Annotated in this window: 37 protein-coding genes (1 of these 37 only partly in view); 11 read left to right on the top strand and 26 right to left on the bottom strand. The window is 65.5% G+C overall.

Features of this window, described 5'->3' with window-relative positions; all coding sequences use genetic code 11:
* From fliO to AC1RMD_RS21615, 5 genes are all read left to right on the top strand, one after another.
* A partial coding sequence (fliO, locus tag AC1RMD_RS21635) for a flagellar biosynthetic protein FliO (RefSeq protein WP_492929251.1) occupies window positions 1-427 on the top strand: 427 nt, incomplete at its 5' end.
* The gene (gene fliP, locus AC1RMD_RS21630; protein ID WP_492929250.1) at window positions 417-1,193 is read left to right on the top strand and encodes a flagellar type III secretion system pore protein FliP; all 777 of its coding nucleotides are present in this window, start codon (window positions 417-419) and stop codon (window positions 1,191-1,193) included. The genes fliO and fliP, both read left to right, overlap by 11 nt.
* 9 nt (window positions 1,194-1,202) lie before the next feature.
* Complete coding sequence (gene fliQ, locus AC1RMD_RS21625) at window positions 1,203-1,472, top strand: flagellar biosynthesis protein FliQ (RefSeq protein ID WP_008451355.1); 270 nt, start codon at window positions 1,203-1,205, stop codon at window positions 1,470-1,472.
* Between the two features lie 96 nt (window positions 1,473-1,568).
* A complete protein-coding gene (fliR, locus tag AC1RMD_RS21620; protein WP_492929247.1) occupies window positions 1,569-2,411 on the top strand; it encodes a flagellar biosynthetic protein FliR in 843 nt (280 codons plus the stop codon).
* Window positions 2,412-2,496: 85 nt separating this feature from the next.
* A complete protein-coding gene (locus AC1RMD_RS21615) occupies window positions 2,497-11,295 on the top strand; it encodes a beta strand repeat-containing protein (protein WP_492929245.1) in 8,799 nt (2,932 codons plus the stop codon).
* A 196-nt stretch (window positions 11,296-11,491) separates the two neighbouring features.
* Here the strand turns inward: AC1RMD_RS21615 and flgL are convergent, their stop codons facing one another.
* From flgL to flgB, 11 genes are all read right to left on the bottom strand, one after another.
* Window positions 11,492-12,754 (bottom strand): flagellar hook-associated protein FlgL, encoded by a 1,263-nt coding sequence (gene flgL, locus AC1RMD_RS21610; protein WP_492929243.1) that lies wholly within the window; start codon window positions 12,752-12,754, stop codon window positions 11,492-11,494.
* A 5-nt stretch (window positions 12,755-12,759) separates the two neighbouring features.
* Window positions 12,760-14,718 carry a flagellar hook-associated protein FlgK gene (flgK, locus tag AC1RMD_RS21605; protein WP_492929241.1) on the bottom strand — a complete coding sequence of 653 codons (1,959 nt, stop codon included), beginning with the start codon at window positions 14,716-14,718 and terminating at the stop codon, window positions 12,760-12,762.
* Window positions 14,719-14,786: 68 nt separating this feature from the next.
* Window positions 14,787-15,773 carry a flagellar assembly peptidoglycan hydrolase FlgJ gene (flgJ, locus tag AC1RMD_RS21600; RefSeq protein WP_492929239.1) on the bottom strand — a complete coding sequence of 329 codons (987 nt, stop codon included), beginning with the start codon at window positions 15,771-15,773 and terminating at the stop codon, window positions 14,787-14,789.
* Between the two features lie 12 nt (window positions 15,774-15,785).
* On the bottom strand, window positions 15,786-16,958 hold the full coding sequence (locus AC1RMD_RS21595) for a flagellar basal body P-ring protein FlgI (protein WP_492929237.1): 1,173 nt from the start codon (window positions 16,956-16,958) through the stop codon (window positions 15,786-15,788).
* Entirely contained in the window at window positions 16,958-17,614 is a 657-nt protein-coding gene (locus AC1RMD_RS21590) for a flagellar basal body L-ring protein FlgH (protein WP_492929235.1), read from the bottom strand. Before AC1RMD_RS21590 ends, AC1RMD_RS21595 begins: the two co-directional genes overlap by 1 nt.
* 22 nt (window positions 17,615-17,636) lie before the next feature.
* Window positions 17,637-18,419: a flagellar basal-body rod protein FlgG gene (flgG, locus tag AC1RMD_RS21585; RefSeq protein ID WP_492929233.1), complete on the bottom strand. Its 783-nt coding sequence runs from the start codon at window positions 18,417-18,419 to the stop codon at window positions 17,637-17,639.
* 81 nt (window positions 18,420-18,500) lie between these two features.
* Window positions 18,501-19,241, bottom strand: a complete 741-nt coding sequence (flgF, locus tag AC1RMD_RS21580; RefSeq protein WP_492929231.1) for a flagellar basal-body rod protein FlgF — start codon at window positions 19,239-19,241, stop codon at window positions 18,501-18,503.
* A 25-nt stretch (window positions 19,242-19,266) separates the two neighbouring features.
* Window positions 19,267-20,826 (bottom strand): flagellar hook protein FlgE, encoded by a 1,560-nt coding sequence (locus AC1RMD_RS21575; RefSeq protein ID WP_492929230.1) that lies wholly within the window; start codon window positions 20,824-20,826, stop codon window positions 19,267-19,269.
* A 37-nt stretch (window positions 20,827-20,863) separates the two neighbouring features.
* Window positions 20,864-21,571, bottom strand: a complete 708-nt coding sequence (locus AC1RMD_RS21570; protein WP_492929227.1) for a flagellar hook assembly protein FlgD — start codon at window positions 21,569-21,571, stop codon at window positions 20,864-20,866.
* Between the two features lie 16 nt (window positions 21,572-21,587).
* Window positions 21,588-21,995, bottom strand: coding sequence for a flagellar basal body rod protein FlgC (flgC, locus tag AC1RMD_RS21565; RefSeq protein WP_492929226.1), 408 nt, complete (start codon window positions 21,993-21,995; stop codon window positions 21,588-21,590).
* 2 nt (window positions 21,996-21,997) lie between these two features.
* Window positions 21,998-22,423, bottom strand: a complete 426-nt coding sequence (flgB, locus tag AC1RMD_RS21560) for a flagellar basal body rod protein FlgB (protein ID WP_492929224.1) — start codon at window positions 22,421-22,423, stop codon at window positions 21,998-22,000.
* A gap of 158 nt (window positions 22,424-22,581) precedes the next feature.
* Here flgB and flgA point away from each other — a divergent pair, with 158 nt between their 5' ends.
* The 3 genes from flgA (at window position 22,582) to AC1RMD_RS21545 (ending at window position 24,187) form a co-directional block, all read left to right on the top strand.
* The gene (flgA, locus tag AC1RMD_RS21555; protein ID WP_492929223.1) at window positions 22,582-23,280 is read left to right on the top strand and encodes a flagellar basal body P-ring formation chaperone FlgA; all 699 of its coding nucleotides are present in this window, start codon (window positions 22,582-22,584) and stop codon (window positions 23,278-23,280) included.
* Between the two features lie 108 nt (window positions 23,281-23,388).
* The gene (gene flgM, locus AC1RMD_RS21550; protein ID WP_492929221.1) at window positions 23,389-23,703 is read left to right on the top strand and encodes a flagellar biosynthesis anti-sigma factor FlgM; all 315 of its coding nucleotides are present in this window, start codon (window positions 23,389-23,391) and stop codon (window positions 23,701-23,703) included.
* A 7-nt stretch (window positions 23,704-23,710) separates the two neighbouring features.
* Window positions 23,711-24,187 carry a flagella synthesis protein FlgN gene (locus tag AC1RMD_RS21545; RefSeq protein WP_492929219.1) on the top strand — a complete coding sequence of 159 codons (477 nt, stop codon included), beginning with the start codon at window positions 23,711-23,713 and terminating at the stop codon, window positions 24,185-24,187.
* Between the two features lie 21 nt (window positions 24,188-24,208).
* Here AC1RMD_RS21545 and motD read toward each other — a convergent pair whose 3' ends face one another.
* From motD to AC1RMD_RS21495, 10 genes are all read right to left on the bottom strand, one after another.
* A complete protein-coding gene (motD, locus tag AC1RMD_RS21540) occupies window positions 24,209-24,982 on the bottom strand; it encodes a flagellar motor protein MotD (protein ID WP_492929216.1) in 774 nt (257 codons plus the stop codon).
* Window position 24,983: 1 nt separating this feature from the next.
* Window positions 24,984-25,730 carry a flagellar motor protein gene (locus tag AC1RMD_RS21535; protein WP_492929214.1) on the bottom strand — a complete coding sequence of 249 codons (747 nt, stop codon included), beginning with the start codon at window positions 25,728-25,730 and terminating at the stop codon, window positions 24,984-24,986.
* A complete protein-coding gene (locus AC1RMD_RS21530; protein WP_217942038.1) occupies window positions 25,712-26,443 on the bottom strand; it encodes an RNA polymerase sigma factor FliA in 732 nt (243 codons plus the stop codon). The genes AC1RMD_RS21535 and AC1RMD_RS21530 overlap by 19 nt, the downstream gene beginning before the upstream one ends.
* Window positions 26,444-26,485: 42 nt before the next feature.
* Window positions 26,486-27,283, bottom strand: coding sequence for a MinD/ParA family ATP-binding protein (locus AC1RMD_RS21525; RefSeq protein WP_492929211.1), 798 nt, complete (start codon window positions 27,281-27,283; stop codon window positions 26,486-26,488).
* Window positions 27,276-28,700, bottom strand: a complete 1,425-nt coding sequence (gene flhF, locus AC1RMD_RS21520; protein WP_492929210.1) for a flagellar biosynthesis GTPase FlhF — start codon at window positions 28,698-28,700, stop codon at window positions 27,276-27,278. Before flhF ends, AC1RMD_RS21525 begins: the two co-directional genes overlap by 8 nt.
* 150 nt (window positions 28,701-28,850) lie before the next feature.
* A complete protein-coding gene (locus AC1RMD_RS21515) occupies window positions 28,851-29,834 on the bottom strand; it encodes a DUF4351 domain-containing protein (protein WP_492929208.1) in 984 nt (327 codons plus the stop codon).
* 49 nt (window positions 29,835-29,883) lie between these two features.
* A complete protein-coding gene (gene flhA / locus AC1RMD_RS21510) occupies window positions 29,884-32,004 on the bottom strand; it encodes a flagellar biosynthesis protein FlhA (protein ID WP_492929206.1) in 2,121 nt (706 codons plus the stop codon).
* A complete protein-coding gene (gene flhB, locus AC1RMD_RS21505; protein ID WP_492929205.1) occupies window positions 32,001-33,182 on the bottom strand; it encodes a flagellar biosynthesis protein FlhB in 1,182 nt (393 codons plus the stop codon). The genes flhA and flhB overlap by 4 nt, the downstream gene beginning before the upstream one ends.
* Window positions 33,183-33,289: 107 nt before the next feature.
* The gene (locus tag AC1RMD_RS21500) at window positions 33,290-34,300 is read right to left on the bottom strand and encodes a fumarylacetoacetate hydrolase family protein (RefSeq protein ID WP_492929203.1); all 1,011 of its coding nucleotides are present in this window, start codon (window positions 34,298-34,300) and stop codon (window positions 33,290-33,292) included.
* Entirely contained in the window at window positions 34,297-35,016 is a 720-nt protein-coding gene (locus tag AC1RMD_RS21495; RefSeq protein ID WP_492929200.1) for a pseudouridine synthase, read from the bottom strand. The genes AC1RMD_RS21500 and AC1RMD_RS21495 overlap by 4 nt, the downstream gene beginning before the upstream one ends.
* A 177-nt stretch (window positions 35,017-35,193) precedes the next feature.
* Between AC1RMD_RS21495 and AC1RMD_RS21490 the strand changes: the two genes are divergently transcribed.
* Window positions 35,194-35,484, top strand: a complete 291-nt coding sequence (locus tag AC1RMD_RS21490; protein WP_492929198.1) for a hypothetical protein — start codon at window positions 35,194-35,196, stop codon at window positions 35,482-35,484.
* Between the two features lie 208 nt (window positions 35,485-35,692).
* On the opposite strand, the gene AC1RMD_RS21485 is transcribed toward AC1RMD_RS21490, so the two are convergent.
* The 5 genes from AC1RMD_RS21485 to AC1RMD_RS21465 all read right to left on the bottom strand — a co-directional run bounded on the left by AC1RMD_RS21485 (window position 35,693) and on the right by AC1RMD_RS21465 (window position 39,329).
* Window positions 35,693-36,718, bottom strand: coding sequence for a S49 family peptidase (locus tag AC1RMD_RS21485; protein WP_492929197.1), 1,026 nt, complete (start codon window positions 36,716-36,718; stop codon window positions 35,693-35,695).
* A 19-nt stretch (window positions 36,719-36,737) separates the two neighbouring features.
* Complete coding sequence (locus AC1RMD_RS21480) at window positions 36,738-37,109, bottom strand: Rieske (2Fe-2S) protein (RefSeq protein ID WP_492929195.1); 372 nt, start codon at window positions 37,107-37,109, stop codon at window positions 36,738-36,740.
* Entirely contained in the window at window positions 37,109-37,768 is a 660-nt protein-coding gene (locus AC1RMD_RS21475) for an HAD-IIIA family hydrolase (protein ID WP_492929193.1), read from the bottom strand. The genes AC1RMD_RS21480 and AC1RMD_RS21475 overlap by 1 nt, the downstream gene beginning before the upstream one ends.
* 47 nt (window positions 37,769-37,815) lie before the next feature.
* Entirely contained in the window at window positions 37,816-38,805 is a 990-nt protein-coding gene (locus AC1RMD_RS21470) for an RluA family pseudouridine synthase (protein WP_492929191.1), read from the bottom strand.
* 143 nt (window positions 38,806-38,948) lie between these two features.
* A complete protein-coding gene (locus AC1RMD_RS21465) occupies window positions 38,949-39,329 on the bottom strand; it encodes a hypothetical protein (RefSeq protein WP_492929189.1) in 381 nt (126 codons plus the stop codon).
* 173 nt (window positions 39,330-39,502) lie between these two features.
* Between AC1RMD_RS21465 and AC1RMD_RS21460 the strand changes: the two genes are divergently transcribed.
* Both AC1RMD_RS21460 and moaA read left to right on the top strand, forming a co-directional pair.
* The gene (locus AC1RMD_RS21460; protein ID WP_492929187.1) at window positions 39,503-42,535 is read left to right on the top strand and encodes an Rne/Rng family ribonuclease; all 3,033 of its coding nucleotides are present in this window, start codon (window positions 39,503-39,505) and stop codon (window positions 42,533-42,535) included.
* Window positions 42,536-42,789: 254 nt separating this feature from the next.
* A protein-coding gene (gene moaA / locus AC1RMD_RS21455; protein WP_492929185.1) for a GTP 3',8-cyclase MoaA crosses the window boundary here: on the top strand, window positions 42,790-43,435 show its 5' portion. It continues 476 nt past the right edge of the window; only the first 646 of its 1,122 coding nucleotides appear in the window; its start codon is at window positions 42,790-42,792; the stop codon falls past the right edge of the window.

Here is a 43,435-nt window from a genome sequence, read left to right as displayed (position 1 = left end):
GGCCGCGGCCGCCCCCGCGCCGGCCCCCGCTCCGGCCGGCCCGCTGGCGATGACCATCCCCACCCCGCAACCGGCGGCCGCCTCGTCCGGCGGCGGCTTGCTGCAAACCACCTTCGCGCTGATGTTCGTGCTGGCCCTGCTGATCGGCCTGGCCTGGTTCCTGAAGCGCTATGGCCCCAGGAACTTCGGCGGCGGCAACAGCAACGTCAAGCTGGTCGGCGCGCTCAGCGTGGGCACGCGCGAGCGCATCCTGGTGGTGGAAGTGGGCCAGCAATGGATCGTGGTCGGCGCCTCGCCGGGCCGCATGAACGCGCTGGCCACCATGCCGCGCCAGGAAAGCAGCGACCCGGCCACCAGCGCCGCGCTGCCGACCGCCAACTTCGCCGAATGGTTCAAACAAACGATCGACAAGCGCAATGGCAAATAAGCAGGCCGGCATCCCCCCGGCTGCGGCCGTCAAATCCCTGTTGATGCTGGCCGCGCTGGCGCTGCCGCTAGCGGCCGGCGCCGATTCCAGCATCGGCATCCCGGCCTTCAACGCCGCGCCGGCGCCGGGCGGCGGCACCAGCTACACGCTGCCGATCCAGACCATGCTGCTGATGACGGCGCTGACCTTCATCCCGGCGGCGCTGTTGTTGATGACCAGCTTCACCCGCATCATCATCGTGCTGTCGCTGCTGCGCCAGGCGCTGGGCACGCAGTCGGCGCCGCCCAACCAGGTGATCGTCGGGCTGGCGCTGTTCCTGACCTTGTTCGTCATGGGCCCGACCTTCGACAAGATCTACACCGAGGCCTACCTGCCGTTGCAGGAAAACAAGATCAATATGAGCGCCGCCATGGACAAGGGCGTCATCCCATTAAAAAATTTCATGATGAAGCAAACCCGGCAGGCCGACCTGGCCTTGTTCGTGAAATTGTCGCGCAGCCCCGCGCTGCAGGGGCCGGAAGACGTGCCGCTGCGCATCCTGGTGCCCGCTTTCGTCACCAGCGAACTGAAAACCGCGTTCCAGATCGGCTTCGCCATCTTTATTCCATTTCTGATTATCGACATGGTGGTCGCCTCTGTACTGATGTCGATGGGAATGATGATGATGTCGCCGGCCGTGATCTCGCTGCCGTTCAAGCTGATGCTGTTCGTGCTGGTGGACGGCTGGCAACTGCTGCTCGGTTCGCTGGCCCAGAGTTTTTACTAGGAGACCGCCATGACACCGGAAAGTGTGATGACGATGGGCCGCCACGCGATGGAGGTGACCTTGATGATCGCCGCCCCCATGCTGCTGGTGGCGCTGATCATCGGCCTGGTGGTCAGCATCTTCCAGGCCGCCACCCAGATCAACGAGGCGACGCTGTCCTTCATCCCCAAGCTGGTCGGCATCTTCGTGGCGCTGGTGGTGGCCGGGCCGTGGATGCTGTCGGTCATGCTCGACTATATGCGCGAGGTGTTCGGCGGCATTCCCGGCCTGGTCGGGTAGACATTTTGCCAAGATGTAACAATTTACGATTCAATAAGAACTTGACTTAGAATAAGAAGGCTGATGCTCGGTGGAAATAAATAGGGAAAACGCCTCATGATTTCGTTCTCCACTGCCGATATCAATCTGTGGATCGCCGGTTTGCTGTGGCCGCTCACGCGCATCCTGGGGCTGCTGGCGGCGTCTCCGCTGTTCGGCAATTCCAGCGTGCCGGCCACGGTCAAGGTCAGCCTGGGCGTGCTGCTGGCGATGGTGGTGGCGCCGGCCGTGCCGCTGCTGCCGGGCGCCGATCCGATGTCGCTGGCCGGGCTGCTGATCCTGACGCAGGAAATGCTGATCGGGCTGGCGATGGGCTTTAGTATCCGCATCATATTTGCCGCGGTGGAGATGGCGGGAGAAATCTCCAGTTTGACCATGGGCCTGGGTTTCGCGACGTTCTTCGACCCCAACACCCAGGGCCGCTCATCGGCGATCAGCCAGTTCCTGGCGCTGGTGGCGACCATGGCGTTCTTGGCGGTGAACGCCCACCTGGTGCTGCTGTCGGTGCTGGTGGAAAGTTTTTACACGCTGCCGGTGTCGACCTCGCCGGTCTACGGCGGCGGCTTCAAGCAACTGGCCGACTGGGGCGGCAAGATTTTCAGCACCGGTGTGCAGCTGTCGCTGCCCATCGTCGCGGCTTTATTGATTACCAACGTTGCGCTGGGCATCCTGACACGCGCGGCGCCGCAACTGAATTTGTTTGGCATCGGGTTTCCGATTACTTTAGGTGTAGGTTTGCTGGTCATCGCCATGACACTCCCGTATCTGGCGACGCCCGTGCAAAACCTGTTTTTGGAAGGCATGGAACGCGCGCGGCTGATGCCGCGCACCTGGTCGCAGCGCCCCGACGCAGTCAAACCGGCAAGTTTGCCGCTTAGGCCTCCGGGGCCGCGCCGATAGCGAAATTCAATAGCCAACCAGTGATTTTTGGTTTCCATGAGGCAATTATGCGCGTATCATGGAAGCTCCCCGGGAGAACAATGCAATGACTTCGATCGTTACGAATTTCACAACCGACCAGATCGTCAGCCTCTCGGTTGCACAGATCGGCCTGTTCACGACCGAAGACATGCAGGCGCTCAACTCCGACCAGCTCGGCGTGATGAGTTCGGCCCAGGTGCGCGCCATCACCACCGAGCAATTGAACTACCTGAGCACCGACGCCCTGCCCGGCCTGACCACCGACAACGTGCCGCTGCTGACCCAGCTGCAGGTGGCCGCGCTCAACACCGACCTGATCGGCGCCCTCAGCACCGACCAGCTGGTCGCCCTCAGCAGCCGCGAGATGCAGGCGCTGACCAGCGTCCAGCTCAACCGGTTGAACTCGGACCAGGTCGCCGCGCTGGAAACCAACGACCTGCACGCGCTGTCGACCGCCCAGCTGAGCCTGCTTGGCTCCGACCAGGTCGCCAGCCTGACCACCGACCAGCTCGGTTCGCTGACCACCCAGCAGCTGCGCGCCGTCAGCACCAGCGCGCTGCAAGCCATCGCCACCGACCACATCCAGACGCTGGCCACCGCCATGCTGGCGCAATTGACCACCAACCAGCTCAACGCCCTGACCGTGGACCAGCTGGCCGCCGTCACCACCGACCAGGTCGCCGCGCTGAGCTCTGTGCAGCTGAGCAACTTGTCGACCGCCTCGCTGGCCCTGCTCAGCAGCGACCAGATCGCCGCGCTGGAAACCCGCGACCTGGTCTGGCTGAGCAGCAGCCAGGTCGGCGCCCTGAGCGCGCTGCAGCTGGCCGGCCTGAGCACCGACCAGATGCACGCGCTGCGCAGCAATGAGATCGCGGCGCTGACCACCGACCAGCTGCCGGTGCTGAGCACCGACCAGCTCAACGCGCTGAGCTCGCTGGCCGCCCTCGGTTCGGCCCAGATCGGGGCGCTGACCACCGACCAGCTGACCTCGCTGACCACCCGCACCATCTCCGTCCTCAGCAGCGCGCAGCTGGCGGCGCTGAACGCCGTCCAGGTGCAGGCCCTGAACAGCGACCAGATCGTCGCCCTGGCGACCGCCCAGGTGGCCGCGCTGACCAGCGATGCGCTCAGCGCGCTGACCACCGACCAGATGCTGGCGATCGAGACGCGCGACATCCGCGCCCTGACCTCGGCCCAGATCCGCGTCCTCAGCAGCGACCAGCTGGTGGCGCTCAACAGCGACCAGATCGGCGCCCTCAGCACCGACGACGAAGCCGCCCTGCTGCCCGAGCAGCTGGCCGCGCTGAGCACCGACCAGATCAACGCGCTGCGCACCATCGTGCCGCTGGGCACGCTGCAAATCCAGGCGCTGACCACCGACCAGATCGCCGGGCTGCAGAGCCGCGCCATCGTCAGCCTCAGCAGCGTGCAACTGGCGGCGCTGACGTACGACCAGGTGCAGGCGCTGGGCAGCGACCAGATCATCGAGCTGACCGCGGCCCAGTACGGCGCCATGGGCAGCGCCATGCTCAACGCGCTCACCAGCACCCAGATCGGCCAGATCGAAACGCGCGACATCGCCGCGCTGCGCTCGACGCAGATCGCCCGCCTGGCGACCGAGCAGCTGGTGGTGCTGAGCAGCGACCAGTTCGCCGCGCTGACCAGCAGCGCCATCGCCGCCCTCAGCACCGACCAGATCAGCGTGCTGACCACCGACCAGCTGAACGCGCTGTCGACGCTGGCCGGCCTGTCGAGCCGCCAGATCAGCTCCTTCACCACCGAGCAACTGAGCTCCCTGTCCACGCGCAACCTGGCTACCCTGGCCAGCAACCAGCTGCGCGCGCTGAACTCGGACCAGATCCAGTCGCTGACCACCGACCAGATCATCGCGCTCAGCGCCGCCCAGTTCCGCGGCCTGAGCTCGGCCGCCATCGCCGCCCTCAGCACCGACCAGGTCGGCGCCATCGAGACCCGCGACATCGCCGGCCTCGACAGCCAGCAAGTCAACAAGCTGGGCACGGCCCAGATCGTGGCGCTCAACACCGACCAGATCGGCGCGCTGAACTCGGCCGACACCGCGGCGCTGACCACCGACCAGCTGCAGGCCCTGGGCAGCGCCCAGATCGACGCGCTGCGCTTCCTGACGGCGCTGACCACGCGCCAGATCCGCGCGCTCACCACCGCCCAGATCGGCGCCATCACGCTGCCCGACCTGACCAGCCTGACCACCCGCCAGTTCACCGCCTTCACCAGCGACCAGTTGCAGGCGCTGACCACCGACCAGATCATCGCACTCAACTCGGCCCAGCTGATGGCGCTGAGCACCGGCGCCATGAGCGCGCTGTCGACCGACGCCATCGCCGCCATCGAGACGCGCGACATCCGCGCGCTGCGCACCGCCCAGATCGCCCAGCTGAGCACCAACCAGGTGGTGGCGCTGACCACCGACCAGCTGGCCGCCTTCACCACCGGCGCAATCCGCGCGCTGACCGCGGACCAGCTGTCGGTGCTGAGCAGCGCCCAGCTGGACGCCTTGTCGACGCTGGGCCCGCTGGTCACCCGGCAGATCGCCGGCCTGACCACCGACCAGATCGCGCAGATGTCGACCACCGACTTCGCGACCTTGCTGACCAACCAGCTGGCCGCCTTCAACAGCGTCCAGGCCGCCGCCATCAGCAGCGACCAGGTGCTGGCGATGTCGACCGCGCAAGTGCGCGCGCTGAGCACCGACGCCATCGCCGCGCTCGCCACGGACCGCATCGCCGCGCTGCGCAACGCCGACCTGGTCTCGATGAGCACGCGCCAGATCGCGGCCCTCAGCACCGATCAGCTGGCGGCGCTGAGCACGCAACAACTGCGGGCCCTGCACACCGGCGAAATCGCCGCCCTGACGCTGACCCAGATCGCCAGCCTGAGCGCCGGGCAGCTCGACGCCCTGGCCACGCTCGGCGCGTTCACCACCCGCCAGCTGACCGCCTTCAGCACCGACCAGCTGTCCACGCTGAACCTGGCCGACCTGCGCGCGCTCAGTTCCAAACAGATCCATGCGCTCAACACCGACCAGCTGCTCTCGCTCACCAGCGACCAGATCGCCGGCATGCTGCCGGCCCAGCTGCGCGGCATCGCCGCCGCCGACATGGCGGCGCTGTCGACCGCGCAGATCGCCGCGCTAACCAACGCCGAGCTGGCCTCCTTGACCACCGCGCAACTGGTCAACCTGACCACCGACCAGATCATCGCGCTGAGCACCCACCAGATCACCGGCCTGACTTCGCAGGAAATCGCCGCCCTCAGTTCCGACCAGAAAGCGGCGCTGACCAGCGACCAGCTCGGCGCGCTCAGTTCGCTGGCCAGCTTCTCGACCGCCGCCATCGCCGGCCTCACGACCGCCCAGATCGCCTCGCTGCCGCTGTCCATCCTGGCCGGCCTGACCACGCGCCAGATCGCCTCGATGACCACCGACCAGATCATGGCGCTGACCACCGACGAGATCGTCGCGCTGAGCACCGCCCAGTTCCGCGCCTTCACCAGCGACCAGCTCGCAGCGTTGAGCTCCGACCAGGTGCCGGCCATCGAGCTGGTCGACCTGCAGGCGCTGTCGACCGCCCAGGTGGTGGCGCTGACCACCGCCCAGCTGAGCGTGCTGACGCCGGCCCAGTTCGGCGCGCTGAGCACGCGCGACATCGCCAGCCTGACCACCCTGCAGATCGCCGCGCTGTCGACCGGCCAGATGGCCAGCTTCGCCACGCTGGCGCCGCTGACCAGCAAGCAGATCGCCGCCCTCACCACCCTGCAGATCGCCAGCCTGGCGCCGGCCAAGATCGCCACGCTGAAGACCAGCCAGATCGCCGGCCTGACCAGCCTGCAAGTGGGCGCGCTCACCACCGACGAGATCGTCGCGCTGAGCACGGCCCAGGTGCGCAGCCTGAACACCGCCACCCTGGCCGCGCTGTCGACCGACCAGATCGCCGCGCTCGAGGTGGTCGATGTGGCCGCGCTGGGCACCGGCCAGATCACCGCGCTGTCGAGCGACCAGCTGGCGGCGCTGACGGCCGGCCAGTTCGCCGCGCTCAGCACCCGCACCCTGGCCAGCCTGACCTCGGCCCAGATCGCCGGCCTGCTGCTGACCCAGGTCGACAGCCTGGCCTCGCTGGCGCCGCTGACCACCAGCCAGCTGCAGGCGCTCACCAGCGCCCAGCTGGCCAGCCTGGGCCTGGGCCAGATCGCCACCCTGACCACCCGCCAGCTCAACGCGCTGGCCAGCATCCAGCTGCAGGCGCTCACCACCGACCAGATCGTTGCGCTGGACACCAAGCAGATCCGCGGCCTGGGCTCGGCCAGCCTGAACGCGCTGACCACCGACCAGCTGGTCGCCATCGAGCTGGCCGACATCGCCGCGCTGCGCACGGACCAGGTCGCCACGCTGGCCACCCGGCAGATCGCCGCGCTGACCCTGGCCCAGCTGGGCGCCTTCACCTCGCAGGAAATCGCCGCGCTGACCAGCCGCCAGCTGGGCGTGCTCACCACCGACCAGTTCGCCGCGCTGGGCAGCCTGGCCGGCCTCGGCACACGCCAGATCAGCGGCCTGTCGAGCGACCAGATCATCGCGCTGACGCCGGTCCAGGTGGCCGCCCTCAAGACGGCCCAGATCGCCGCGTTCAGCACCGCCCAGATCCGCTACCTGACCAGCGACCAGATCCCGGCGCTCACCAGCGGCCAGGTGCGCTCGCTGTCGAGCGCCGTCATCGCCGCGCTGACCACCGACCAGATCCAGGTGCTCAGCGGGGCCGACCTGGCCGCGCTCAGCACGCTGCAGGTGACGGCGCTCACCAGCGACCAGCTGGGCGCGCTGACCCTGCCGCAGTACGGCAGCCTGGTCAACAATGAAATCGCCGCCCTGACCACCCGCCAGCTGAGCTTCCTGAACAGCGACCAGATCGCCGCGCTCGCCAGCCTGGGCGCGCTGACCACCTTGCAGGTCGCCGCCCTCGGCACCGACCAGTTGCTCAGCCTGACCGCGCAGCGCTTCACCTCGCTGAACACCCGCCAGCTGGCGGCGCTGAGCAGCCGCCAGGCGGCCGGCCTGAACAGCGACCAGATCATCGCCCTCACGACCGGCCAGATCCGCGCGCTCGCCACCGGCCTGCTGGCCGCGCTGAACACCGACCAGATCGACGCCATCGAGGCGCTGGACTTCGCGGCGCTGAGCACCGCCCAGCTGCGCGCGCTGACCACCGACCAGATGCAGGCGCTGCTGACCGACCAGCTGCACGCGCTCAGCCAGGACGACATCGCCGCCTTCACGCAGGCCCAGCTGGCGGCGCTGAGCAACGCCCAGGCCGGCGCGCTGGGCAACCTGGCCGACTATTCGACCCTGCAAATCGCCGCCATCTCGACCACCCGCATGGCCAACCTGTCGCTGCTGGACATCGACCTGCTCAACACGCGCCAGATCGGCGCGCTGTCCTCGCTGCAGGTGTCGGTGCTGAATAGCGACCAGATCATCGAACTGAGCGCCGCCCAGGTGGGCGCCATCAGCGTCGCCGCGCTGGCCGGCCTGAGCACCGACCAGATCGCCGCGATCGAGGCGGCCGACCTCACGCTGCTGAAGTCGGCCCAGCTGCAAGCGCTCAGCAGCGACCAGTTGCTGGCGTTCACCAGCGACCAGATCGCCGCGCTGACCACGCGCGAGCTGGCCTTGCTCAAGCCCAGCCAGGTGGCGCTGCTGAGCACCGGCCAGCTGGTCAGCATCAACAATATCGGCGCCATGACCACGGCGCAGATCCGCGCGCTGAGCTCCGACCAGCTGAGCGCGCTGCTGCCGTCGCAGATCGGCGCGCTGCGCACCAGCCAGATCGCCGCGTTGAGCAACATCCAGGTGCTCAGCCTGACCACCGAACAGATCGTCGCGCTGACCACCGGCGACATGCTGGCGCTGAACACGCGCAGCCTGGCGGCGCTGACCAGCGACCAGGTGGCCGCGATCGAACTGGCCGACATCGCCGCGCTGCGCTCGACGCAACTGCTGGCGCTGACCACCGACCAGATCGTCGCCGTCAGCACCAGCCAGATCGCCGCCCTGGCCAGCGGCGCCATCGCCGCCCTGAGCGTCAACCAGGTGCGCGCGCTCAGCACCGACCAGATCGTCAACCTGACGGAGGCGCAGTTCCGCGCGCTGTCGACCAGGACCATCGCCACCCTCAGCACCGACCAGTTCGTCGCGATCGAGCTGGCCGACCTGGCCGTGTTGCGCAGCGGGCAGATCCGCGCGCTGACCTCCGACCAGCTGGTCAGCATGACCAGCAGCCAGCTGACCAGCCTGAGCACCGCGCAGATCGCCGCCCTGAGCACCACCCAGCTGAGCTTCCTGACGCCGGACCAGTTCTTGCTGCTGGGCGGCCTCGGTTCGCTCAACACCACCCAGGTCGCGACCCTCTCCACCGACCGCATCCAGGCGCTCAGCGACGTCCAGCTCGACGCGCTGAGCACCAAGCAGATGGCGGCGCTGAGCAGCGCCCAGGTGGGCGCCTTCACCACCCACCAGATCGCGCAGCTGTCGCTGGCCCAGTGGCGCGCGCTGGGCACCTCGGCGCTGCGCGGCCTGTACAGCGACCAGATCGCCGCCATCGAGGCGGAAGACCTGTCCGGCCTGAAGACCAGCCAGATCGCCTCGCTGAGCACGCTGCAAATCTCGCTGCTCAGCGTCGACCAGTTCGGCGTGCTGACCACGGCCGAAGTGGCCGCGCTGACCAGCCTGCAGGCCAAGGCCCTGACCACCGAGCAGCTCAACGGCCTGGCCACGCTGGCCGGCCTGACCACCTTGCAGGTCGGCGCGCTGACCACCGACCAGCTGGTCTCGCTCAACGGCGACCACATGCTGACCTTGCGCACCGCGCAGATCGCCGCGCTGAGCAAGAACCAGCTGGGATCGGTCACCACCGACCAGCTGGTCGGCCTGAGCACGGCGCAAGTGCGGGCGCTGAGCGTGGCCGCGCTGGCCGGCCTGAGCACCGACCAGATCCAGGCGATCGAAGGGGAAGACATCGCCGCCCTCAGCAGCGTGCAACTGAACTCGCTGACCAAGGCCCAGTTCTCGTCGCTGACGCTGGCCCAGGTCGGCAGCCTGGCGACCCAGCAGATCGCCACGCTGAGCGCGGTCGACATCGCCATCCTGAGCACCCAGCAGCTCAACATGCTCAGCACCCTGGGCGTGCTCAACGCCAGCCAGGTGGCGGCGCTCACGACCGACCAGCTGGGCAGCATCGACGTCGACCACTTCGCCACGCTGCGTTCGGCGCAGATCGCCGCGCTGTCGGCCAAGCAGATGGCGCTGCTGACCACCGACCAGCTGGGCGCGCTGAACACCCAGCAGGCGCGCGGCCTGAACCTGACCACCCTAGGCACCGACCAGATCGCCGCGCTGAACATCGACGCGGTCGCCGCGCTGAGCTCGACGCAGCTGGTCACGCTCAAGACCAACCAGCTCGGCGCGCTCACCGGCGCCCAGTTCGTCGCGCTGTCGACCCGCTCGCTGGCCTCGCTGGCGGTGGCGCAGATCCGCGGCCTGAGCACCGGGCAACTGGCCGCGCTCGGTTCGCTGAGTCCGTTCACGTCGACCCAGATCACCGGCTTCACCTCCGACCAGATCGTCGGCCTGTCGATCGACATGGTCAACAGCCTGCGCACCGCCCAGATCGCCGCATTCGGCGTGACCCAGTCGGCCGGTCTGACCACGGCGCAGATCTCGTCGCTCGATCCGTCGCTGGTGGCGGCGATGTCGGTGGTGGCGCTGAACGCGCTGAACGCCGACCAGGTCCATTCCCTGGACGGCAACGACATCGTCGCGCTGAAGACCGCGCAGCTGTCCAACCTGTCGGCCACCACCATCGCCAACTTCAGCGCCGTCCAGGTGGCCGCCTTCACCACCGCGCAGATGCGATCGCTCAAGGCGACCCAGATCAAGGCGCTGACGCTGGAGCAGATCGCCGCCCTGACCGTGACCGAAATCTCGGTGCTGGCCGCGGCCCAGGTGTGCGCGCTGACCGCCGACCAGCTGGCGGCGCTGACGGCCGAGCAACTGGCGGTGCTGCCGCTGGGCAGTCCGCTGATCCTCGACCTGAACGGCAACGGCATCGGCACGCTGGGCATGGATGCCGGCGTCAAGTTCGACCTGTACGCCGACGGCGAACGGCTCAACACCGGCTGGGTCGGCCAGGGCGACGGCTTGCTCGCGCTGGACCGCGACCACGACGGCCAGATCAACGACGGCAGCGAGCTGTTCGGCACCGCCACCCGCAGCGGCGGCGCCAAGGCCAAGGACGGCTTCGCCGCGCTGGCCGACCTCGACAGCAACCACGACGGCGTGGTCGACCGCCAGGATTGCCAGTTCGGCGACCTGCGCGTGTGGGTGGACGCCAACGCGGACGGCGTCAGCCAGGGCGACGAGCTGAAGACGCTGGCGGCGCTGAACATCGCCAGCCTGGCGGTGAGCGCCAGCAAGGTGAGCGAGCTGGACAACAACAACTGGATCGGTTTGCGTTCCAGCTACACCAGCACCGACGGCGCGGTCGGCCAGATGGCCGACGTCTGGTTCCTGGCCAGCCGGGCGGCGCAAACCAGCGCGCTGACGCAAGCGATCAACCACTACGGCCAGCAGGCCGGCGCCGCGGACGGCGGCGGCAGCGCCGGCGGCCAGTTGACGCCGGCGCCCACGCCCGGTCTGGCCGGCCACGTCGCCGCGCTGGCCGAGCAGCTCAAGCACTACGACGCCGCCACCACCGTCCTGAGCGGCAGCGCCACGGCGGGCGAGCAAGACTGGTTCCGCAAGCCAAGCACCGCGACCGGCATCCTGGCCGCCAAATAACCCGGGGATCAAGTCTGACATTCGGACACGAGCTCTGCCGTAATACGGTTTACGGCAGAGCTCGTGTCCGAATGTCAGACTTGACCTCCGGATGAAATGCCCCCCGGATGAAAAAAGCCCCATCGGCACTGAACGCGCTCAAGATCGCGCTCAGTGCCGATGGGGCTTTTTTTCGTCGGCGCCGGCGGCGCCGGATTCAGGTGATGTAGTTGAACAGCGACAGCCCCGACAGGCTCTTGAACGATTTCTGCGCCGCGTCCAGCGTGGTCTGCTGCTGGGTGAACAGCGAGATCGCCTTCACCGTGTCGACATCCTGCAAGTCCGACAGCGTGGTGGCGTACTGCAAGTTCAAATCGTCGCCGGAGCTGTCCAGGTAATCCAGCTCCTTCAGCCGCGAACCGACCTCCGACTGGATCGACAGCAGGTTGTCGGTGGCGCTGTCGATATTCTTGTGGGCCTGGTTGAGCTTGTTGTTCAGGCTGGCCTGCCCCGCCGCGCCGTCGCCCGGCGCGCGCAGGGCGGCGATCAGCTCGGTCACGGTGGTGAAGATCGATTGCTTGGTGCTGGGCTGCAGCGTGAAATTATCCAGGTCGGCGGGGTCGCCCTTGACGTCGAACTGCACCCCGTCGAAGGTGATGTTCTGGCCGCTGACATAGGGCTGCGGCACGGCCGGCACCGGCGCCGGCGGCACCGGCAGGTTCAGGGTCAGGTCGGTGACGGTGTAGGTGGTGACCTTGGGCACGCCCGGCGTCGCCGGCACCACCTGGAAATCGATCTGGTACTTGTGGCCGGTCAGCTGGGTCGCGTCCTTGACCGAGCCGGCGCTGATGATGCCGGAACCGCCGCGCGTGTAGTTGGCCGGGTCGGCGCCGGTGACAAAGGTGCCGTTGCCGGTCACATTGTTTTCAAACACCGACGCGCCGGAATCGCTGATCGGCAGCGTGCGGGTCGAGCCCACCTGCAATGCGCGCTGGCCCTGGTCGCCCTGGTAGGCGGCGCCGGTGGCGGTCTGGGTGAACGGCAAGGTGGTCGACTTGTAACCCGAGAACACATAGCCGCCGGCGCCGTCGGCGGTGTTGGCCTGGCCCAGCAGATCGGCCAGCCGGCCTTCCAGCTCGGTCGCCAGCGAGGCGCGGTCCTTCTGCGTCATGCTGCCGTCGCCGGCATTGACGGCCAGCGTCTTGATGTCCTGCAAAATCGCGGTCGAACTGGCCAGCGCCACCGTCTCCATCGACAGCGAGCCCTTGGCGTTGGAGCGGTTGGTCACCAGCTGGGTGTTGATCGCCTGCGACTGCGTCACTTCCAGCGCGCGCGCGGTGGCGATCGGATCGTCGGCGGCCGACAGGTTCTTGCGGCCGGTCGAGAGCTGCTGCTGGGTGCGCGCGAGCGCGGTCTGCAGGCTGCTGATCTGCCCTACGCCGACGTCGTAGATCGTCTTGGAACTGATGCGCATGGACATGATAATTACCTAAGGTTGAGCAATACATCAAACAGGGTGCTGGCCACTTGCATGACCTTGCCGCTGGCCTGGTAGGCCTGCTGGTAGCGTAACAGATTTGCCGCTTCCTCATCCAGGTTCACACCGGAGACGCTCTGTTGCTGGGTGGTGGCCTGGGCCACGGCGGCGTCGGCGGCGGCGCCGCTGATCTGCGCCTCGCGCGCCTTGTTGCCGACGAAGTTGACCATCTGCGCGTAGGTGGTCTGATAGGTGGCGTTGCCGTTGTCCAGGATGTTCTTGGTTTGCAGGCCGGCCAGCAGGGCGCCGTTGCGGCTGTCGCCGACGCCGCTGACATTGGGGCCGATGGTGAAGGTGTCGAGGTCGGCCGGCGTGCCGCTGATGGTGAAGTTGACGCCGCCGAAGCTGATCGCCGCGCCGTCGGTGTACGGCACCGTCGGCGTCCCGGCCGGATACACGGTGGCCACGCCGTTGACCGTGACCGTCACGTCCTGCGCCGGCGGGAAGCCCGACAACGAACCGGTCGCCTTGTCGAAGCTCAGCGTGACCGGCGCCGCCAGCGCGTTGCCCGGCGTCAGGTAGTTGACGTCCACGCTGCCGGCGCTGATCTTGGCGTTGCCGGCGTTGGCGTTCGGCGCGGCGGTGGCGATCGGCGCCGCCAGCGCGATCTTGCTGCGGTCGCCGATGGCGACGCTGAACTGGTCGGCCGCGTTGTAGGTCGGCCGCACCAGGAAGTTGTCCTTGGTCACCGGCGCGCCGGTGATCGTGTAGTCGACGCCGTCGATGGTTTGCGGCACCGTCTGCGGGAAAGGGTTGATCTGCGTGACCTGGCCGTCGCTCAGGCGGGTGACGTTGAAATTGGTGCCGTCGTAGTCGACGCTGTAGTCGCTGGCGGTCAGCTTGCTGGCGTCGGTGACGACGGCGCTGACGTCGGCCGTGCTGACCGGCGAGTTGCGGCTGTTCGCGCCGACATAGGCGGTGATCGGGTTGAAGAACGCCGTGCCGAGCGCGCCGTTCTGGTCCTGCCCCAGCACGTGCTGGGCGTTGAAGCTGACCGCCAGCCCGGCCGCCACCTGGCCCAGCGAGTTTTGCGCGCGGTCCATGGCGCCGTTGCGGAACGAGATCAGGCCGCCCAGCTGGCCGCCGGTCAGCACGCTCTCCGGCAGGGCGCTGAAGACGCCGGTGTCGCTCTGGTAGCCGACCGTCACGCGGCTGGCGTCGGTCGGCGAGTTAGACGTCGCCAGCTGGAAGGCGGTGCCGCCCACCACCAGCGGCTGGCCCGTGCCGAACTCGACCGTCAAGGTGTTGTTGTCGCCCGGGATGACGGTGGTCTTGATCAGCTTGTTCAGCTCGGTCAGCATCTGGTCGCGGTGGTCCAGCATGTCGTTGGGCGCCTTGCCGTCCGTGCTCAGGCCGGCGATGGTCTTGTTGAGCGCGGCGATCTGGGTGGCGTAGGAATTGATTTCGCCGACGTTGGAGGTGATCTGGCCGTTGACGCCGGAAGCGATCTCCGACAGCCGCGCGCTCAAGCCCTGGAAGCGCGACGCCAGCGACGACGCGGTCGACAGCATGGCCTGGCGCGACGCCGCCGAGGCTGGATTCGAGGTGGCGTCCTGCACGCCGTTGAAGAAATCCTGCAGGGCCGGCGACAGGCCGGCGGTGGGATCGGCCAGCAGGTTGTCGATCTGGCTGATCTGCTTGGTGTAGGCGTCCAGCGAGGCCTGGTTGGACTCGGCGTTGCGCAGCTGCACCGCCAGGAAGTTGTCGTAGTAGCGGCGCACCGCCGCCACCTCGGTGCCGGTGCCGACGAAGCCGAAGCCCTGGTCCAGGGTCGCGGTGTCGGCCTGGATGGCGACCTGGCGGCTGTATCCAACCACGCCGGCGTTGGTGATGTTGTTGCCGGTGGTCGCCAGACCCACCTGGGCTGCCAACAAACCGCTTTTGCCGATACTGAGAAGACTGGACATGATATTTTTTACTCTATGTGTAAGGTGGTAACGGCAGGCCGTCGCCAAACTTGATTAGGCAGGTCGCCTCAGCCCGCCAGCGAACGCTTGATGATGCTGGTGAGCTTGTTCGCGTAGTTGGGGTCGGTGGCGTAGCCGGCCTTCTGCAAGCCCTGGGCGAAGCTGCTGGCGTCGCCCGCGCTGGCCAGCACTTTTTCGTAGCGCGGATTGCTGGACAACAGCTTGGCGTAATCCTTGAAGCTGTCGCTGTAGCTGTCGTAGGCGCGGAAGCGCTCGACCCGGGTCTGCGCCTTGCCGTTGACGTATTCGGTGGTGGTGGCCTCGACCACCTTGCCCTTCCAGTCGCCGCCGGCCTTGATGCCGAACAGGTTGTGGCTGTTGCTGCCGTCGCGGCCCTTGATCTCGCGCTTGCCCCAGCCGCTCTCCAACGCCGCCTGGCCCAGCATGAACTTGGCCGGGATGCCGGTGGCGCGGCTGGCTTCCTCGGCGTCGGCGCCGAGTTTTTGCTGGAAGCTGCGCACGTGCGGCGCCTGGCTGCCCTTGCTGGCGATGGTGGTGGCCGGCACCGCGCTGCGGTCGTCGACCGAACCGGCAACGCCGGGGCCGCCGGCCGCCGCGATGGCGCGCTGCAGCTTGGCGTCCATCAGGCTGGACAGGCCGCCGAAGCTGCCGCCGTTGGCGCCGCTGCTGCGGTCGCCGGCCTCGTTGCCGATCGCCAGCGCCTGCTGGTCGGCGCTCTTGGACAGCTGGCGTATCAGCATGTCCGACAGGCCGATGCCTTTCTTGGCGATATTCTGGCTGGTCTGCTGGTCCAGCATGGTGGTGAACATCTTGGTCTGCTGGCTGTCCATCATGCCGTCCTGCGGCGTCGCCTCGCGCATGCTCTTCATCATCATGTTGACGAACATCGCTTCGAACTGCGTGGCGGCCGTCTTCAGCGCCTCCGGGCTGCCGGCCTTGGCCGACTGGCGCAGGCTGCCCATGTCCTTGAGGTCGAGGGCGAACTTGCTGCTGAGGTCGTTGGAAGTATTGGCGTTGGGAATGGAGCTGGTCATGATGCGCCTCGCTTAAATGATTTCCAACTCGGCGCGCAGCGAACCTGCCGCCTTCATCGCCTGCAAAATGGCCAGCAGATCCTGGGGCGTGGCGCCGATGGCGTTGAGCGCCTTGACCACCTCGGCCAGCGAAGCGCCGCCCTTGACCATCATCACCTTGCCGCTGTCGGCCTTGATGCCCACCTGCTGGTTGGGCGCGACCACGGTGCGCCCGCCCGACAAGGGGTTCGGCTGGCTGATCTGCGGATCGGCGCTCACCGAGATCGACAGGTTGCCGTGCGAAATGGCGCAAGTGTCGAGCGTGACGGCGCGGTTCATCACCACCGAGCCGGTGCGGGCGTTCATGATGACCTTGGCCGCCTGCTCGGCCGGGTTGACCTGCATGTCCTGCAAGGTGCCGATGAAGCTGACGCGCTGGTCGCTGCTGCTGGGCGACTGCACCCGGATCACGCGGCTATCCAGCGCGTAGGCGATGCCGGCACCGTATTTGTCGTTGATGGCCTCGACCACGCGGCTGGCGGTGGCGAAGTCGGCGGTGTTCAATTCCAGCTTGATGAAGTTGCCCTCGCCCAGGCTGGAGGCGACCGCGCGCTCGACCGTGGCGCCGGCCGAAATCTTGCCCACGCTGAGGTGGTTGACGGTCAGCGAGCTGCCGCCCGCGCCGCCGGCGGCGACGCCGACGCCGCCCACCAGCACATTGCCCTGGGCCATGCCGTAGACCTGGCCGTCGGCGCCCTTGAGCGGCGTCATCAGCAGCGTGCCGCCGCGCAGGCTCTTGGCGTTGCCCATCGACGAGACCGTGATGTCCAGCGTCTGGCCCGGCTGCGCGAACGGCGGCAGCGACGCCGTCACCATCACGGCGGCGACGTTCTTCAATTGCAGCGAGGTGCCTTGCGGCAGGTTCACGCCCAACTGTTGCAGCATCGAGACCACGCTCTGCACGGTGAACGGGGTTTGTGTGGTCTGGTCGCCGCTGCCGTCGAGGCCGACGACCAGGCCGTAGCCGATCAACTGATTCTGCCGCACGCCGGCGATGCTGACCAGGTCGCGCAGGCGCTCGGCGTGGGCCGGCGGCACCAGCAGCGAGCCCGCCGCCAGCAGCAGCACCATGGCCGCCAGCTTGCACAGGCCGGCAAAGCGGCGCGTCGCTTCGTTGATTTGTTGAGTGCTGTCCATGATCGCCATCAGAAAGGTAACAGGCTTTGGAAGAAGCGCGACGCCATCGACGTCATCTCGGCGCGGTCGATCTGGCTGTTGGTGCGGTACTCGACCTTGGCGTCGGCCACGGCGGTCGACTGCACGGTGTTGCCGGTGGCGATATTGTCGGGATTGATCATGCCGGAGAAGCGGATGAATTCCACGCCCTTGTTCATCGCCACCTGCTTCTCGCCGGCCACGATCAGGTTGCCGTTGGCCAGCACCTCGACCACGGTCACGCCCATGGTGCCGGTGAAGGTGTTGCTGGCCGACTGGTTGTCGCCGTCGGCGTACTTGCTGGCGTTGTTGGCCGACAAGGTGGCGCCGAAGGTCGATTGCAGCGGCTGCGGCACGCTGGCGCTGACGCTGCCGGACTTGTTGCCCGAGCTGGCGCCGGCTTTGACGGCCGAGGTTTTCTCGGTGATGACCAGGGTCAGCACATCGCCCACCTGGCGCGCGCGGCGGTCTTCGAAGATCGGCCGGAAGGCGGCGTTCTGGTAGATCGCACCGTTGGTCGGCGCCGCCTGCAGCTGGGCGCTGGTCAGCGGACGGGCCGACATCGGCATCTGCACGATGGAGGTCGGGGTCGTCATGCAGCCGCTCAGGGCGGCCGCTGCTGCAACGATGGTGATGGCGGATTTCATGCTCGGTTTCCTTGCAAAAGCGTTACAACTGCGACAGCTTGGCCAGCATCTGGTCGGAGGTCGTGATGGCCTTCGAGTTGATTTCATAGGCGCGCTGGGTCTGGATCATATTGACCATTTCCTCGACCACGTTGACGTTCGAGGTTTCCACGTAGCCTTGCAGGATCACGCCGGTGCCGTTGGTGCCGGGGGTGTTGGTCTGCGCGTTGCCGGAGGCGCCGGTCTCCACGTACAGGTTCTCGCCCTTCGACTCCAGCCCGGTCGGGTTGATAAAGGTCGACAACTGGACGCTGCCGATCTGCTGCGGCGCCACCTGGCCCGGCAGCGTGACCGAGACGGTGCCGTCGCGGCCGACGGTGATCGATTGCGCGGTGATCGGGATGGTGATGGCCGGCTGCAGCACGAAGCCGCTGGAGGTGACCATCTGGCCGTTGTTGTCGCGCTGGAAGGAGCCGTCGCGGGTGTAGGCGGTGGTGCCGTCCGGCAGCAGCACGTTGAAGAAACCGTTGCCGTTGACCATCAGGTCCTTGTCGTTGCCGGTCGACTGCGGGTTGCCCTGGGTGTGCACCCGTTCGATCGCCACCGGCCGCACGCCGGTGCCGAGCTGCATGCCCGACGGCAGGTTGGTCTGCTGCGACGACTGGCCGCCAGGCTGGCGGATGTTCTGGTACAGCAGATCCTCGAACACCGCGCGCGACTTCTTGAAGCCGTTGGTGCTGACGTTGGCCAGGTTGTTGGACGTGACATCGAGCGCGGTCTGTTGCGCTTCCATGCCGGTCTTGGCGATCCACAGTGAACGTATCATGATGCTTCTCCCGTTGCTTGGACGGGAGCCGTCAAAAGCGACAGCTACTCATCCCACGCCACCATTATGCGGGAGAGGTCATCAACTCAAAGCGAGGATCTGGGTGGCTTTTGCGGCGTTATTCTCGGCGTTCTTCAGCAAACTCATTTGCATCTCGAACTGCCTTGCCAGGCTGATCATGTTGACCATGGAATCGACCGGATTGACGTTGCTGCCCTCCAGCGCGCCGTCGACCACGCGCACCGTCGGGTCGTTTTCGGCCGGGGTGCCGCTCACTTGCCGGAACAGGCCGTCGTCGCCGCGCACCAATCCCTTGACGTCCGGGTTGACCAGCTTGATCCGCCCCAGCACATTGGCCGGGCCGGGCTTGAAATCGGTGGAGATGGTGCTGACGGTGCCGTCGCCGGCCACCATCACCGTGGTGTCGGGCGGGATGGCGATCGGGCCGCCGTCGCCCACCAGGGTCTGGCCACTGGTGGTTTGCAGCAGGCCGTTCTCGCTGACCTTCAGGCTGCCGTTGCGGGTATAGGCTTCCGAACCGTCGGCCGACTGCACCGCGATCCAGCCCTGGTCGCGCACCGCGATGTCCAGCGCGCGGCCGGTGGTCTGGATCGGGCCGGCGCGCATGTCCGCTCCCACCGTGGAGCTGACCACGAAGGCGCGCGTCTGCAGGCCCTCCGACACCACCGGCACCGCCCGAAACGTATCGAGCTGGGCGCGGAAGCCGGTGGTGGTGGCGTTGGACAGGTTGTTGGCAACGGTGGCTTGCTGATCCATCACGTGCCGCGCACCTGTCATCGCGGTATAAACCAGGCGGTCCATGGCTATCTCCCCTTATCGGAGCGCATTAACGCAGATTCACCAGGGTTTGCAGCACCGAATCCTCGGTCTTGATGGTCTGCGCATTGGCCTGGTAGACGCGCTGCGCGGTGATCATGTTGACCAGTTCGGCCGTCAGGTCGACGTTCGACACTTCGACCGAGCTGGCGCGCAAGGAACCCATCGAGCCGGCGTTCGGCACCCCGACCTGCGGCGTGCCCGAAGCCGAGCTTTCCGCCCAGGAGTTGTTACCCAGCGGGGTCAGGCCGTCGACGCTGGCGAAATTCGCCATGGCGATCTGGCCCATCGGGCGCGATTTGCCGTTGCTGTACTGCCCCAGGATCACGCCGTTGGCGTCGATCGCGTAACGCTGCCACGAACCGGCCGAATAACCGTTCTGCACCGAGCCCAGGTCGTTGGTGACGCTGCCGTACTGGGTGGTCTTGTCGAAGGTGGTGGCGACCGTCATTGGCTGCTGGGCGCCGGTGTCCGGGAAGATCGGCAGCTGGATATTGAACGGCAGCGTTTGCGGGGTCGGTACCATCAAGGCCATCGCCTCCTGGTCCAGCACGCCGGTCTTGGTGAACAGCAGCGTGCCGGCCTTGACGGCTGGCACGGTGATGGCGGCGGCCAGCCTGGCGTTGATCTGGTCCGGCGTCATGCCGGTGATGGAACCGCTGTTGGTCGGATCGAGCGCGACGGAGGCGGCCGTCAGTGCGTCCAGCTGCGCCTGCGAGGCGGCGGCCGGCGGCACGCTGGCGGCCGTCAACATGGACTGGTAGGCTGCGGCCGCATACGCGCCGGCGGCGGCGGCGATGGCGGCCGGATCCGGCGGAGTGAAGCGCACGGCGTCGTTGTAGACGGTGCGGGCAGCGGTCACGGTCGCATCGCTGTTGATCGCCGCGGCCACGCCGCCCGAGACGATCTCCTTGTTGTCGGCCGCCGCGTACACGTCCCAGGTGTTGGCGTCGGTCTTGACGTAGTAAGTCGTCATGATGTGCGAGGTGCCCAGGCTGTCGTACACGTTCAGCACGGTCTGCTTGTTGTAGCTGGTCGGATCGCCGGCGTCGAACGGGATCGTGGCCGGCACCTTCTCGGCCGAGCTCAGGTTCAGCTGGAAGTTGGCGGTGCTGGTTTGCACCGGCGTCAAATCGGACTTGTCCAAGGTCAGCGGCACCGGCGCGCCCAGCTGGATCACGCCGGCCGCGTTCGACAGATAGCCGGTCAGCTGCGCGCCCTGGGCGTTGATCAGCGTGTGGGTGTTATCTTCGTGGAACTGGCCGTTGCGCGAGTACTGCACCGCGCCGTTGACCACTTCGCGGAAGAAGCCGCCGCCGTTGATCGAGATGTCCAGCGGGTTGTTGCTGGTCTCGATATTGCCCTGCGTGAATTGCTGGGCCAACTTGGCCGTCGTCACACCGATGCCGGGATTGTTGCCCGACACGCCGTTCAGCGAGTTGGCGTACAGGTCCGCAAACTGCGCCTGCGAGCCCTTGAAGCCAACCGTGCTGGCGTTGGCGATATTGTTGCCGATAACGTCCAGCGATTTGGATGCTGCGTTCAGGCCGCTAAGTCCTTGTTGGAACATGGTATTCCCCTATGCTAGGTGTGACGTGTGAACTGCGTTACAAAACTTCTTTAATCTCGGACATCGTGAACTGTCCGAGCGAGGTATTCAATTTGACGCCGCCGCTGCCGGTCGACACGCTGGCCACGGCCGCCAGTTGCAGCGCGGTCGCGTCGGGCAGCGTCTTGCCGGCGCTCACCGCCTTGACGGTGAAGGTGTAGGCGCCGGCCGGCGCCGCGGTCTTGGCGTCGGTGGTGCCGTCCCAGGTGATCGGGTAGGTGCCGACGTCGGTGCCCTTCATGCTCATGGTGCGCACCGTGGCGCCGCTCTTGTCCTGGATCGAGATCGTCACGCTTTCGGCGGCCGAGGCCAGGTCGATGCCGAACACGCTGGTGCTGGTGCTCTTGCCGGCGCTGTCGGTGCTGGTCGACAGCTCGATGCCGGCGCCCTTCACCAGCACGCCCTTGCCGATCAGATTGGTGGCGGTCAGCGATTGCGACGCGGCCTGGTCGGTGCGCAGCGATTCCAGCGTGGCGTTGACCTTGTTGATGCCGGTCACCGTCGACAGCTGGGCCAGCTGGCTGGTCATTTCCGCGTTGTCCATCGGGTTCAACGGATCCTGGTTCTTCAGCTGCGTGACCAGCAGCTTCATGAACTTGTCCTGGTCCGCGCCGATGTCGTTGGAGGTGCTGCTGGTGTTGCTCGTGTTGCCGGTGGTGTTGAGCGCGGCCGTCTTGGGCGTGTCGGTCACTGTGCTGATAGTCATGATTGCCTCTGGTGGATTACTGGCCGATGGTCAGGGTTTTGAGCAGCAGCGTCTTGGCCGCGTTCATGGTCTCGACGTTGGTCTGGTAGGAGCGCGAGGCCGACAGCATGTTGACCATCTCGTCCACCACGTTCACGTTGGGCATGGTCACATAGCCCTTGTCGTCCGCCATCGGATGCTTGGGGTCGTACATCTGCTTCATCGGCGACTGGTCTTCCACCACCTGCTTGACCCGCACCCCGGTCGCGGCGCCGCCGGCGGTCGGCGTGGTCGCTTCGAACACCACCTGGCGCGCGCGGTAGGCCTCGCCGCTGGCGCTGGTGGCGCTGTCGGCATTGGCCAGGTTGGAGGCCACCACGTTGAGCCGCTGCGCCTGGGCGCTCATGGCCGAACCTGAAACATTGAAAATATTAAACAGCGACATGATCAGTTACCTCCCTGTATCGCCGCCATCATGTGCTTGATCTGGGCGTTGATTGCGGTGATGCCGGCCTCGTAGCGGATGGCGTTGTCGGCGAACTGGTTGCGTTCGACGTCCATGTCGACCGTGTTGCCGTCGACCGCGCCCTGCACCACGCCGCGGTACAGCAGCGGCGTGCCGTCCGCCATCGTGGTGCCGTCTGGCGGAGGGTTGGGGTAATGCTTGCCGGCGGTGGTCTTGAGCGTGGCGTTGGCGCTAGGGCTGGCCTTGTCCAGCGCGGCCTGCATGGCGCTGGAGAAGTCGATGTCGCGTGCCTTGTAATTGGGCGTATCGCCGTTGGCGATATTCGAGGCGAGCACGCTCTGCCGCTGGGAGCGCAGCCCCAGCGCGGCTTCGTTGAAGCGCAGATAATCGTCGAGTTTCCCAACCATGACAGCTCCCTATGGACGTACTTGTTATGACAGGATCGATGATACGGAGTTGCCCCCGGTAACCATCGAGCGATAAGAAAGCGCTTTTCGGTCCTATTCAAGGCTTCAAGTCCAGACCGCCAGACTATGATGGCAGTATTGAAGAGGACTCCCACACCATGAAACGACTGCTCATCACCGCCGCCCTGCTGGCCCTGCTGCCGGCGGCTCAGGCTCAGCAAGCCGCGCCCCTGCGCCAGGACGCGGCCGCGCTCAAGCGCAGCGTCGAACAGTTCCTGCAAGTACAAAGCGGCGGCCTGCCCGGCCAGGTCACGGTCGCGGTCGGCGCCGTCGATCCGCGCATGAACCTGGCCGCCTGCGCCGATCCGCAAGCCTTCTTCATGCCCGGCGCGCGCGCCTGGGGCAAGACCACGGTCGGCGTGCGCTGCGTGGCGCCGGCCGCCTGGACGATCTATATCCAGGCCACGGTCACCGTGGTCGGCGACTACATCGCCAGCGCCGCGCCGCTGGCCCAGGGCCAGGCGATCGAGGCCGGCCAGCTGGTGACCCTGAAGGGCGATCTGACAAGCTTGCCGGCCGGGATAGCCACCGACATCGGCCAGGTGATCGGCCGCAGCACCAATATCTCGCTGCCGCCGGGCACGCCGCTGCGCCTCGATACGCTGCGCAGCAAGCCGGTGGTGCAGTCCGGCCAGCTGGTGCGGCTGGTTTCCAGCGGCAACGGTTTCAGCGTGTCGGCCGAGGCGCGCGCCATGAGCACGGCGGGCGACGGCCAGGTGGTCCAGGTGAAAACTTCCGGTGGGCAACAAATTACGGGAATCGCCAAGGCAGGCGGGCTGGTGGAGGTGGCGTTTTGATCGAACGCCACGGGTCTTGAGGCACGGCAACGCTAAAGTTTTGGCGTCAGCCGCCGTTACATACTCAGATCCCGGAGTTTCGTACTCCTACCAGAGAAGGATAGCGCTGTGAAAATTAACGATACATTGAAGAGCACGACCGGCTTGCCGGCGTCGACCCCGGCTTCCACCTCGACTGCGCGCGGCGCGGACAAGGCGGCGGCCCCGGCGACCCCGGCGACGTCCGACAACGTGCGCCTGTCGCCGCAAGGCCAGGCATTGGCGGCCAGTGCGGCCGGCGGCGGCAGCGCGGTGTTCGACACCAAAAAAGTCGAGCGCATCAAGCTGGCCATTGCCGACGGCCAGTTCCAGGTCAACTCGGAAAAAGTAGCGGATGGCTTGCTCGATACAGTCAAGGATCTGCTGCACTCTCGCAAACGATAGGTCTACCATGTCAACCGCTACCCCGCTGAACAGCCTGCGCGAAGAAGAACACATCATGACGACCCTGCTGGGCGTCTTGAAGCAGGAGCAGCAACATCTGGTGGCGGCGGAAATCGACGGCCTGACGGCGGTCACCACCAAGAAATCGGCACTGGTCACGCAGATGACCCTGTTGTCGGCCCAGCGCCACCGCGCCCTGGGCAAGGCCGGCTACCCGGCCGAGGAAGCCGGCATGGATGCCTGGGTTGCCGCCAGCGGCGCCGACGCCGCCGAAGCGAGCGCCCTCTGGCAAGCGCTGCTGCAACATTCCCGCGAAGCCAAGGAACTGAACCGCATCAACGGCATGCTGATCAACAAGCAGATGAACCACACGCAAGGCGCGCTGCAAGCGCTGCGTCCGCAATCGGCGGGCGCGGACAACTTCTACGGCCCTGGCGGCCTGTCCACCTCCCTGCCCCGCAGCCGCGGCTTCCTGGCCGGCTGAGCCGAATTTACCGTTGACTGCTTATTGAGCCGGCGCCGGCGTCGGCACTTCCGTTACCGTATCCGGTATCCCGGACAGGATCGTGACCGCCACCCGGCGATTGCGCGCGCGGCCGATCGTGTTGTCGTTCGGCGCCACCGGCACGTTGGCGCTGAAGCCGACCGCGGTCAGCCGCTCCGGCGCCACGCCGGCGTCGATGAACAGCCGCACCACGCTGCTGGCGCGCACCGCCGACAGTTCCCAGTTGGACGGGAACAGCGTGTTGCGGATCGGCTGGTTGTCGGTGTGCCCTTCGACCTGCACCTTGTGCTCGTCGTTCTTCAGCAGGCCGGCGACGGCCCGCAGCGCCTCGGTCGATTCGTTGGTCAGGCGCGCCTCGCCCGGATCGAACAGCACCGAGGCGTTGATCTCGACGCTGACGCCGCGGCTGTTCTGCGTGACCCGCACCTTGCCCTCCTTGACCAGCGGCGCCAAGGTGGACAACAAGTCCTGCGCCAGCTTGGTCATCTGGGTCTTTTCCTTGCGCAGCAGTTCGGCGTGGCGCCGCAGATTGGGATTGGGGATCGGCAGGTTGGGTACTTCGGTGTTGACCGGCCTGGCCGAACCGGCGCCGCCGAAGGCGTCGCCCAGGGCCACCGACAACACCTTGTAGCGGCCGATATTGACCACCGAAATCGCGTACATGACGACGAAGAAGGCGAACAGCAGCGTGATGAAGTCGGCGTAGGAGATCAGCCAGCGCTCGTGGTTCTCCGGTTCGTCGTCGAACTTCCTGCGGGCGCGCCGGTTCTGCATGTCAGTGTTCCCGCAGCAGCGTGGCGATGCGCTCGTCGATGACGCGCGTGTGGTCGCCGGTGGCGATGTCGTAGAACACGGCGGCGGCGATTTCCTGCTGGTGCACCGCCTGCGTGACGATGGCCTTGAGCTTGTTGGCGATCGGGTAGAAGAACAGGTTGGCCAGGCCGACGCCGTAGATGGTCGACACGAAGGCCACCGCGATGCCGGAACCCAGCTTGCTGGGGTCGGACAGGTTTTCCATCACGTGGATCAGGCCCAGCACCGCGCCCAGGATGCCGATGGTGGGCGAATAGCCGGCCGCCGATTCCCAGATGCGCACCGCCTGGCGTTCTTCCGTTTCGTAGGCGGTGATTTCGGTGTCGAGGATCTGGCGCAGCTTGTCGGGGTTGATGCCGTCGACGATCAGGCGCAGGCCCTTGGTGTTGAACTTGTCCTTGGAGGCGAGCATATAGCGCTCCAGCGACAGCAGGCCGTCGCGCCGCGCCGCCAGGTTCCAGGCGTTGATGTCGCGCGCCAGCACCACGCGGGTGTCGGCCGGCGGCGCGAACACCAGGCGCAGCATGCGCACGCCGCGCATGAAGGTCTTGAAGCGGGTCTGCAACATCACCGCGCCGAAGGTGCCGATGACGACGATCGCGAACGCGGCCGGTTGCAGCAGCGACGCCAGCTTGCCGCCTTCGAGCGTCTGGCCGACGATGATGCCGGCCAGCGCCAGCAGCACCCCGGCTACGCTGGCCCAGTCCAAGACCGCTCCCGAAGTGAGGCGCGCAGACGCGCCACGGCCTGCGTATGCAGCTGCGATACGCGCGATTCCGATACGCCCATCACGGCGCCGATTTCTTTCAAGTTGAGCTCCTCTTCGTAGTACAGCCCCATCAGGATCTTTTCGCGCGGCGGCAGCGCGTCGATGGCGTCGATCACGGCCTGGCGGAAGTCGCCGTCCAGCAGCGAGCGCAGCGGGTCGCTCTCCTCGTCCGAGCAGTAACGGTCGAGGAAGCTGTCGTTGCCGTCGTCGTCGTGAAAATCTTCGTAGTACACCAGCTGGTGGCCGCCGCCGTCGGACAGCATATCCTGGTAGTCGGACAGCGACAGCTTGAGCATCTTGGCCACTTCCGACTCGGTCGGCGGATGGCCCAGGCGCTGTTGCAGCGTGCTCATCGCGGTTTCGATCTTGCGCATGTTCTGGCGCATCGAGCGCGGCAGCCAGTCGCTGTTGCGCAGCTCGTCGAGCATGGCGCCGCGGATGCGCAACACGGCGTAGGTTTCGAACTGGGCGCCATGGGTGTCCTCGTAACGGCTGATGGCGTCGAGCAGGCCGATCATCCCGGCTTGCACCAGATCGTCGACTTCGACGCTGGGCGGCAGTTTCGCCTTCATGTGGTGGGCCAAGCGCTTCACCAACGGCATGTGCTCCGTCAGCAAAGAATTCTTGTCCACTTTCCCTTTGACCGTGTACATAGCCGTTTATTATTGATTAAGCGCTAAAATTATGATGCTCCCTTAACGGAAAGATGGCGAGCCGGCCAGCGCGAAGCGCCCCGCCAGTTGACGAAACGCGACCGAAGCCCCGGCCAGCGGAAACGCATCGACCACCGCACGCCCCAAGCGTGCCGCGCGTTGCAGGTATTCATCCGCCGGCACCGATCCCATCGAAACGAGGTTCACCGCCAGGTATCGGCTTGCTGCCTGTGCCATATTATCGTATACCACCTTTGCTTCCGATTCGGAAGCCCCGGTGACCAGAATTCCAAACGGCCGGCGACCCAGCTCCTGGTTCAGGCGCTTGATCATACTGTATGCGGCCTTGATCGAGGTAGCGCTATTCGATACCTGCACCACGATTTCCGAGCTGGCCATGACCGGCACCGGGAAGGCCACGCCGTCGAACTCGCCGTCGACGATGACGATGCCGGTCTGCTTGGCCAGCACGTCGAAGGCCTTGGCCAGGCGGCGCGTCTCGTCCGGGCCGCTGCGCGCCACGCCGCGTGTCATCGACGCCACAGCGAAGCCTTGCGGCACCTGGTGGATCACCTGGTTCAGCGCGCATTCCTGGCGCGCCACGTCCAGCAGGCTGGCGCCGCCGTCCACGCCGAGGCGCGTGGCCACGCCGTGGGCGCTGGCGCAGGCGTCGACCAGCAGCACGTCGTTGCCGGCACGGGCCAGCGAGGCGCCCAGGTTGACCAGCATGGCGCCCTTGTCGTCCTGCGGCGAGGCCGACAGGAAGGTGACGATGCGGGGCTTGGGCCCCGCCAGCATGCGGCGCAGTCCCTCCGCCTGGTCGAAATCGAAATTAGCCAAGGTGCACCTCGCGCATTGCTTGCTGGTTCTGGCCGTTGCTCATCAGCAGAGGCAGTTCGGCGTCCAGGTATTGGGTGTTGACGACATCGCGTTTCAATTTGAAAGCGCGGTCGATCAGGTAGGCCGGATCGGCCAGGTGCAGGTCTTCCGGCACGCGCTGGCCGTTCGAGACGTAGAACAGATTCAGTTTCTGGCGGATCACCACGTCGAGCACGTTGCCGATCGCGGCCGCTTCGTCCAGCTTGGTCATGATGCAGCCGGCCAGGCCGCTGCCCTGATAGGCGCGCACCACTTCGTTCAGGGTTTCCTGGGTGGCCGTGGCGTTCAGGCACAGCAGGCGCTTGACGTCGGCGCCGGCGCCTTGCAGCATAGCCACCTGTTCGGTGACCATCTGGTCGCGCTGGCTGACGCCGACCGTGTCGATCAGCACCGTGTGCTTGTTCTTCAATTCCTTCAGGGCGATGCGCAGGTCGGCTTCGTCCTTCACCGAGTGCACCATCACGCCGAGGATCTTGCCGTAGATGCGCAGCTGCTCGTGGGCGCCGATACGGTAGGCGTCGGTGGTGATCAGGGCCAGCTTGTCCGGGCCGTGGCGCATCACGCAGCGCGCGGCCAGCTTGGCGGTGCTGGTGGTCTTGCCGACGCCGGTCGGGCCGACCAGCGCGAACACGCCGCCCTGCTCGATCAGCGCGTCTTCGTTGGCCATGGTTTGCAGGTTGCGGGTCAGGACGTTCTTGATCCAGCGCAGGCTGTCGGCGGCGTCGCGGTTGGCCGGCAGTTTTTCGATCAGGTAGCGCGCCAGGCTGGCCGAGAAGCCGGCCGCCAGCATCTCGCGCAGCACGGCGGCTTTCTGCGGCTCGCGCGCCTGGGTGGTGCCCCAGGAAATTTCGGCCAGCTGGGTTTCCATCATGCCGCGCATGGCGCGGATTTCGCTCATCATGCCCTGCATTTCGGCGGCGGCGTTCTGCTTGGCGCTGGCGACGGCGGCGCTGACCATGGCGGCGATCTGGCCGACGTCCAGCGCGGCCTGGGCCGGCGCCGGCGCCGGCGCGGCGGCCGCGGCCTTGGTGACGCTGGCGAACGACGAGGCGGACGCCACCACGCGGCGCACCGGTTGCGCTGGCAGGGCGGCCGGCGCCGGGGCCGGGCTATGGGAGGCGAAGCGCGGCTCCAGACGCTGCTCGACGCGGCCTGCCGGCGCGGCGGTGCCCAGGTCGAGCGACGGCGCCGGTTCGGCCATCGGCGAGTGCGGCGCCGGCATGGCCAGCGAGGCGGCATCGTCGTTGGCGAGGGCGAGGATCTCAACGCCGCCATCGGCCTGGCGGTTGGACAGGATCACGGCGTCGGGGCCGAGCGATTCGCGCACTTTGCGCAGCGCCTCGCGGGAAGTCGGTGCGGTAAATTTTTTGACGTTCATGGCCGGCTCTCAGAAATCTAAGTCAAGCAGTGCGTCTTCCGGATGAGACGCCTTTACTCTGACAGTGCCATTATTGACGATGCACTCTGGAAACGATCCGAGGAACAGGGGGGCAAATGGGCCGCATTTCACCATTGCGGCCGAGGCGGCTTAGCGGTCGCGAAAAACCTCGTCCAGCGAGGTGGCGTCAACGAAGTTTTTGGCCCACGCCGACAACTGCGGCAAATCTGCCTGCAGCAGCCGCGCGCAGACGGCGGCATCGAGCTCGCCGAAGCGTTGGCGTAACAAGTCGGTCAGCAACGCGGACTGTCCTTCTTGTCGTCCTTCTTGTCGTCCTTCTTGTCGTCCTGCTTGTCGTCCTTCTTCCAATCCATGCTTGCGCCATTGCTCCATGCAAAGGCGTTCCATCGAGGATATGTAAGGCATGGCGCGCCTCCTTTCCAATTGCAAAGCCACATAGGTCAACCGAAGCTCCAACGCCTGCGGAAGGCGCATGATCCAGTCGATCACCCGATATAAATTGATGATACGCCGCTTGTCCCAATCACGCTGATACAGAAGTTTGGTGAGCCGCAGTTTGGCGATGCGCCGGCGGTGAGGATTCCCGCTGGTCTGCCGCGCCTGCAAATGCGCCAGCGTCACCAATGCAAAGGGATTTTCGTGTTGCTGCAACTCGTCAAGACGTTCAGCGAGATCCAACAGTTTGACGACAGGGAATTCAATCCCCATCGTGCACCCAAGCAAACGGTAACTAAACGACGAAGGCCGCCAACGCTTGCCGCCGTCAGTCAGCAGCGCCAGGCTGGCCACCGCACGGCGGTAACGATCATAGACGCGATAGTTGTAGATAAACATACGTTCCGCGAAGTCCCTATCGCGCCACCCCTGCACTTCCAGATGCAGCAGCACCCAGCGCTCACCGCCGTCATGCAGATACACGGACACCAGCTTATCGAGCAGGCGTTTGCCCAACTCGGCATCGCTGCTTAGCGCCGCCAATTCCTGATCGAGAAAAGTATGCGGCCGCGACCAGTCGATCGCGGCATGCGCAAGAGGAAAATAAAAGGCCATGAATTCGGGAAAGTGGTGGATGACCGCTTCCTTCCATGGCGTGTCGAAATCGTCGTCATCCATGCGAGCAGTCTAGACCGCCCGCATGGATGCATCCGCGATCCGCGCAAACTTAGGCCGGCTGCTGGCCCACCAGCGCCGTCACGCGGATGGTCTTGGTCTCCGGGATCTCCGCGTGCGACAGCACCTTCAATTGCGGCAAGGCGCGGCGCAGGAAGCGCGACAGCAAGGCCCGCAGCGGGCCCGGCACCAGCAGCACCGGCGTCAAACCCAGCGCCTCCTGCTGCGCCGCCGCCGCCTGCGCCTGCTGGGCGATGGTGTCGGCCAGCCCGGGCTCGATGCCGGCGCCGTCCGGGCCGCTGGCCGCCAGCGCCTGCATCAGCAAGCGCTCCAGGCGATTATCCAGGGTCATCACCGACAACTCGCTGGCGCCGGGGAACAGCTGCTGCACGATGGCGCGGCCCAGCGCGATGCGCACCAGCGCCGTCAGGTCGCTCGGATCCTGCGTGTGCACGGCGTGCTCGGCCAGCGTCTCGATGACGGAGCGCATGTCGCGGATGTGCACGCCTTCCATCAGCAGGTTCTGCAACACCTTCTGCAGGGTCGACAGCGACACCATCTTCGGCACCAGGTCTTCCACCAGCTTGGGCGCATCCTTGCCCAGGTGGTCCAGCAGCGACTGCACCTCGGCCCGGCCCAGCAGCTCGGAAGCGTGGGTCGTGATCAGGTGATTCAAGTGGGTCGCCACCACCGTGCCGGCGTCGACCACCGTGTAGCCCATGCCCTGCGCCTGGTCGCGCAGATTGGCGTCGATCCACGTGGCCGGCAGGCCGAAGGCCGGATCGGTGGTGGTCATGCCCGGCAAGGTGCCGCTGGCCATGCCCGGATTGATCGCCAGGAACTGGCCGTTGTAGGCCTCGCCGGTGCCCACTTCCACGCCCTTGAGCGTGATGCGGTAGGCCGACGGCTTCAATTCCAGGTTGTCGCGGATGTGCACCGGCGGCGCCAGGAAGCCCACCTCCTGCGCAAACTTCTTGCGGATGCCCTTGATGCGCTTGAGCAGTTCGCCGCCCTGGGTCTTGTCCACCAGCGGGATCAGGCGATAGCCCACTTCCAGGCCCAGCGTATCGACCGGCATGATGTCCTGCCAGCTGGCCTCTTCCTGCTCCGGCGCGGCGGCCGGCGACGCCGCCGCCTCCGCCGCCGCCACTTCGGCGGTCTTGCCGGCCTCGGCCTTGCGGGTCATCATGTAGGCCGAACCGGCCAGCACGCCGGCCAGCAGCAGGAACACCAGGTTGGGCATGCCGGGGATCAGGCCCATGCCGCCGATGATGGCGGCGGTGATATACAGCACCTGCGGCTTGGCGAACAACTGCCCCACCACCTGGGTGCCGATGTCCTGCTCGCTGGCCACGCGCGACACCACGATACCGGCCGCGGTCGAAATCACCAGCGACGGGATCTGCGCCACCAGGCCGTCGCCGATGGCCAGCAAGGTGTAGATCTTCACCGCGTCGCCAAAGGTCAGGTCGTGTTGCAGCAGGCCGACCAGCAGGCCGCCGACCACGTTGATCACCGTCACCAGGATGCCGGCCACGGCGTCGCCGCGCACGTACTTGCTGGCGCCGTCCATGGCGCCGTAGAACTCCGCTTCCTGCGCCACTTCGCTGCGGCGCTTGCGGGCGTCGGCCTCGCCGATCAGGCCGGCGTTGAGGTCGGCGTCGATCGCCATTTGCTTGCCCGGCATCGCATCCAGGGCGAAACGCGCGCCCACCTCGGCGATACGGCCCGCACCCTTGGTCACCACGGTGAAGTTAATGATCGTCAGAATAATGAAGACCACGATACCGACCGTGTAGTTACCGCCGATCAGGAAGTGGCCGAAGGCCTCGATCACCTTGCCGGCGGCGTCGGCGCCGTTGTGGCCCTCGGTCAGCACCACGCGGGTCGAGGCCACGTTCAGCGACAGGCGCAACATGGTCGACACCAGCAGGATGGTCGGGAAGGCCATGAAGTCGAGCGGCTTGACCGTGTACAGGCTGGTCAGCAGCACGATCACCGCCAGCGCGATGTTGAAGCTGAAGAAGATGTCGAGCACGAAGGCCGGCAGCGGCAGCACCATCATCGCCAGCAGCATGATGATCAGGATGGGCGCGGCCAGGCTGCTCTTGTTGCGGCTGTTGGCGATGCCTTGCAGCCATGGCGGCAGTTTCAGGTTGCTCAGGGCGTTCATGCGGGTGCTCCGTTATTCAGGTCGGGTTGCTTTTTTTGCGATGCGGGATTGAGCGGATCGAGCTCAGGCGGCACATCCAGGGTCTTCGGTATATCCGGGCGCTTGCCGTTGCCCTTGCTGAACAGGCGCAGCTGGAACACATAGGCCAGCACTTCGGCCACCGCCGCATACAGCGCTTCCGGAATCTCGTCGCCGATCTCGGTGTGCTTGTGCAGCGCGCGCGCCAGCGCCGGCGCCTCCAGCATGATCACCTGGTTCTCCCGGGCGATCTCGCGGATCCTGGCGGCCACTTCGTCGCTGCCCTTGGCCACCACCTTCGGCGCGCCGCGCATGCCGTCGCTGTACTTCAGCGCCACCGCGTAGTGGGTCGGGTTGGTCACCACCACGTCGGCGGTCGGCACGTCGGCCATCATGCGCCGCTTGGCCATCTCGCGCTGCAGCTGGCGGATCTTGGCCTTGATCTGCGGGTTGCCGTCGGACTCCTTGGATTCCTGGATCAGCTCCTGGCGGGTCATCTTCAGTTTGTTCGAGTAATGCCACATCTGGTAGGGGCCGTCGATGGCGGCGATCAGGCCGAGCGCGCCGACGATGAACAGGAAGCTGCTGCCCAGCATATTGAACAGGTGCACCATGCCCAGCTTGAGCGGCTCCACCGCCAGGCCGATCACGGCGTCCTTCTGCTTCATCACCACCAGCCAGGCCACCATGCCCACCACCAGCGCCTTGGCCACCGCCTTGAACAGCTCGACCAGCGAGTTGGACGAAAACATGTTGCCGAGGCCTCGGGCGGGATTGAGTTTGTTGAAATTGGGCGCGACCGCCTTGCCGCTGAACAGCCAGCCGCCCACCAGCAGCGGCGAGGCCAGCGCGACGATCATCACGGCGATGCCCAACGGCAGGCAGGCGAGCATCACGTGCACCACGTCGACCAGGATGCGGTTGAGCAGGATGTCGGCGTCGAAGATTTGTTCCTGGTTCAAGGTCAGGCCGGACACCAGGGCGGCGTTGAGCTGGCGGATCAGCCCGTCGCCGGTCATCCACAGGCCGGCGCCGGCCGCCATCAGCACGGTAAACGTCGCCACTTCCCGCGAACGGGGCACGTCGCCCTCTTCGCGCGCCTGCTCGAGGCGCTTGGCTGACGCGGGTTCGGTCTTTTCTGCGTCGCTGTCTTCTGCCATGGAATCTGCCTGCTGCGGGGTTTATCTCGACCGTGCCATTATCGGCCGCGGCAGGGCCGGGCCATCGCCGGAATACGGCGGTATTTCCGGCCCTGCTCGTAGATTCCTTACAGCAATTTCCGGCCGCTGGGCTCGACCAGCGCCTGCTTGACCGCCTGCTCGATGGCGCCGAACACGGATTTGCCGTCGCCGCCCAGCATTTCGATGCGGATGGTGTCGCCGAACGCCATGTAGGGCGTGAGCGGCGCACCGCCGGCGATGGTCTCCAGGCAGCGCTGCTCGGCGATGCAGGAATAGCCGCGCCTGGCGTCCCGGTTGGACACCGTGCCCGAGCCGATGATAGCCCCGGCCCGCACATTGCGCGACTTGGCCAGGTGGGCGATCAGCTGCGGGAAGTTGAACACCATGTCGACGCCGGCCTGCGGCTTGCCGACCAGCTTGCCGTTCCAGGTCGACAACAGCGGCAGGTGGACCTTGCCGCCCTTCCAGGCCTCGCCCAGCTCGTCCGGCGTGACCGCCACCGGCGAAAAGCTGGTGGCCGGCTTGGACTGGACAAAGCCGAAGCCCTTGGCCAGCTCGTCCGGAATCAGATTGCGCAACGACACATCGTTGACCAGCATCAGCAGACGGATGCGCTGGTGCGCCTGGTCCGGCGTCGCGCCCATGCCGACGTCGTCGGTGACGACCGCCAGTTCGGCCTCGAAATCGATGCCCCACTCTTCGCGCAACAGCGCGATATCGTCGTGCGGGCCGAGGAAGTCGTCGCTGCCGCCCTGGTACATCAGCGGATCTTCCCAGAACGACGGCGGCAGTTCGGCGCCGCGCGCCTTGCGCACCAGCTCGACGTGGTTGACGTAGGCCGAGCCGTCGGCCCACTGGAAGGCGCGCGGCAGCGGCGCCATGCAGTGGCCCGGCTCGAACTCGAAGCTGCGGCGGGCGCGGCCCTGGTTCAACTCCTGGTAGATGGCGTCCAGCTGCGGCGCGATGAAGGTCCAGTCGTCCAGCGCGCGCTGCAGGGTGCGCGCCACGCCGTCGGCCAGCTGCGCGGTCTTCAGGTCGCGCGACACCACCATCAGCTGGCCGTCGCGGCTGCCGTCCTTCAGCGTTGCCAGCTTCATGCGGCGGGCGCCAACAGCGCCAGTTGTGCGGCCGTCAGATAGCACCATTCGCCCTCGGCGATGCCCAGCGACTCCAGCGTCAGCGCGCCGATGGCGGAACGGTGCAAGGCGCTGCAATGGTTGCCGGCGGCCGCCAGCATGCGCTTGACCTGGTGGTACTTGCCCTGCTCCAGCACGATTTCCAGCTGGTGCTCGCCGCGCTTGACGCAGGTCTGCGCCGCCAGCGGCGCCGGCTCGTCGTGCAGCTGCACGCCGGACAGCAATAGCGCGACCAATTCGTCGGTCACCGCTTCCTGCGTGGTGGCCTGGTAAATCTTCGGCACATGGCGCTTGGGCGACGATTGCGCATGGATGAACGGGCCGTCGTCCGACATCAGCAGCATGCCGGTGGTGTCGTGGTCGAGGCGGCCGACCGGCTGCACTTCGCGCCAGGTGAACTGCTCGGGCAGCAGGGTCAGCACGCCGGGGTGATGGCTGGGCTTGCGCGAACATTCGAAATTGGCCGGCTTGTTGAGCGCGATGTACAGGTGCTCGCGGTAGACCCATTCTTCGTCGAAGATGGTCAGCACCAGGCCATCGGTCTCGATGCCGGCTTTGTAGTTGTCGTGCACGGCGCCGCCGATGCTGACTTCGCCGTCCTCGATGAGGGAGCGGCAATACTTGCGGGTGCCGTAACCCTGCGATTGCAGGATGCGGTCTAGGGATAATTTACTCATGGCCGGATTTTACAGGATGCGGGTGGCAGCGGGAAGGCACGGTTTGTTGCGGCGCAGCATCCATTCTAGATAGTCATCAACCTTGATGAATATCAAGTCCCGCGCCAATTCTATTGATAGACTGAAATTGCACTAGGAATCCGCCTAAGGCATTAGGAATGCTCAGCAGGACTTACCATGACTACCTTACTCTCCGTTACAACAGCGGCGCAAGAACAGGCCGCCATGCACAGAACCGAACTGCTGCTGGCACACTGCCGCAGCTGCCCGCCGACAGGCGCCGCGCCCACCGGCGCAATGGAACAGTGGCATGCCGCCCGGCAAGCGCACTTCCTGGCCTGGCTGGACGCCGGCGGCTTCGCGCAAAGCGACGCCGCCATTGAAAACAGCGGCATTGCGCCGCTGTTTTCAGCCCCATTACAGGACTCTTTACGAGGAATCGAAATTCTCTCTACTCCGCATCAATGATGCAGTTGAGTAGTTCCATCAAACTGAACAAGATCGTGCTGACAACAAGATAAACTGTTTATATCGGCCCCCCTTGGAAAGAACTACAACACCACTATAGTCCACCGGGTCGGATATGCAAGCATGAAAAAGGCTGGATTGATAATGTTAATCGCTAGTCCAGTGATGCTATCACTACGACTAACGGCCAGCCTGCCTCCGCGCCCGCCTAGCGCAGGCTGGGCTTGACGTTGTCCAGCGCCGATTTGACCGCGCCGGCGCCCATCGCCGCGCCGAATTTCTTCAGCACGCGTTCCGGCAAGCCTTCATGCTGGGTGTAGTCGATGATGTCTTCCGCCTTGACCACGTCGCGCGCCACGCTGTCGACCGTGCCGAAGGCGTCGGCCAGGCCCATGTCGATGGACTTGGCGCCGGTCCAGAACAGGCCGGAGAACATCTCCGGGGTTTCCTTCAGGCGCTTGCCGCGGCCGCCGCGCACCACCTGGATGAACTGTTGGTGGATCTCGTTGAGCATGGTCTGGGCGTATTGCTTGTGCTTTTCGGTCAGCGGGCTGAACGGGTCCATGAAGCCCTTGTTGTCGCCGGCGGTCAGCAGGCGGCGCTCGACGCCGACTTTTTCCATGACACCGGTGAAGCCGAAGCCGTCCATCAACACGCCGATCGAGCCGATGATGCTGGCCTTGTTGACGTAGATGCGGTCGGCGCCGGCGGCGATGTAATAGCAGCCGGAGGCGCAGATTTCATCGACCACCACGTACAGCGGCTTGGCCGGATAGCCCTTGCGCAGGCGCACCATCTCGTCGACGATCATGCCGGCCTGCACCGGGCTGCCGCCTGGGCTATTGATGTGCATCACCACCGCCACCGAGCCGCTGTCGGAAAACGCCTTGTTCAGCGCGGGGATCACCACCGCGGCGGCGCCGCTGCCTTCCGACTCGATCGCGCCGTCGATCTCGATCAGCGCGGTGTGGCGGCCCAGGGTTTCCTCCGAACCGGTCCAGCTGATATCCAGGTAGGCGCTCAGCCCGACCACGATCACCAGCAAGGTCGCGGCCTTGAAAAAGATGCCCCAGCGGCGCGCCGCCTTCTGCTCCTTGAGCGTGGCAAACACCAGCTTCTCCAGCACCTCGCGCTCCCAATGGGACGCGGCGACCGTCGCCTTGACCGGCGCAGGAGGCGCCGATGCTGGTTTTTCGGCGCTGTTACCGCCATTTTCGCTAGTGTTATCGCTCATAGTTCTCGTCTAATGTCAGTCAGGCGCGCGCCGGGCGCACGTAGTCATCCGGTTGCCAGAAAATCTGCTGATCGCGCTCTATCACGCTGATCGGGCGCAAACGTCCGCCCTTGCAGGGTCCGCCGGCACAGAAACCGCTTTCCGGCGCATAGATCGCGCCGTGGGTGGAGCACATCAGGTACAGCCCGCTGGACTCGAAGAACTCGCCTTCGGCCCAGTCCAGTTCAATCGGCACATGGGCGCAGCGGTTCAGGTAGGCATACGCCTTGCCGCCGTAGCGCACCACGAAACCGGTGCCGTCGTCGCCGCCGGCGGTCACCAGGAAGCGCACGCCCTTGCCGCCTTCCTGCACGGCGTCGGCGTCGCAGATCAGGATGTCTTGGTCGGCCATTACGCGTGCTCGCTCAACCATTGATGCAGCTCGGCCACCGTGGCGGCCGAATACAGCGGGTGACAGGCGGCCAGCTGGTCGACCGGATGGGCGCCATACTGGACCGCGACGGCGGACGCGCCGGCATTGTTCGCCATCAGCAAATCATGCGACGTATCGCCGATCATCACGGTACGGCGCATATCCTGCCCCAACTCCCGCGTCAACTCTTGCAACATGGCGGGATGTGGCTTGGAAAAGGTTTCGTCCGCGCAACGGGTGGCGTCAAACATGGACAACAGTTTGACGTCGTTCATGGCGCGGTTCAGGCCGACCCGGCTCTTGCCGGTGGCCACCGCCAGGAAATAGCCGTTCTGCGACAGCTCCATCAGCATGTCTTGCACGCCGGGAAACAGGGTCAGCTCGTGGTCGCGCGACAGGAAGTGATAGCGATACCGCTCCACCATGCGCGGATAGTAGGCTGGATCGATCTCCGGCAACACCGCCTGCATGGCTTCATGCAGGCCGAGGCCGATCACATGGGCGGCAACGTCGTCGCGGGGGATCGGCAGGGACAAGTCCCGGGCCGCCGCCTGTATGCACTTCACGATCGTTGAAGTTGAATCCATCAACGTTCCATCCCAATCGAAGACGATCAGATCAAATTGCTTTCTTGCCATGTATTCCGGCCTGCTACGCGGGCCGGCTCCTTCAATAATATTTGCGATTAGTTAAGAGGTTTCCCCAAGCTTACCAAGAATCGCTCACATTCGGCAGCCAATGGCGCGTTCAGCGTCATGATTTTGCCGGAATCTGGATGGGTAAAGGTAATCTGATGGGCGTGCAGGAACATGCGCTTGAGCGCGCCGCGCGTGGCGTCGGCTTTCAGCAAGACCCGGTTCAAGGCGAAATCGCCGTATTTGTCGTCGCCAAGGATGGCGAAGCCGGAAGATGCCAGGTGAACGCGGATCTGGTGGGTGCGTCCGGTCTTCAGTTCGGCTTCCAGCAGGGCGAAGTCCTTGAATTTCTTCAGCAGCGAAAACACCGTGTGCGAAGGCATGCCCTCGGCCTGCACCGCCACCCGGCGTTCGCCGTCGGCCGTCGTGTATTTATGCAACGGCAGCTTGACGTGCTGGCGCGCGTTTTTCCAGTCGCCCGCCACCATCGTCAGGTAACGCTTGTCGGTATGGCCGTCGCGCATCTGTTCGTGCAGGTTGGTCAGCGCCGAACGTTTCTTCGCCAGCAACAGCAAACCCGAGGTGTCGCGGTCCAGCCGGTGCACCAGCTCCAGGAACTTGGCGTCCGGGCGGGAGGCGCGCAACTGCTCGATCACGCCGAACGACACGCCGGAGCCGCCGTGCACGGCCACGCCGGCCGGCTTGTCGATCACCAACAGCTGGGCATCCTCGAAAATCACCTTGAACTCGGCCGCCGGCACATGGGTGGTATCGGCTTTCTCGGCGATGCGGATCGGTGGAATACGGACGACGTCGCCCTGTACCAGGCGGTACAGTTGATCGATGCGCCCCTTGTTCACGCGCACCTCACCCGAGCGCAGAATGCGGTAGACGTGGCTCTTCGGCACGCCTTTGCAAATACGCAATAGGTAGTTGTCGATACGCTGGCCGGCTTCTTCTTCAGTAATGGTGACGAACTGCGCTTGCAGCGGAACGTCTTGGGGTGTTGAAGGTGGGATAACATCTTTTTGTTGCTTCATTTGCTCTGTCTTCCCAGAAATCTCTCTAAGTCCTTCATTTTGAATATATAATTGTTAGCGCTGTGGCTCAATCTGCGGCAAGTGTAAGAATAAAAGCATATTTTACACAGGGGCGTCTCCACTGGCCTCGCCAAATTGCAAATTCAGAGGAAAAAATGTATACGCACCACCCCTGCCGGAATCAAGGTTGCACCGTTGTTGTAATCGGATGTCAGCAGGGATGCTGAATTAATATGGTTGGATTGTAAGGATAAAGTCCGGCCAGCTCGGTCTAGTGTCGAGCTGGCCGGTTGATGAAGTTGATAACGCTTGCCGTTTTCGCCAAACCCCATGCTTTGCTGCAAGCTCGACGGAAGGCTGAAACAAGCCTGGTTACCGAAGTTGCAATACTTGTAGTATGTAAGCCTGGTCAGGATTTGGCTCTCAACGACGTTGCTCACCGCCTGCATTTCTCTGCCGTCTTTCAGAGGCCGCATGGATGAGTTGTAGGTGATGCGAGCACTCGGCATGTCGATCGACCTCATGCGCCCAGTTGCGGCCGCAGCGCGGACGTTTTCGTTCGCGTTGCTGCGTCGCACAGGATGGGCATACCCACCGCAATCACATTAATTCTCGCGTATATCCCTGTACCACGCTGCCTCGGTCCTAAGAAACCGAGCGGCACAGAGATGACCTACGGGTCGCGGAGTTAATAAAAATGAAACGCATGTTGTTTAATGCTACGCAGCAAGAAGAATTGCGCGTAGCGATCGTCGACGGTCAGAAACTGATCGATATCGACATCGAAACCGCCGGCCGCGAACAGCGCAAATCCAACATCTACAAAGGCGTGATCACCCGCATCGAACCGTCGCTGGAAGCTTGCTTCGTCAGCTACGGCGAGGATCGCCACGGTTTCCTGCCTTTCAAGGAAGTAGCACGCACTTACTTCCGCGAAGGTGTCGATGTCCGTACCGCCTCCGTCAAGGAAGCGCTGCGCGAGGGCCAGGAAATCATGGTCCAGGTCGAAAAGGAAGAGCGCGGCAACAAGGGCGCCGCCCTGACCTCCTTCGTCTCGCTGGCCGGCCGCTACCTGGTGCTGATGCCGAACAACCCGCGCGGTGGTGGTGTTTCGCGCCGTGTCGAAGGTGAAGAGCGCCAGGAACTGCGCGAAACCATGGACAAGCTGGACCTGCCGCCAGGCATGTCGGTGATCGCCCGCACCGCAGGCATCGGCCGCAACGTCGACGAACTGCAGTGGGACTTGAACTACCTGATGCAACTGTGGCGCGCGATCGAAGGCGCCGGCAAGTCGGCCTCCGGCGCCTTCCTGATCTACCAGGAATCGTCGCTGGTGATCCGCGCCATCCGCGATTACTTCCAGCCTGACATCGGCGAGATCCTGATCGACACCGACGACATCTACGAACAAGCTCACCAGTTCATGAGCCACGTGATGCCGGACATGGTGCACCGTGTCAAGCGCTACAGCGACGACGTGCCGCTGTTCTCCCGCTTCCAGATCGAACACCAGATCGAAACCGCCTACAGCCGCACCGTGCCGCTGCCATCGGGCGGCGCCATCGTCATCGACCACACCGAAGCGCTGGTGTCGGTCGACGTCAACTCGGCCCGCGCCACCCGCGGTTCGGACATCGAGACCACCGCCTTCAACACCAACTGCGAAGCCGCGGAAGAAGTGGCCCGCCAGCTGCGCCTGCGCGACTTGGGCGGCCTGATCGTGATCGACTTCATCGACATGGAAGTGGCCAAGAACCAGCGCGAAGTCGAACAGCGTTTGAAGGACGCGCTGCACCACGACCGCGCGCGCGTCCAGATGGGCAAGATCTCCCGCTTCGGCCTGATGGAACTGTCGCGCCAGCGCCTGCGTCCCTCGCTGTCCGAAGGTTCGCACGTGACTTGCCCGCGCTGCTCCGGCACCGGCCATATCCGCGACACCGAATCGTCGGCCCTGCAGGTGCTGCGCATCATCCAGGAAGAGGCGATGAAGGAAAACTCGGCCACCATCCACGTGCAGGTTCCGGTGGACGTGGCAGCCTTCCTGCTGAACGAAAAGCGCGGCGAAGTGCTGAAGATCGAGACCCGCCACCGCATCAGCGTCATCCTGGTGCCGAACAAGCACCTGGAAACGCCGCACTACAAGCTCGAGCGCATCAAGCACGACGATCCGCGTCTGGAAGAAAGCCAGGCGAGCTACTCGCTGGCAGAGCAAGCCGAAACCGACATGGCCTACAGCAAGCGCCAGAAGGAAGAAGCCAAGCCGCGCCAGGAAGCCATGGTCAAGACCATCACCCCTGACCAGCCGGCGCCGCTGGTCGAGCGCAAGCCGACCGAAACCGTCATCAAGCCGGCGCCGGCGCCAGTGCCGGCACCGGCCGAGCAAGGTTTCTTCGCCAAGCTGTTCAGCTTCCTGAGCCCGAAACCGGCGCCGACGGCCCTGCCGCAGCAGCCGACCATCGTGGTCAAGGCGCCGTCCGGCGACCGTGGCGACCGCAACGCGCGCGGCCCACGTGGCCGCAACCGTAACGGCAAGGGCGCAGGCCGTGGCGAGCGCGAAGAGCGCGAACCAGGCGCGGCCCGTCCGGCAGCGGACGAGGCGAAGGCAGTCGACGCCAATGGCCGTCCGGCGCGCCCGCCGCGGCCACCGCGCGAGCCGCGCGAACCGCGTGAAAACCAGGCAGTAGAAGGCCAGGCGCCGCGCGAACGCGCAGAACGTCCGGAGCGCGCGGAACGCACGCCACGTCCTCCGCGTGAGCCGCGCGGCGAGAAAGCCCCGGTCGAAGCCAAGGTTGAAGAACTGGCGCTGAACGTCGGCGTGCCGTCGACCGGCCCGGTGACCGACGCCGCCACCAGCATCCTGAAAACCGCGCCGAGCACCGGCCCGGAAGGTGATGACAACGAAGCAGCGGTGGACGGTGAAGAGCCGCGTCGTCGTCGTCGTCGTGGTGGCCGCAACCGCAATCGTCGCGACCGCGACGGCAGCGAAGGTGTCGAAGGCGCGGAAGGCCAGGAATCGGCCGCGGGTGAAGCTGGCGAGCAGATCGTCCTGAGCTTCAGCGCACCAGCCGCCGAGGCAGCAGTTGCTCCGGCAGCAGTCGCGGTGGAAGCAGCGGTCGTGGAAGCCGCGGTCGTGGTTGAGCCAGTCGCCGCCGCGCCAGTGCTTGCCGAAGCACCGGCCGCCGAGCCAGTCGTCGCAGCAGTTGTGACGCCGGAACCAGCGCCAGTCGTTGAAGCGCCCGCCGTTATTGCAGCGCCTGTGGCCGAAGCTGCGCCAGTCGTCGCCGAGCCAGTAGCTGTTGTAGTGGAAGCACCGGCAGCGCCGGCGCAGGTCGAAGCACCAGCAGCCCCGGTCGTCGTGGAAGCGCCGGCCCTGGTGGTGGAAGTTGCCGCACCTGTCGTGGTGGAAGCCGCGCCGGTCGCAGCAGCTCCGGCGCCAACGCCAGCCCCTGCTCCAGTGGCAGCGCCAGTGGTTGCCGAGCCAGTCGCTCCGGTCGCCGTAGCGCCAGTGGCAGTGCCGACGCCAGCGCCGGTGGCACCATCGGCCCCGATCGACCTGCAAGCAGTGCTCGGTTCCGCCGGCCTGACGCTGGCAGCCACCGATCCAGCCAAGCTGCGCGCCGCGCAGGAAGCTGCCGCCAACGCCGTAGCACCGGCCCGCGTTCCACGCGAACGCAAGCCGCTGCCGCCGCAAAATGACGAGCCGCTGGTCCAGGTGGACACCCGCCGCTAATCGCATCGGATAGCAAAACCAAAAAGCCCCGCCGGCACCGAGCGCGCTCTTGAGCGCGTTCAGGCCGGCGGGGCTTTTTTAATCCGGGGTCAAGTCTGACATTCGGACACGAGCTCTGCCGTAGCTGCTGTTACGGCAGAGCTCGTGTCCGAATGTCAGACTTGACCCCAGTGTTGGCGGCGGCGTGCTATCGTAGCTTCTTGTCGTCGCCCAAACGTCGCCCCGCATTTCAAAAACAGCAAGATTGTAGAGTCATGGCAGAGAAAATCATCATGATGGCCAGCCAGCGCCCCGCGCCGCCAGCCGTCCCCGCTATCCTGGAAGCGCCGACCGGCCTGTTGAGCGATCAACTGGCCCGTCCATTGCACGACCTGCGCATCTCCGTCACCGACCGCTGCAATTTCCGCTGCGTCTACTGCATGCCCAAGGCGGTGTTCGACAGCGATTATCAATACCTGCCGCACACCTCGCTGCTGTCGTTCGAAGAGATCGCCCGCCTGGCGCAAACCTTCATCGCCCACGGCGTCGAGAAGATACGCCTGACCGGCGGCGAACCGCTGTTGCGCAAGAACATCGAACGGCTGGTCGGCATGCTGGCCGAACTGAAGACCGTCCACGGCAAGCCGCTCGACCTGACGCTGACCACCAACGCCTCGCTGCTGGCCCGCAAGGCGCAGTCGCTCAAGGACGCCGGCCTGCAACGCATCACCGTCTCGCTCGACGCGCTCGACAACGCCACCTTCCAGAAAATGAACGACGTCGACTTCGCGGTCGACGACGTGCTGCACGGCATAGACGTGGCGCACCAGGTGGGCCTGGGCCCGGTCAAGATCAACATGGTGGTCAAGGCCGGCATGAACGACCAGGAAATCCTGCCGATGGCGCGCCATTTCAGAAACA

The organism is Duganella sp. GW822-FHT06D06 (assembly GCF_058799615.1).
The sequence above is the reverse complement of the archived record's forward strand: the minus strand, read 5'-3'. Positions and strand labels throughout refer to the sequence as shown.

Coding starts and splice junctions, on each gene's coding strand:
- fliP (WP_492929250.1), top strand. CDS start 417: ATGGCAAATAAGCAGGCCGGCATCCCCCCGGCTGCGGCCGTCAAATCC.
- fliQ (WP_008451355.1), top strand. CDS start 1,203: ATGACACCGGAAAGTGTGATGACGATGGGCCGCCACGCGATGGAGGTG.
- fliR (WP_492929247.1), top strand. CDS start 1,569: ATGATTTCGTTCTCCACTGCCGATATCAATCTGTGGATCGCCGGTTTG.
- AC1RMD_RS21615 (WP_492929245.1), top strand. CDS start 2,497: ATGACTTCGATCGTTACGAATTTCACAACCGACCAGATCGTCAGCCTC.
- flgL (WP_492929243.1), bottom strand. CDS start 12,754: ATGTCCATGCGCATCAGTTCCAAGACGATCTACGACGTCGGCGTAGGG.
- flgK (WP_492929241.1), bottom strand. CDS start 14,718: ATGTCCAGTCTTCTCAGTATCGGCAAAAGCGGTTTGTTGGCAGCCCAG.
- flgJ (WP_492929239.1), bottom strand. CDS start 15,773: ATGACCAGCTCCATTCCCAACGCCAATACTTCCAACGACCTCAGCAGC.
- AC1RMD_RS21595 (WP_492929237.1), bottom strand. CDS start 16,958: ATGGCGATCATGGACAGCACTCAACAAATCAACGAAGCGACGCGCCGC.
- AC1RMD_RS21590 (WP_492929235.1), bottom strand. CDS start 17,614: ATGAAATCCGCCATCACCATCGTTGCAGCAGCGGCCGCCCTGAGCGGC.
- flgG (WP_492929233.1), bottom strand. CDS start 18,419: ATGATACGTTCACTGTGGATCGCCAAGACCGGCATGGAAGCGCAACAG.
- flgF (WP_492929231.1), bottom strand. CDS start 19,241: ATGGACCGCCTGGTTTATACCGCGATGACAGGTGCGCGGCACGTGATG.
- AC1RMD_RS21575 (WP_492929230.1), bottom strand. CDS start 20,826: ATGTTCCAACAAGGACTTAGCGGCCTGAACGCAGCATCCAAATCGCTG.
- AC1RMD_RS21570 (WP_492929227.1), bottom strand. CDS start 21,571: ATGACTATCAGCACAGTGACCGACACGCCCAAGACGGCCGCGCTCAAC.
- flgC (WP_492929226.1), bottom strand. CDS start 21,995: ATGTCGCTGTTTAATATTTTCAATGTTTCAGGTTCGGCCATGAGCGCC.
- flgB (WP_492929224.1), bottom strand. CDS start 22,423: ATGGTTGGGAAACTCGACGATTATCTGCGCTTCAACGAAGCCGCGCTG.
- flgA (WP_492929223.1), top strand. CDS start 22,582: ATGAAACGACTGCTCATCACCGCCGCCCTGCTGGCCCTGCTGCCGGCG.
- AC1RMD_RS21545 (WP_492929219.1), top strand. CDS start 23,711: ATGTCAACCGCTACCCCGCTGAACAGCCTGCGCGAAGAAGAACACATC.
- motD (WP_492929216.1), bottom strand. CDS start 24,982: ATGCAGAACCGGCGCGCCCGCAGGAAGTTCGACGACGAACCGGAGAAC.
- AC1RMD_RS21530 (WP_217942038.1), bottom strand. CDS start 26,443: ATGTACACGGTCAAAGGGAAAGTGGACAAGAATTCTTTGCTGACGGAG.
- flhF (WP_492929210.1), bottom strand. CDS start 28,700: ATGAACGTCAAAAAATTTACCGCACCGACTTCCCGCGAGGCGCTGCGC.
- AC1RMD_RS21515 (WP_492929208.1), bottom strand. CDS start 29,834: ATGGATGACGACGATTTCGACACGCCATGGAAGGAAGCGGTCATCCAC.
- flhA (WP_492929206.1), bottom strand. CDS start 32,004: ATGAACGCCCTGAGCAACCTGAAACTGCCGCCATGGCTGCAAGGCATC.
- flhB (WP_492929205.1), bottom strand. CDS start 33,182: ATGGCAGAAGACAGCGACGCAGAAAAGACCGAACCCGCGTCAGCCAAG.
- AC1RMD_RS21500 (WP_492929203.1), bottom strand. CDS start 34,300: ATGAAGCTGGCAACGCTGAAGGACGGCAGCCGCGACGGCCAGCTGATG.
- AC1RMD_RS21495 (WP_492929200.1), bottom strand. CDS start 35,016: ATGAGTAAATTATCCCTAGACCGCATCCTGCAATCGCAGGGTTACGGC.
- AC1RMD_RS21490 (WP_492929198.1), top strand. CDS start 35,194: ATGACTACCTTACTCTCCGTTACAACAGCGGCGCAAGAACAGGCCGCC.
- AC1RMD_RS21485 (WP_492929197.1), bottom strand. CDS start 36,718: ATGAGCGATAACACTAGCGAAAATGGCGGTAACAGCGCCGAAAAACCA.
- AC1RMD_RS21480 (WP_492929195.1), bottom strand. CDS start 37,109: ATGGCCGACCAAGACATCCTGATCTGCGACGCCGACGCCGTGCAGGAA.
- AC1RMD_RS21475 (WP_492929193.1), bottom strand. CDS start 37,768: ATGGCAAGAAAGCAATTTGATCTGATCGTCTTCGATTGGGATGGAACG.
- AC1RMD_RS21470 (WP_492929191.1), bottom strand. CDS start 38,805: ATGAAGCAACAAAAAGATGTTATCCCACCTTCAACACCCCAAGACGTT.
- AC1RMD_RS21465 (WP_492929189.1), bottom strand. CDS start 39,329: ATGAGGTCGATCGACATGCCGAGTGCTCGCATCACCTACAACTCATCC.
- AC1RMD_RS21460 (WP_492929187.1), top strand. CDS start 39,503: ATGAAACGCATGTTGTTTAATGCTACGCAGCAAGAAGAATTGCGCGTA.